Source organism: Nocardia sp. NPDC057272, from assembly GCF_042668615.1.
Taxonomy (GTDB): Bacteria; Actinomycetota; Actinomycetes; order Mycobacteriales; family Mycobacteriaceae; genus Nocardia.
Window position 1 is genome coordinate 1 of the sequence record NZ_JBHUYK010000027.1, and the last position, 57,671, is coordinate 57,671.

General features: G+C 67.6%; 53 protein-coding genes, 1 tRNA gene and 1 riboswitch (1 of these 55 running past the window's edge). Of the genes, 23 read left to right on the plus strand and 31 right to left on the minus strand.

The genetic code is table 11. From position 1 onward, the window contains the following. The first annotated feature begins 174 nt into the window (after nt 1-174). From ACFULV_RS27920 to ACFULV_RS27930, 3 genes are all read left to right on the plus strand, one after another. Nucleotides 175-651 (plus strand): YbaK/EbsC family protein, encoded by a 477-nt coding sequence (locus ACFULV_RS27920; RefSeq protein WP_378661745.1) that lies wholly within the window; start codon nt 175-177, stop codon nt 649-651. Between the two features lie 173 nt (nt 652-824). Then, a complete protein-coding gene (locus ACFULV_RS27925) occupies nt 825-1,292 on the plus strand; it encodes a flavin reductase family protein (protein WP_378638843.1) in 468 nt (155 codons plus the stop codon). A 379-nt stretch (nt 1,293-1,671) separates the two neighbouring features. Continuing rightward, nucleotides 1,672-1,980 carry a Uma2 family endonuclease gene (locus ACFULV_RS27930; RefSeq protein WP_378661748.1) on the plus strand — a complete coding sequence of 103 codons (309 nt, stop codon included), beginning with the start codon at nt 1,672-1,674 and terminating at the stop codon, nt 1,978-1,980. A 14-nt stretch (nt 1,981-1,994) separates the two neighbouring features. Here the strand turns inward: ACFULV_RS27930 and ACFULV_RS27935 are convergent, their stop codons facing one another. Continuing rightward, nucleotides 1,995-2,534, minus strand: coding sequence for an excalibur calcium-binding domain-containing protein (locus tag ACFULV_RS27935; RefSeq protein ID WP_378661751.1), 540 nt, complete (start codon nt 2,532-2,534; stop codon nt 1,995-1,997). A gap of 211 nt (nt 2,535-2,745) precedes the next feature. After that, on the minus strand, nt 2,746-4,062 hold the full coding sequence (locus ACFULV_RS27940; protein WP_378661754.1) for an aminotransferase class V-fold PLP-dependent enzyme: 1,317 nt from the start codon (nt 4,060-4,062) through the stop codon (nt 2,746-2,748). A gap of 41 nt (nt 4,063-4,103) precedes the next feature. Then, nucleotides 4,104-4,218: riboswitch (SAM riboswitch) on the minus strand. Nucleotides 4,219-4,390: 172 nt separating this feature from the next. On the opposite strand from ACFULV_RS27940, the gene ACFULV_RS27945 reads away from it, so the two are divergent. From ACFULV_RS27945 to ACFULV_RS27975, 7 genes are all read left to right on the plus strand, one after another. Then, entirely contained in the window at nt 4,391-5,095 is a 705-nt protein-coding gene (locus ACFULV_RS27945; protein WP_378661757.1) for a class I SAM-dependent DNA methyltransferase, read from the plus strand. A gap of 237 nt (nt 5,096-5,332) precedes the next feature. Continuing rightward, entirely contained in the window at nt 5,333-6,463 is a 1,131-nt protein-coding gene (locus ACFULV_RS27950; protein WP_378661760.1) for an AAA family ATPase, read from the plus strand. 24 nt (nt 6,464-6,487) lie between these two features. After that, nucleotides 6,488-8,683 (plus strand): S8 family peptidase, encoded by a 2,196-nt coding sequence (locus ACFULV_RS27955; RefSeq protein ID WP_378661763.1) that lies wholly within the window; start codon nt 6,488-6,490, stop codon nt 8,681-8,683. Then, nucleotides 8,676-9,932: a hypothetical protein gene (locus ACFULV_RS27960; protein ID WP_378661765.1), complete on the plus strand. Its 1,257-nt coding sequence runs from the start codon at nt 8,676-8,678 to the stop codon at nt 9,930-9,932. Before ACFULV_RS27955 ends, ACFULV_RS27960 begins: the two co-directional genes overlap by 8 nt. A 109-nt stretch (nt 9,933-10,041) precedes the next feature. After that, nucleotides 10,042-10,476: a MarR family winged helix-turn-helix transcriptional regulator gene (locus tag ACFULV_RS27965; RefSeq protein WP_378661767.1), complete on the plus strand. Its 435-nt coding sequence runs from the start codon at nt 10,042-10,044 to the stop codon at nt 10,474-10,476. Between the two features lie 156 nt (nt 10,477-10,632). Continuing rightward, nucleotides 10,633-14,541 (plus strand): Pls/PosA family non-ribosomal peptide synthetase, encoded by a 3,909-nt coding sequence (locus ACFULV_RS27970; protein WP_378661770.1) that lies wholly within the window; start codon nt 10,633-10,635, stop codon nt 14,539-14,541. After that, nucleotides 14,541-15,896 carry a M1 family metallopeptidase gene (locus tag ACFULV_RS27975; RefSeq protein ID WP_378661773.1) on the plus strand — a complete coding sequence of 452 codons (1,356 nt, stop codon included), beginning with the start codon at nt 14,541-14,543 and terminating at the stop codon, nt 15,894-15,896. The genes ACFULV_RS27970 and ACFULV_RS27975 overlap by 1 nt, the downstream gene beginning before the upstream one ends. Here the strand turns inward: ACFULV_RS27975 and ACFULV_RS27980 are convergent. Further along, entirely contained in the window at nt 15,881-16,066 is a 186-nt protein-coding gene (locus tag ACFULV_RS27980) for a hypothetical protein (protein WP_378638815.1), read from the minus strand. The two genes, ACFULV_RS27975 and ACFULV_RS27980, sit on opposite strands and share 16 nt — an antisense overlap. Nucleotides 16,067-16,104: 38 nt before the next feature. Next, nucleotides 16,105-16,569 (minus strand): DUF2752 domain-containing protein, encoded by a 465-nt coding sequence (locus tag ACFULV_RS27985; protein ID WP_378638813.1) that lies wholly within the window; start codon nt 16,567-16,569, stop codon nt 16,105-16,107. A gap of 215 nt (nt 16,570-16,784) precedes the next feature. Between ACFULV_RS27985 and ACFULV_RS27990 the strand changes: the two genes are divergently transcribed. After that, nucleotides 16,785-17,873, plus strand: coding sequence for an alpha/beta fold hydrolase (locus ACFULV_RS27990; RefSeq protein ID WP_378661776.1), 1,089 nt, complete (start codon nt 16,785-16,787; stop codon nt 17,871-17,873). 94 nt (nt 17,874-17,967) lie between these two features. Here the strand turns inward: ACFULV_RS27990 and ACFULV_RS27995 are convergent, their stop codons facing one another. Beyond that, nucleotides 17,968-19,341, minus strand: coding sequence for an alpha/beta hydrolase family protein (locus ACFULV_RS27995; RefSeq protein WP_378661779.1), 1,374 nt, complete (start codon nt 19,339-19,341; stop codon nt 17,968-17,970). An 8-nt stretch (nt 19,342-19,349) separates the two neighbouring features. Beyond that, nucleotides 19,350-19,931, minus strand: a complete 582-nt coding sequence (locus ACFULV_RS28000; RefSeq protein ID WP_378638804.1) for an ArsR/SmtB family transcription factor — start codon at nt 19,929-19,931, stop codon at nt 19,350-19,352. Nucleotides 19,932-20,041: 110 nt separating this feature from the next. On the opposite strand from ACFULV_RS28000, the gene ACFULV_RS28005 reads away from it, so the two are divergent. Then, the gene (locus ACFULV_RS28005) at nt 20,042-20,923 is read left to right on the plus strand and encodes a hypothetical protein (RefSeq protein ID WP_378661782.1); all 882 of its coding nucleotides are present in this window, start codon (nt 20,042-20,044) and stop codon (nt 20,921-20,923) included. Between the two features lie 51 nt (nt 20,924-20,974). On the opposite strand, the gene ACFULV_RS28010 is transcribed toward ACFULV_RS28005, so the two are convergent. From ACFULV_RS28010 to ACFULV_RS28025, 4 genes are all read right to left on the minus strand, one after another. After that, nucleotides 20,975-21,047: transfer RNA gene (locus ACFULV_RS28010), tRNA-Thr, on the minus strand. A 58-nt stretch (nt 21,048-21,105) separates the two neighbouring features. Beyond that, a complete protein-coding gene (locus ACFULV_RS28015; protein WP_378661785.1) occupies nt 21,106-22,305 on the minus strand; it encodes a DNA polymerase III subunit delta' in 1,200 nt (399 codons plus the stop codon). 65 nt (nt 22,306-22,370) lie between these two features. Then, a complete protein-coding gene (gene topA / locus ACFULV_RS28020; RefSeq protein ID WP_378661787.1) occupies nt 22,371-25,307 on the minus strand; it encodes a type I DNA topoisomerase in 2,937 nt (978 codons plus the stop codon). A gap of 237 nt (nt 25,308-25,544) precedes the next feature. Continuing rightward, on the minus strand, nt 25,545-25,751 hold the full coding sequence (locus ACFULV_RS28025; RefSeq protein ID WP_019044597.1) for a cold-shock protein: 207 nt from the start codon (nt 25,749-25,751) through the stop codon (nt 25,545-25,547). A 435-nt stretch (nt 25,752-26,186) separates the two neighbouring features. Here ACFULV_RS28025 and ACFULV_RS28030 point away from each other — a divergent pair, with 435 nt between their 5' ends. Next, complete coding sequence (locus ACFULV_RS28030) at nt 26,187-28,577, plus strand: DEAD/DEAH box helicase (protein WP_378661789.1); 2,391 nt, start codon at nt 26,187-26,189, stop codon at nt 28,575-28,577. Between the two features lie 299 nt (nt 28,578-28,876). Here the strand turns inward: ACFULV_RS28030 and ACFULV_RS28035 are convergent, their stop codons facing one another. From ACFULV_RS28035 to ssd, 7 genes are all read right to left on the minus strand, one after another. Further along, nucleotides 28,877-29,311: an Rv3654c family TadE-like protein gene (locus ACFULV_RS28035; RefSeq protein ID WP_378661922.1), complete on the minus strand. Its 435-nt coding sequence runs from the start codon at nt 29,309-29,311 to the stop codon at nt 28,877-28,879. A 5-nt stretch (nt 29,312-29,316) separates the two neighbouring features. After that, the gene (locus ACFULV_RS28040; RefSeq protein ID WP_378638781.1) at nt 29,317-29,631 is read right to left on the minus strand and encodes a TadE family type IV pilus minor pilin; all 315 of its coding nucleotides are present in this window, start codon (nt 29,629-29,631) and stop codon (nt 29,317-29,319) included. 41 nt (nt 29,632-29,672) lie between these two features. After that, on the minus strand, nt 29,673-29,882 hold the full coding sequence (locus tag ACFULV_RS28045) for a DUF4244 domain-containing protein (protein WP_378661791.1): 210 nt from the start codon (nt 29,880-29,882) through the stop codon (nt 29,673-29,675). Nucleotides 29,883-29,954: 72 nt separating this feature from the next. Next, nucleotides 29,955-30,575, minus strand: a complete 621-nt coding sequence (locus tag ACFULV_RS28050) for a type II secretion system F family protein (RefSeq protein ID WP_378661794.1) — start codon at nt 30,573-30,575, stop codon at nt 29,955-29,957. Between the two features lie 273 nt (nt 30,576-30,848). Next, nucleotides 30,849-31,637, minus strand: a complete 789-nt coding sequence (locus ACFULV_RS28055) for a type II secretion system F family protein (RefSeq protein WP_378661797.1) — start codon at nt 31,635-31,637, stop codon at nt 30,849-30,851. Between the two features lie 214 nt (nt 31,638-31,851). Continuing rightward, nucleotides 31,852-33,033: a TadA family conjugal transfer-associated ATPase gene (locus ACFULV_RS28060; RefSeq protein ID WP_378661800.1), complete on the minus strand. Its 1,182-nt coding sequence runs from the start codon at nt 33,031-33,033 to the stop codon at nt 31,852-31,854. A 67-nt stretch (nt 33,034-33,100) separates the two neighbouring features. Then, complete coding sequence (ssd, locus tag ACFULV_RS28065; RefSeq protein WP_378661803.1) at nt 33,101-34,252, minus strand: septum site-determining protein Ssd; 1,152 nt, start codon at nt 34,250-34,252, stop codon at nt 33,101-33,103. Between the two features lie 348 nt (nt 34,253-34,600). Between ssd and ACFULV_RS28070 the strand changes: the two genes are divergently transcribed. Continuing rightward, nucleotides 34,601-35,461 (plus strand): HAD-IB family hydrolase, encoded by an 861-nt coding sequence (locus ACFULV_RS28070; protein WP_378661806.1) that lies wholly within the window; start codon nt 34,601-34,603, stop codon nt 35,459-35,461. Nucleotides 35,462-35,885: 424 nt separating this feature from the next. Here ACFULV_RS28070 and ACFULV_RS28075 read toward each other — a convergent pair whose 3' ends face one another. From ACFULV_RS28075 to ACFULV_RS28100, 6 genes are all read right to left on the minus strand, one after another. Beyond that, nucleotides 35,886-36,632 carry an oxidoreductase gene (locus tag ACFULV_RS28075; RefSeq protein ID WP_378638763.1) on the minus strand — a complete coding sequence of 249 codons (747 nt, stop codon included), beginning with the start codon at nt 36,630-36,632 and terminating at the stop codon, nt 35,886-35,888. Nucleotides 36,633-36,642: 10 nt separating this feature from the next. Then, nucleotides 36,643-36,807 (minus strand): hypothetical protein, encoded by a 165-nt coding sequence (locus tag ACFULV_RS28080; protein ID WP_378638760.1) that lies wholly within the window; start codon nt 36,805-36,807, stop codon nt 36,643-36,645. A gap of 103 nt (nt 36,808-36,910) precedes the next feature. Beyond that, nucleotides 36,911-38,605 carry an ABC transporter ATP-binding protein gene (locus ACFULV_RS28085; RefSeq protein WP_378661809.1) on the minus strand — a complete coding sequence of 565 codons (1,695 nt, stop codon included), beginning with the start codon at nt 38,603-38,605 and terminating at the stop codon, nt 36,911-36,913. Further along, complete coding sequence (locus ACFULV_RS28090; RefSeq protein WP_378638755.1) at nt 38,602-39,531, minus strand: ABC transporter permease; 930 nt, start codon at nt 39,529-39,531, stop codon at nt 38,602-38,604. Before ACFULV_RS28090 ends, ACFULV_RS28085 begins: the two co-directional genes overlap by 4 nt. Continuing rightward, entirely contained in the window at nt 39,524-40,450 is a 927-nt protein-coding gene (locus ACFULV_RS28095; protein ID WP_378638753.1) for an ABC transporter permease, read from the minus strand. Before ACFULV_RS28095 ends, ACFULV_RS28090 begins: the two co-directional genes overlap by 8 nt. 63 nt (nt 40,451-40,513) lie before the next feature. Further along, nucleotides 40,514-42,112, minus strand: a complete 1,599-nt coding sequence (locus ACFULV_RS28100; RefSeq protein ID WP_378661812.1) for an ABC transporter substrate-binding protein — start codon at nt 42,110-42,112, stop codon at nt 40,514-40,516. Between the two features lie 388 nt (nt 42,113-42,500). Between ACFULV_RS28100 and acs the strand changes: the two genes are divergently transcribed. From acs to ACFULV_RS28120, 4 genes are all read left to right on the plus strand, one after another. Then, nucleotides 42,501-44,459, plus strand: coding sequence for an acetate--CoA ligase (gene acs, locus ACFULV_RS28105; RefSeq protein WP_378661815.1), 1,959 nt, complete (start codon nt 42,501-42,503; stop codon nt 44,457-44,459). A gap of 147 nt (nt 44,460-44,606) precedes the next feature. Continuing rightward, a complete protein-coding gene (gene nhaA, locus ACFULV_RS28110) occupies nt 44,607-45,836 on the plus strand; it encodes a Na+/H+ antiporter NhaA (RefSeq protein WP_378661818.1) in 1,230 nt (409 codons plus the stop codon). Next, nucleotides 45,833-46,360 carry a phage holin family protein gene (locus ACFULV_RS28115; protein ID WP_378638743.1) on the plus strand — a complete coding sequence of 176 codons (528 nt, stop codon included), beginning with the start codon at nt 45,833-45,835 and terminating at the stop codon, nt 46,358-46,360. Before nhaA ends, ACFULV_RS28115 begins: the two co-directional genes overlap by 4 nt. Nucleotides 46,361-46,415: 55 nt before the next feature. Next, on the plus strand, nt 46,416-47,420 hold the full coding sequence (locus tag ACFULV_RS28120; RefSeq protein WP_378661821.1) for an alpha/beta fold hydrolase: 1,005 nt from the start codon (nt 46,416-46,418) through the stop codon (nt 47,418-47,420). A 193-nt stretch (nt 47,421-47,613) separates the two neighbouring features. On the opposite strand, the gene ACFULV_RS28125 is transcribed toward ACFULV_RS28120, so the two are convergent. The 4 genes from ACFULV_RS28125 to nth are packed head-to-tail and all read right to left on the minus strand — an operon-like array spanning nt 47,614 to nt 50,978. Next, on the minus strand, nt 47,614-48,807 hold the full coding sequence (locus tag ACFULV_RS28125; protein WP_378638738.1) for a MarP family serine protease: 1,194 nt from the start codon (nt 48,805-48,807) through the stop codon (nt 47,614-47,616). Beyond that, the gene (locus tag ACFULV_RS28130) at nt 48,804-49,532 is read right to left on the minus strand and encodes an NUDIX hydrolase (RefSeq protein WP_378638735.1); all 729 of its coding nucleotides are present in this window, start codon (nt 49,530-49,532) and stop codon (nt 48,804-48,806) included. The genes ACFULV_RS28125 and ACFULV_RS28130 overlap by 4 nt, the downstream gene beginning before the upstream one ends. Before the next feature lie 40 nt (nt 49,533-49,572). After that, entirely contained in the window at nt 49,573-50,223 is a 651-nt protein-coding gene (locus ACFULV_RS28135) for a TlpA family protein disulfide reductase (protein ID WP_378661824.1), read from the minus strand. Beyond that, nucleotides 50,220-50,978, minus strand: coding sequence for an endonuclease III (gene nth / locus ACFULV_RS28140; protein WP_378661925.1), 759 nt, complete (start codon nt 50,976-50,978; stop codon nt 50,220-50,222). Before nth ends, ACFULV_RS28135 begins: the two co-directional genes overlap by 4 nt. 182 nt (nt 50,979-51,160) lie before the next feature. Between nth and ACFULV_RS28145 the strand changes: the two genes are divergently transcribed. Both ACFULV_RS28145 and ACFULV_RS28150 read left to right on the plus strand, forming a co-directional pair. Next, on the plus strand, nt 51,161-51,388 hold the full coding sequence (locus ACFULV_RS28145) for a hypothetical protein (protein WP_082843785.1): 228 nt from the start codon (nt 51,161-51,163) through the stop codon (nt 51,386-51,388). A gap of 134 nt (nt 51,389-51,522) precedes the next feature. Next, entirely contained in the window at nt 51,523-52,197 is a 675-nt protein-coding gene (locus tag ACFULV_RS28150) for a Crp/Fnr family transcriptional regulator (RefSeq protein ID WP_040703546.1), read from the plus strand. A gap of 170 nt (nt 52,198-52,367) precedes the next feature. Here ACFULV_RS28150 and ACFULV_RS28155 read toward each other — a convergent pair whose 3' ends face one another. The 3 genes from ACFULV_RS28155 to ACFULV_RS28165 are packed head-to-tail and all read right to left on the minus strand — an operon-like array spanning nt 52,368 to nt 53,796. Continuing rightward, on the minus strand, nt 52,368-53,162 hold the full coding sequence (locus ACFULV_RS28155; RefSeq protein WP_378661828.1) for an MBL fold metallo-hydrolase: 795 nt from the start codon (nt 53,160-53,162) through the stop codon (nt 52,368-52,370). A 9-nt stretch (nt 53,163-53,171) separates the two neighbouring features. Then, complete coding sequence (locus ACFULV_RS28160) at nt 53,172-53,633, minus strand: RidA family protein (RefSeq protein ID WP_211300352.1); 462 nt, start codon at nt 53,631-53,633, stop codon at nt 53,172-53,174. Between the two features lies 1 nt (nt 53,634). After that, nucleotides 53,635-53,796, minus strand: a complete 162-nt coding sequence (locus ACFULV_RS28165; RefSeq protein ID WP_378638727.1) for a hypothetical protein — start codon at nt 53,794-53,796, stop codon at nt 53,635-53,637. 59 nt (nt 53,797-53,855) lie between these two features. On the opposite strand from ACFULV_RS28165, the gene ACFULV_RS28170 reads away from it, so the two are divergent. Both ACFULV_RS28170 and ACFULV_RS28175 read left to right on the plus strand, forming a co-directional pair. Continuing rightward, on the plus strand, nt 53,856-54,893 hold the full coding sequence (locus ACFULV_RS28170; RefSeq protein ID WP_378638725.1) for an ArsA family ATPase: 1,038 nt from the start codon (nt 53,856-53,858) through the stop codon (nt 54,891-54,893). Then, the gene (locus ACFULV_RS28175; protein WP_378661831.1) at nt 54,890-56,023 is read left to right on the plus strand and encodes an ArsA family ATPase; all 1,134 of its coding nucleotides are present in this window, start codon (nt 54,890-54,892) and stop codon (nt 56,021-56,023) included. The genes ACFULV_RS28170 and ACFULV_RS28175 overlap by 4 nt, the downstream gene beginning before the upstream one ends. Nucleotides 56,024-56,136: 113 nt before the next feature. Here the strand turns inward: ACFULV_RS28175 and ACFULV_RS28180 are convergent, their stop codons facing one another. Next, nucleotides 56,137-56,460, minus strand: coding sequence for a WhiB family transcriptional regulator (locus ACFULV_RS28180; protein ID WP_056821932.1), 324 nt, complete (start codon nt 56,458-56,460; stop codon nt 56,137-56,139). Nucleotides 56,461-56,832: 372 nt separating this feature from the next. Here ACFULV_RS28180 and ACFULV_RS28185 point away from each other — a divergent pair, with 372 nt between their 5' ends. Continuing rightward, nucleotides 56,833-57,671, plus strand: partial view of a penicillin-binding protein gene (locus tag ACFULV_RS28185; protein ID WP_378661834.1) — the 5' end (the start) only. 1,540 nt of this gene lie beyond the right edge of the window; only the first 839 of its 2,379 coding nucleotides appear in the window; the start codon lies at nt 56,833-56,835; its stop codon lies beyond the right edge, outside the window.

The following is a 57,671-nucleotide window of genomic DNA, read 5'->3' on the forward strand; positions in this document are numbered from 1 at the left end:
CCGGCGGCGGGGGGGGGGGGGCGGCGCCGGCCTGTTTTGTTGGGGTGTGTTGGTTCCCCACTCACCAAAAACCCCCCCACCCCCCCCCCCCGGGACCGGCGGGGCCGCGAACTCGAGCACGCCAGTGCTCCAGTTACACAGCACATTTCCCGCAATCGCCCTACTCTGGATGACATGCGCAGGTCGTCATTGCCGCCGGTCGCATGCCGGGTCGCGGAAACTCTCATCGCCCGCGGGCACCACGGCGTCATCGTCTGCCCCGAGACGCCGGCTCCCACCGCGGCCGACGCCGCCCGCGCCATGGGCGCCCAGCCCACCGCGATCCTCACCGCCCAGGTCTTCCTCCTCGACGACGACCCCGTTCTGCTCCTGGTCGCCGGCCATCACCGCGTGGACCTCGTCCGCACCGGCAAACGCCTCGAGGGCACCCTCACCCCGGCCCCCACCGCCCTGGCCGAACGCATCACCGGCCAGCCCATCGACGGCACGGCTCCCCTCGGTCACCCCACCAACCTCCCCACCTGGGTGGACACCGCCCTCGCCGCCCACCCCGAAGTCTGGGCAGCGGGCGGCCACCCGAACACCGTGTTCCGCACCAACTTCCGCGAAATCGTCCGCATCACCGCGGGTCTGCCGATTGATATCGACTGAATTCGGGTGCCCTTCCCGACCGTGTGAGTTGGATCAAACGGACACAGCGAACATGAGGACGCACGCCGGACGGGCGTAAGTTGGGGGCGGTGGGCGATGTGCAACCTTCTGAGACCGGACTGGTCGTTCCCGATGATCTGAGCGGAATAACAGCTGAGCAGTACCGGGCCTCTATGCGGCACTATCCGGCCGGCGTCACGGTGGTGACGCTCGGAGCCGAGAGTGGACCGGTGGGGTTCACGGCCACCTCGTTCGCCTCCCTGTCGCTGGAACCGCCCCTGGTGTCGTTCAATATCGCGCACACCTCATCGAGCATCGACGCGTTGCGAGCCGCGGACTCGGTGGTGATCCATTTCCTGGGCGAACACCAACAACACCTGGCCCACCGCTTCTCGCGCACCGCCGCCGACCGCTTCACCGATCGCGCCCTCTGGACCACTCTCGACACCGGCGAACCGGTCCTGCACGGCACCCCCATCTGGCTGCGCACCACCCTCCACAAACTCATCGACCTCGGCGACCACACCCTCGCCGTAGGCCTGGTCACCCGAGTCCATGACCAAACCGAAGAGTCCCCCTCCGCGGCCCCGTTGCTCTACTACAACGGCAAATACCACCGCCCCACCGCCCTCGACACCTGATCAGAGCGTCTACGTAAGCCGGTGGACCACGTGCTACAGCTAGTGCTGGTCCGGTGAGCGAGGCATACGACTGGTCGTGGTTGCGCGCCGGTGTTCCGCGTATCGACCTTGACACGTATTCGGCGATGCCGGAAGACCTCTCCCGGGTGATCGAGGTCAAAGACGGCCTGCTGGTGCCTTGCGACTCACCATCGCCGAATCACATCGCCATCGCCGACGTGATCAAACAGTCCCTGCGGGAAGCGATCCGGAAACGTGCCGACGGGCAACCCTGTCTGAAGGCCGGCGGCGAACTGGACATGCTGGTCTCCGAGGTTCCGTTCAATTTCCGCCGCCCCGACGCCATCGTGTATCGGTGTATCGAAGACCCCCGCGACAAGTGGAAAACCAAGCCGACAGCAGGCGACACCTTGCTGTGGTCGAAGTGGTTTCACCAGCGACGGTTACCGCCGATTGTGTGGACAAACGTGCGGAATACGCACGCCTGGGCATCGAGCAGTACTGGATTGTCCGCATGGAGAACAACGACGGCCGCGTGAAATCCATCGAGATCCTCCGTCTCAATAGCGCAGGCGTCTACGTCTCCGCCGAAACCCGTTTCCGCTCCCACAATCCCCTCGCGATCGCCATCTCCGATCCGCTCGACGTCACCATCACCTGGGACGCCCTCGACGCGGACCTCGACTGATACCTGATCGGCCCCTATTCGCAGGCCACGCCATCCTTGTTCCGGTCGAGCTCTGGTCGGTAGCCGGGTTCACCGATGTGGATCGGGGCGGCACCGGCAGCCTTGGCTGCGTCACAGTTCTTGTAATAAGCGCTGGCGGGCGCGGGTGCTTCGGGCTCCGGCACGACTGCCACTCGTGGGGCGGGGAGGTCGACCGTCGTGGTCGGCACGGGGACGATGACCGGCGGCGCGATCGTGGTGGTCGGCGCGATGGGCGCCGGCGGGAGATCGATCGTGGTCGTCGGGGCGAGTGACAGGGCGGTGGATGCCGTGGTTGTCGGGGTCGCGGTGGTCGTCGACGGCTTTGTGGTGGTCGATGATTCGACGATGCGGGTGGTCGAGGTGGGTGATGTCCGCGCGGCCGGAGCAGGGTTGTCGTCACTGAGACCGGCGACGACCGAGAGACCGAGCACGCCGGCGACTCCGATCCCGGCCAGCAACGGCCAACGCCGTTTCTTTTCGGGCTGCCGGGGCGGACGAGCCCACGGGTCGGGCGGCTGAATCGGTCGAGTCACAGTGTCCCCTTTGATTATCGGACAATCTCGGGGGCTTCATCGCGACAGGTTCGACAGGCGTTACCCAGACAGAACGCATTCCAAACCTGGGATTTCCGAGAAGCGGTCCGGTCGGATTCTCTGGCGGATGCCGCTCAGCGGGGGAACGAATATCGGCCGCCGAGAGCAGGTCTCGACGGCCGACGTCCGGTGAATCTCGCCTGTGACGAGTTCAGCCGATCAGGCAGGGGGCGGCGCCTTCGGGGGAAGAGGCGCTGAGGGGACGGGTTTCGGGGGTCGGGTTCCAGTGGCCGTCGGTGGCGGCGTAGTTCCAGGTGGGACCGTGGCTGACCAGGGTTGCTACCGCGCTGATCAGGCGGTCTACGTCGGCGGCGGTGGTGCCGAGGCCGATGCTGGCTCGGAGGGCGGCGTCGAGGCCGAGGCTCGCGAGGAGGGGGTGCGCGCAGAAGCGGCCGTCGCGCACGCCGATGGCGTGCTCGGCGGAGAGGTACGCGGCGACTTTGCCGGGGGCGATATCGGCGATCGTGAAGGCGACGATGCCCACACAGTCGGGGCTGTCGGACCAGATACCGACCAGGTCGACGCCGGGGATCGCGGACAGGCCGTCACGCAGCCGGTCGGCCAGAAAGCGCTCGTGCGCGACGAGTTCGGTGGGGTCGATGGCGGCGAGCGCATCGCAGGCGGCGGCAATAGCGGCCGCGCCCAGGACGTTCGGCGAGCCGGCTTCGTGCCGCTGCGGCGCGCACGCCCATTCGACCTCTGTCACACCGACATTGCGCACCGCACCACCACCGGCCAGGTAGGGCCCACCCTCGTCCAGCCAGTCCCGCCGGCCGACGAGCACACCCGAACCGAACGGCGCGTACAGCTTGTGCCCGGAGAAGGCGAGGTAGTCGATCCCGGTCTCGCGCAGGGAGATCCGGCGATGCGGAGCCAGCTGAGCGGCGTCGACGAGGATGCGCGCACCACACAGATGGGCGATGGTCGCGAGCCGTTCCAGCGGCAGCACCTCACCGGTGACGTTGGACGCACCGGTCACCGCCAGCAGCGCGGCAGGCTTGCTGCACAGCTCGGCGACGACACGCTGAATCGTCTCCTCGACCGTGTCGGCGGCCCGCACGACGCGACGACCGTGCTTCGCCCACGGCAGGAAGTTGGCGTGGTGCTCGATATCGAGTACCACGGTCTCCCCCGGCACGCACCCGGCCAGCAGGTTCAGCGAATCGGTGGTGTTGCGCGTGAACACCACGACCTGGTCGTCGTCGGCGTCGAGGAACCGGGCAACGGACCCACGCGAAGCCTCGTAGCACTCGGTGGAGATCCGCGAGGCGTATCCCGCGCCCCGGTGCACGCTGGCGTAGAACGGCAGCAACTGCGAAATCCGGTCGGTGACCTGCTTCAACGCCGGCGCACTCGCCGCGTAGTCGAAGTTGGCGTAGGAGCTGGTACCGCCCTGAACGAGCGGAACCTGCAGGTCGGCACCGGAAACGGCGGCGATGGCACAGGTGGGGTCGATTACAGCAGTCATGACGAAATCCCGTCGGCTCAGGGACCCGCTCCTGAAGAGGTGGCCCGCGCTTGCCGCGCCCAATTCGGACGTCAGCCTGGTCGTCACCCGGAGCACCCCACCGCGGAGGAGGGTTGCCGACCAGCAAGCCGGGGCTGAACGCTGGTACTCGTGACCTGCAACGAGAGTGACAGACGACCACCGGACCTGTCAACCACCGATCGTCGGCGCGCTCCGAGTCGACCCCGACCACCCACGAGATCTCCCGGTTCGGCGCGGCGGCCGGGCCGTCGCGGCCGCAGCGGGAAATCGGTTGTCCACGTGCGCTTTCCCTTGTGATACTCCGGGGATGCCTGCCTTCGCCGATTTCGACCGGCGCAACTACCCCACCGTCGATGTCGCCACCGGTTACGACGGCTGGGCCGACACCTACGAGCGCACCGTGATGGACGAGATGGACGCGGCGCTGCTGGATCGGCTTCGTCGCCCGGATTGGGCGGGAGTGCGACAGGCGGTCGACCTGGGTTGCGGGACGGGGCGAACCGGCGCGTGGTTGCGCAGCCGCAGTAGCGCCGAGATCGACGGCGTCGATCTGAGCGCGGGCATGCTGGCCCGTGCCCGCGCCCGCGGTGTACACCGCACACTCACCAAGGCCGACGTGTGTGCCACCGAATTACCAAGCAGCACTTACGATCTCGTGATCTCCTCACTGATCGACGAACACCTGCCGGACCTGCGCCCGTTCTACACCGAGGCCGCGCGGCTGGCTGTCCCAGGAGCCACGTTCGCCCAGATCAGCTACCACCCACAGTTCATGATGGTCACCGGAATGCCGACGCACTACACCCCCGCTGGGGGCGATCCGATCGCGATCAGCACCCACCTGCACCTGCTGAGCGAGCACATCACCGCGGGCACCGACGCGGGCTGGGTCCTCGCCGAAGCGGCCGAGGCCCTGGTCGACGACGCCTGGCTCGCGGCGAAACCCAAGTGGGCCGACCTGCGCGGCCACCCGTTCACCATGGCGCTGGTCTGGACGCTCGGCACCGCGTAGGCGCCGCGCCGCACGCTTCGAGGCACGCCCGAAGCGAAGGGAATCGCCCATGAGGGGACGTGGCGGAACTAGCATCCGACGAAGGGAATCGCTGCGCTGAGGGCTCGGCAGATCAATGTGGCGCTGCGGGTGGGGTCCGATGTCAAACCGGTACACAAGGGGTGAACTTTGCCCGTGATGGACGCCGTACGATCGAGTGAAGCGAAAATAGTCCACGTAGTTGATCGGAAGAAGACCATGTCACACGCCTTGAGCTCCACTTCGGCGGACGTGAGCGCCGATCTACCCGACGAATTCGTCCACCTGGCCAGGTTGGCGCTCGCCGGGCGCGAGCAGGATGTCGCAATGTTCGTGCGCCGGGCCGCGCGCCGCCACCGGCATGCCAGTCCCGAACTGGCCGATGCGCTGATCGCGCTGCTGCGCCAGAACCCCACGCGCGCCAATCCCCTACGCGCGGAGGTGGATACGCCGATTCCGGTCGACGGCGACAGCCGGCTGCCGCTGCTGCGGGTGATCCCGCCCGGCTCCACCGCCGAAGTGCCGATCCTGGCCGCCGAAACCTACGACGTGCTCACCCAGATCGTCGACGAACGCAAGCAGGCCGACCGGCTGGCCGCCGCCGATCTGAGCCCGGCCCGCAGCTTGCTGTTCGTCGGTCCGCCCGGCGTCGGCAAGACGATGGCCGCGGCCTGGCTGGCCCACCAACTGTCGCTGCCGCTGGTGGTTCTGGACTTGGCGACCATCATGAGCAGCCTGCTCGGCAAGACCGGCACCAACCTGCGCCATGCCATCGACTACGCCAAGCAGCGGCCGTGCGTTCTGCTGCTCGACGAGCTCGACGCCATCGCCAAGCGTCGCGACGACGATCGCGACGTGGGCGAGTTGAAGCGACTGGTGACGGTGCTGCTCCAGCAGATCGACGACTGGCCGACCGGCGGGGGCCTGGTCATCGGCGCGACCAACCACGCCGATCTGCTGGATCCGGCCGCGTGGCGGCGCTTCGATGTGAGCGTGGAGTTCGCGCTGCCCGAGGCCGAGCAACGCTGCGAGGCGATTCGCCGGTTCGCCGGGCAGCCACTGCCCGACGGCGCGGTGGACGCGGTCGCGCTGGCGTCGAAGGGCTTGTCGTTCAACGATATCGAGCGCGCGATGCTGCGATTGCGCAGGCGTTGCGTGCTCGAGGACCAGCTACTGCCCGGGCTGATGGCCGAGCATTCCGCGCGACTGGCAGCTGAACTTCCCAAAACGGATCGGTTACGGCTGGCACAGACGCTGACAGGCGTGTCAGGCTTGTCTCAGCGCCAGATCAGCGCGCTGACGGGGGTGTCGCGCGACACCATTCGTGGTTTCACGCATCGACGGGAATAACGTGGCAGCTGGGGGGATTCACCGGTGGCGGGACCGCGATTTCTGATCGGCTTCGGTGAGCGACTCACCGCGCCCATCTCCCCCAGCAGATCGGGCGGCTCGCCGCAGCCCCCGTACACGGTGGCGCAGGCGCGAGCCCGACTCGCGCCGATGCTGAGCGCGGCCACGTCGAGTGCGGACGCGTTGCCGAAGACGGCCTGCCCGGAGGACGAGACGGTCACGGCGGTCACCCTGCATCCGCAGTACCTGTCCAAAAGTGGTTATCCCACAAGACTTCTCACATCGATGCAGTTGGATCCGCTGGGCAGCAGGCCGGTGGCGATCGCGCCGGAGCACGGCAAACCGCGGGCGAGCACCCTGCTGTTCCTGGCGACGACCCGCGTCAATCTGCAGTTGCTCACCGAGCGGATCACTGCCGACGCACCGCTGGGCGGCGCCGAGATCGGTATCGTCAGCCTGGCGGAATTCCGGCTCAACAACGCCGCCGACAGGCTCAGGCTCGCAGCGGAACCGCGTAATTCGGAGACCGTCGCCGAATTGGTGCTGCACTCCGGTCGCGACATCGCCCTGCAGGGTCTGCTCGACTTCTCCCGCGATCTCGATCTCGACGTGGCCATCGACCGCCGACTCGACAACGGTGGTCTGGCCTTCGTCCCCGTCACCGGAACCCACGCCGCCATCGCCGCACTCGCCGGCTACTCGTTCACCAGGGTGATCCGCCGCATGCCGCGCATGCGCACCCAGCTCGGGCGCGACACCACCACCAGGACAGCGCTTTCGACGTTCCGCCCGGCCTTGCCGACGACCGAGCCGACCGACCGGGAACTCACCATCGCGGTCTTCGACGGTGGCATCCCCGCACGCACCCCGCTGACCCGCTGGGTCGACGCCCACGCCTTCGCCGACAGCGCCGCGCCGCAGCGCACCTATCTCGACCACGGCCACCGCGTCACCTCGGCGCTGCTGTTCGGCAGCGTCGACCCCGTCCAGCCGGTCCCGGTCCCCTACGGCTACATCGACCACTATCAGGTGCTCGACGAGGACACCGACGACGACCAGTGCGAGCTGTACTCGGCCATCGAGCGCATCGATACCGTGCTGCGCCAACGCAAATACGAGTTCGTCAATGTCAGCATCGGCCCCGAACTCCCCATCGAGGACGACGAAGTGCACGCCTGGACCGCGTTCTGGGACGACTACCTCAGCGACGGCACCACGCTGGCCACCATCGCGGTCGGCAACAACGGCGAGGCCGACAGACCGAGTGGCAATGCGCGCGTCCAGGTTCCGGCCGACAGCGTCAACGCGCTCGCGGTCGGTTCATCGGATCGGGTGGGAGCGCAATGGAACCGTGCGCCGTACTCCGCGATCGGGCCGGGCCGCTCCCCCGGCACCGTGAAGCCCGACCTGCTCGCCTTCGGCGGCAGCGATCACGAACCGTTCCACGTCGTCGGACCGGACGGCACCGCAGTTCCCGACTCCGGCACCAGCTTCGCCGCCCCGATGGCCCTGCGCGCCGCACTGGGCGCCCGCACCCTGTTCGGCCCGAAACTCGGTGCGCTCGACCTGAAGGCCCTGCTCGTGCACACTGCCGAAAGACGCACCAGTTCACCGGATTCCGACTCAGGACACGGCCGTATCGCCGCCACCCTGGCCGACATGGTTCTGTGCGGCGACGGCGAAGCCAGAGTGCTCTACCAGGGTGAACTCACCCCCGCGAAATACCTGCGCGCCCGGATTCCGCTGCCCGCGGCGCTGCCCGCCGGCATGGTCCGCATTCGAGCGACTCTGGTCTTCGCTACCCCGGTCGACCCCGCCGACCCCGGCAGCTACACCCGCAGCGGCCTCGACGTCACGTTCCGTCCGCATGACGAGCGGTTCGCCGAACCGACCAGAATCCACCCGGATTCGGCCCCGTTCTTCCGCGCGACCGAACTCGACCCCGAGGCCGTGCTGCGCCGTGACTCGCACAAGTGGGACACCGTCCTGCATGCCGAGCGGAGCAAGCGCGTCAACAGCCTGCGCAACCCGGTCTTCGACATCCACCACACCGCCAGGGAATCCGGCCATCCCACCGTCAACGCACAGCCGATCCGCTACTCGATGGTGATCACAGTGCGCCACGCCAAGGTCGACGACCTGTACGAGCGGGTGCTCAGCGCCTATGTCACCCAGCTCGAAGCGCTTCGCCCGACGATCGAGATCCCACTCGATGTCTGAGTTCCCAGCGGAGATCTTCGTCGACCCGATCGCGGCGCGGCGGCTGAGTTGTCAGAGCGTTTACCGGCTGCAGCACCTGGGCGCGCGGCTGTTTCCGTGGCAGGAGGAGACGTTCACCGAGATCCTGCTCGGCCATCTCACCGGGGTGGACTACCGCATCGACGCGCCGTGCCCCGATTGCGTGCCGCCGCGGGGGTGCACGTCGTGGGGGTCGGCGACGCAGGCGGCGGGATCGGGCGGGCTCCGGCTGCTGACCCGACCGGAGGAGGGCGGTAACCGGGCCCGTGGCAGGCGCGGAGTCGGTGCGGATTTCATCTACAGCGTGCAGGACCCTTCGGGTGCAGGCGAAGTGCGGTTACTCATCCAGGCCAAGCGGGCCAGACAGGGTGAACCGATCAAATCGGCTGCTCTGCCCTCCGCGCAGCGAGCCGATCTACAGGACGCCGCAGAGCATTTCGGCGCCACCGCGTACTACCTGTTCTACGCCGAGTCCGAGTCGGCGCACGTCGGTCACCTCACCCGCTGCGCCGAGCACACCAGCCCGTCGGATACCTCGATCGTGATCGTCCCCGCACAAGTCCTCACCCGCGCGTTCGACGAGGAGAAGCGGGGTTCGATCGCGGCGGATCTCGTCTTCGCACTCGGCCGCACCCTGCTGTGCCTGGACGGTTGCGCCCCCGCACCGGGCCTGTCGGCCTTCGATCGCGTTCTCGGCTTCGTCCGCGAGGACAATCCCGGCTACCAGCCCGTGGACCCGGCAACGCGACTGCCCGGCACGCCGGCCGTCACCGTCATCGGCACACGCGCCAAACCGCCCCGGCGGCCGCCGTCACGGCGCGTGACCCGCGCGGGCCACCAGGTCGGCGACGGCGAGATCCTGTGGGTCGACCTGAGCGCCGCCGACCGTTGGGCACAGGCGGGCAGCTCCTCGCCCATGACGGAGCGCAGCTGGTACGACGGCGTCGATGCCGATCGATTGCGCGAGCGAACCAGCAAGTACTGGCGACTCGCGCTGCACCGGGCTGTCGCGGTGCGGTACGTCGCGGCCTGGGCCGAAGGTGAAGTTCGCGCGGTCTACCGCGTCCTCGACGATTCCCTGGTCATCCACCACGACCACGGCGGCAAGATCTCGTTCGAGCTCGCCGATCTCGATCCCACCTCGAGCATCCACGCTCAGGTCAGGCGCCGCGCCGAGACCTATCAGTCCGCGCGCTCGCCACGCGCACGCAACGTGGTCGGCTACCCCTGACCGATTGCCCCGAGTTGCCTGATCACACCCAGTTTCCAACCATCCATGCGCCCCATGATGGATACCCAAGATGATTGGGCAACTCCACTATTTGCTAGAGTTCCCTCTCATGTCCACGAACACGAACTCCGTCCGCGGCCTGCCGCGCTACCCGGTGTACGCGCTCGGACGGCTCACCAAGGCGCTGCACGCCGAGATCGGCTTCCCGTTGCGCGATCACTGGGTGCTCACCTTCATCGAGGAAAACGCCGACCTGACGCAGAAGAAGGTGGGCGATGCGCTCGGTATCGACCGCAGTGAAGTCGTCCGCCTCATCGACGCGCTGGAACGCGCCGACCTGGTAGAGCGCACCCGCGACGGCAAGGATCGCCGCAAATACCGGCTGCGGATCACCGAGGCCGGGCGCAAACAGTGCAAACGCACCGACAAGCTGATCGCCGAGGCCACCGCCCGCGTGCTGAGCAACCTGGACGAAGACGAACAGCGGACGCTGCACCGGCTGACGGTCACCGCCCTCGGCGAACTGCCGGAATCACCTTCGTGAACAGCGCCGACGGCACGCCTTTCGCTGCCGTCCGGCAACACCCGCACCGAGTACCGTTGGCATCTGGTGACCATCCTGTTTGCCCTCCGGTAACCCGCTCATGAAACAACAGACACCACCGATGGGGGTCAACCGATGAGAGGTGGACTGAGCACGATGCTCGAGCCACACACTGAGGTACCGGCGGTCCTGCGCGACCCGCTGTTGCGCGCGGATCTCGCCGCGCCGCCGCGCACCCTGGTCGACATCCTGACCAGCACCGCCGTGGCACACCCGGACGCACCGGCCATCGACGACGGCACCGTTGTGCTCAGCTACATGGAACTGATCGCCACGATCGAGGCCAGGATGGCCGAGCTCACCGAGGCGGGCGTGCGACCGGGCGACCGCGTCGGCGTGCGGATGCCCTCGGGCTCCGCCGCGCTGTACGTGACGATTCTGGCCGTGCTCTACTGCGGCGCCGCCTACGTACCCGTCGACGCCGACGACCCGGAGGAGCGAGCCAAGCTCGTCTTCGGCGAGGCGAGGGTGAGCGCGATCGCCACCGGCGACGGCATCGAGTCGGCCACCACCGCCACCGGCGACCACGACTGGAACACCCTGCCCACCCCCGCCGACGACGCGTGGATCATCTTCACCTCCGGCTCCACCGGCACCCCGAAAGGTGTTGCGGTAACCCATCGCAACGCCGCCGCCTTCGTCGACGCCGAGGCCCGGCTCTTCCTGCGCAAGGCCCCGATCGGCCCCGGCGACCGGGTCCTGGCAGGCCTGTCGGTGGCCTTCGACGCCTCCTGCGAGGAAATGTGGCTGGCCTGGCGCAACGGCGCCTGCCTGGTCCCCGCGCCGCGCGATCTGGTGCGCACCGGCGCCGACCTCGGCCCGTGGCTGATGCGCCGCGAGATCAGCATCGTCTCCACGGTGCCGACGCTGGCCGCGACCTGGCCTGCCCAAGCGCTGGAATCGGTGCGACTGCTGATCTTCGGCGGCGAAGCGGTACCTCCGGAGCTGGCCGAACGGCTGACCGGCGCCGACCGCGAAGTGTGGAACACCTACGGGCCCACCGAGGCGACCGTGGTCGCCTGTGCCGCGCTGCTCACCGGCGAGATGCCCGTCCGGATCGGCCTGCCGCTCGACGGCTGGGACCTCACCGTCGTCGACCCGCAGGGCAACCCGGTGGGCGAAGGCGAAACCGGTGAACTGGTGATCGGTGGCGTCGGACTGGCCCGCTACCTCGATCCGGCCAAGGACGCCGAGAAGTACGCGCCGCTGCCCTCCCTCGGGTGGGAACGCGCCTATCGCAGTGGGGATTTGGTACGCAACGACCGCGAGGGCCTGATCTTCCTCGGCCGCGCCGACGACCAGATCAAGATCGGTGGCCGCCGCATCGAACTCGGCGAGCTCGACAACGCGCTCCAGCATCTGCCGGGTGTCAGCGGCGCGGCTGCCGCGATCCGAACCACCAAGGCCGGCAACAAGATTCTCGTCGGCTATCTCACCGGCGCCGGTCCTGATTTCGATGTGAAGAAGGCCAGGGAGATTCTGGCCGAACAACTTCCGGCTCCGCTCGTGCCGCGACTGGCGGTCGTCGCCGACCTGCCGACCCGCACCTCCGGCAAGGTCGACCGCGACGCACTGCCATGGCCGCTGCCTTCGGCCGACGAACCCGAGACGGGACTGTCCGGCACCGCGGCGTGGGTGGCGAACCTGTGGGACGCGATCCTCGGCGCCCAGCCCACCGATCTCGACGCGGAATTCTTCGATCTCGGCGGCGGCTCGTTGTCGGCGGCGCAGCTCGTCGGCGCGTTGCGTGAGCGGTACCCGCATGTCACGGTCGCCGATCTCTACGACCACCCGCGGCTCGGTTCGCTGGTCGAACTGCTCGACGGCAGCGCGCCGGTCGCGGCCGTCGACGTGCGCGTCGTGAAGCCGACGCCGGTGCGCGCCCAGATCACCCAGGTGCTGGCCACGATTCCGCTGACCACCCTCACCGGGTTGCAGTGGGTCACGTGGCTGACCGTGGTCTCGGGCATCGCGGGCTGGTCGGGTTCGCTGCCGTGGCTGCCACGGCTGTCCTGGTGGTGGATTCTGCTGGCGTTCGTGCTGTTCATCTCGCCGATCGGCCGGATGACGATCTGCGTGGCGGGCGCCCGAATTCTGCTCGCCGGACTTCGGCCCGGGTCCTACCCCCGCGGCTCGGCCGTGCACTTACGTTTGTGGGCCGCCGTACGCCTGTCCGAGGCCAGTGGCGCCGAAAGCCTGTCCGGCGCACCGCTGATGGTTCCGTTCGCTCGCGCGCTCGGCGCCAAGATCGGCAAGGGCGTCGACCTGCACAGCCTGCCGCCGGTCACCGGCATGCTCGAACTCGGCGACGGCGCCAGCGTCGAACCCGAGGTCGACCTGTCCGGCTACTGGGTCGACGGCGACATCGTGCACATCGGCGGTATCACCATCGGTGACGGTGCGGTGATCGGCGCCCGCTCGATCCTGCTGCCCGGCACCAAGATCGGCAAGAAAGCCGAGATCGCGCCCGGCTCCGCCGTCTCGGGCAAGGTCAAGGGCGAACAGGAATGGGCGGGTTCGCCCGCCACCAAGACCGGGAAGGCACCACGCCGCTGGCCCGACCACTCCCCGGAACGTGCCAGGCACTGGCTGATCGTGTTCGGCCTGTCGTCGATGGTGCTGGCCGCGATGCCCGTGTTCGGCCTCGCGGTGGGCGGCACCTTCATCGCCTGGTGGGTCCGCGAGGAGACCACCATCGGCGCCGCCGCCCTGCGCGGCTTCGCCATCCTGCCGCTGGCCACCCTGCTCAGCCTCGGCGTGTACGCCGTGGCGACCGTGCTCGCGGTGCGTCTGCTCAGCATCGGTCTGCGCGAGGGCTACCACCCCGTGCGCAGCCGGACCGGCTGGCAGGTGTGGGCCACCGAACGCCTGCTCGATTCCGCCCGCACGTTCCTGTTCCCGCTCTACGCCAGCCTGCTCACGCCGATCTGGCTGCGCCTACTCGGCGCGAAGATCGGCAAGAACGTCGAGGCGTCGACCGTGCTGATGCTGCCCAAGTTCACCGTGATCTCCGACGGCGCTTTCCTGGCCGACGACACCATGATCGGTAGCTACGAACTCGGCGGCGGCTGGCTGCGCATCGGCGAATCCAAGGTCGGCAAGCGCGCCTTTCTCGGCAATTCGGGGATGACCGCGCCCGGTCGGCGCGTGCCCAAGAACGGTCTGGTCGCGGTGCTCTCGGCCGCACCGAACAAGGCCAAGGCAGGCTCGTCCTGGCTGGGCAGCCCGCCGGTGCGGCTTCGTCGCGCGACCGAATCCAGCGACACCTCGCGCACGTTCGATCCGCCACTGCGGCTCAAGCTGGCCCGTGCCTTCGTGGAGACCTGCCGGTTGATCCCGGTGATGGTGACCTTCGCCATCGGCCTCAGCGTGCTGCTCGTGCTCGCGTTGATCGCTCAGCACACCGATTATCTTGTCGCAGCGCTTGTCTCAGGTCTGGTACTGATGGCCGCGGGCGCGGTCGCCGGTGCCATCGCGGTGGCCGCCAAGTGGTTGATTGTCGGGCGGATCCGCGCGGTGGAGTACCCGCTGTGGAGCTCGTTCGTGTGGCGCAACGAGGTCTCCGACGCCTTCGTCGAGACCGTCGCGGCGCCGTGGTTCGCGCGGGCCGCCACGGGTACTCCCGTCATGAATCTGTGGCTTCGCGGACTCGGTGCCAAGATCGGCCGCGGGGTATGGTGCGAGTCCTACTGGCTACCGGAGGCGGACCTGGTGACACTCGGTGACGGCGCGACCGTGGAGCGCGGCTGCGTGGTGCAAACACACCTGTTCCACGACCGCATCATGTCCATGGACACGGTGACACTCGACGCGGGCGCCACCCTCGGCCCGCACTGCGTCGCCCTGCCCGCCGCCCACATCGGGGCGGGCGCCACCATCGGCCCGGCGTCGCTCGTCATGCGCGGCGACGTGGTTCCGCCGTCGACTCGCTGGTGGGGCAATCCCATCACGCACTGGACCGATCCCGCCTCGACGCGGGAGTCGAGGCAGCGCGGAGCCGCCTGATGCGGAGCAAGTTCTACGAGGACCCCATCGACGCGTACCTGCCGCAGAATGGCAATCGCGGCTACCGTGTGTCGCGCTACGAGCTGGAACTGAGCTACCGACCCGCCAGCAACCGGCTCGCCGGGCGTGCGGTGATCATCGCGGTCACCACCACGGTGCGGCCGTGGTTCACCCTCGACCTGTCGCAGGCATTGATGGTGTCGAAGGTTCTCGTCAACGGATCGAAGGCGGTGAAATTCGTCCATCAGCAGGGCAAGCTCGCGCTCACGCCGCAGCAGAAGATCCCCGCCGGTGGCGTTCTCGAGATCACCGTCCACTACTCGGGCACCCCCAAGCCGGTGCGCGGCCCATGGGGCGAGGTCGGCTGGGAAGAACTCACCGAGGGCGCGCTGGTCGCGAGCCAGCCCAACGGCGCCGCGTCCTGGTTCCCGTGCGACGACCACCCGAGTTCCAAAGCTTCCTACCGGATTTCGATCACCACCGACAGCCCGTTCTACGCGCTGGCCAACGGCACCCTGGTCGGCAAGCAGGCCAAGGCCAGCCAGACCACCTGGGTGTACGAGATGGCCGAGCCGATGGCGAGCTATCTGGCGACGATCCAGATCGGCACCTACCGCAAGTACCGGGTCGGCGCCGTCGGTGAACCGGTACCGATGCACGCGGTCATCCCGCCGCGGTTGCGGGCGAGCTTCGAACACGACTTCGCGCGTCAGCCCGAGATGATGGCCTTGTTCACCGAGCGGTTCGGGCCGTACCCGTTCGACGACTACTCCGTGGTCGTCACCGACGACGAGCTCGACATCCCGATCGAGGCGCAGGGCATCTCGATCTTCGGCGCCAACCATTGCGATGGCAAGCGCGGCGCGGAACGTCTTGTCGCACACGAACTCGCGCATCAATGGTTCGGCAACAGCCTCACACTGAAGCGGTGGCAGGACATCTGGCTGCACGAAGGTTTCGCCTGTTACGCGGAATGGATCTGGTCCGAAGCGTCCGGTGGGCCGACCGCCGATCAGCTGGCGCGGGCGGCGCGCGCGAACCTGGCGCGTCAGCCGCAGGACATCATCGTCGGCGATCCCGGACCCAAGGACATGTTCGACGACCGGGTCTACAAGCGCGGGGCGCTCACCCTGCACGCGCTGCGGCTGGAACTGCGCGATCACCTGTTCTTCGAACTGATCAGAGAGTGGACCGCGCGGTACCGGCACTCCTCTATCACTACGGAGGAATTCGTCGACCTGGCCGGTCACTACAGTGTGGCGCCGTTGCGCGGCCTGTTCGCGATCTGGCTCGGGACCAAGCCGCTGCCGCAATTACCGCCGCTGGGCGGGCAGGCGCATCAGAACACCAGATAACGCTGGGCCAATTCCTCGATGAGCGGATCGTCGGCCTGCACCATCTCGAGCGCCTCGAGATCGTCGGCCACCGAGATGGCCCTGGCGTCGTCCTGCTCGGGGTCGGGTCCGTCCTGGGCGAGCTGACGCTGCAACTTCTGCCGGACTCTGTCTTTCAGTGAATCGCCCATACCTCCAGGGTGCCCGGTAATCAGCCCGCGAACCAGCGTCAGACGGGCGTGAGCCACGTTCCCCATGGCGTGTTGCGGAGCACAGAATAGAGGGCGAGCAGGCCGAAGAAGGACCACACGGTCACCGCGCTGAGCCCGGGTACGCGCCACCGTTGGCCGCGACGAGCGCGCAGGATCCAGTCGATGACGAAGACCGCGAAGGCTACGGTCAGCGGCAGGGCCAGCAGATTGCTGTGCAGCGAGTCGACGATGTTGCCGTCGGTGAGGTTGTGCATCGCGCGCATGCCGCCGCACCCGGGGCAGTACACCCCGAACAGCGCGTACACCGGGCACAGGCCGTAGGAACCCTCGACGTGCGGGTCACGGAAATGCAGCAGGGCCAGCGTGCCGACGCCGAGACCGGCGGCGATCAGCGGTGGCGTCATCCGCTGCCAGGTCGAGCGCGCGGTACCCCGGTTGGGATCCGCGCCGGAAAACTCGGCCGTGACGTGCGTTTTGTCCACTCCAATACGGTAGCGGCGGCCGTACGCCGCCGCCAGCGCGACCGATGCCCGATCGTGCCCTTGCGGTGTAATTTTTCGCTGATTTCAGGCGATTTCACAATGTCAGCACGCTCGGTGACCCAGTTCACAACAAGTGGGACACTGTGACCCGCTAACACTAGCTAGCACCCTGGCTTGCACTGTACGGTGGCCTACGACACAAAGGAGTGCCGACAATGCTTGCGAAGTCGATGATGACGCTCGCGGCAGCGCGATCCATGGTCTCTCACCTCGAGACCGGCGCACTGACCGCACAGTTCCGTGCCGGGCTGCGTACCCGCAGTTTCGCCACCGCGAAATTCAACGCCCCCACCGTCGAGCACCGGGTCGTCCCGGTGACCACCACGGACGGCGCGCAGCTCCGGGTCCACGTCTACGGTCCCGATACCGCCCCCACCCTGGTCCTCATCCATGGCTGGGCCTGCAGTATCGAATACTGGAACCCGCAGATCACCGCCTTCGCCGGCGAGTACCGCGTGGTCAGCTACGACCAGCGCGGCCACGGCGCCTCCACCCTCGGCACCGCCGCCCCCAGCGAACACACCCTGGCCGACGACCTGTCCGCCGTCCTCGACGCGACGCTGCGTGAAGACGAGAAAGCGGTCCTGGCCGGGCACAGCATGGGCGGGCTCACCATTCAGGCCTGGGCCAAGCATCACCCCGAACAGGTCTCCCGACGCGCGTCCGCCGTGCTGCTCGCCAACACCGCCAACGCCGCGATCCGCTGGGAAACCGACATGCTGCCGCTGCTGAACAAGCAGCTCACCGTCGCCCAGTACCCGGTCACCCTGCTGGGCGCACCGGTGCGGATGCCGCAGCCGGTCAGCGAGTCGCTACTGTTCGCGCCGCTGCCGATCCCCGGCGGCTGGCTCACCCAGCAGATTCTGCGCACGCGCATTCTCACCCCCGAGGCCACCGCCGACGAGGTCGACTTCGCGATGGGCATCATCCGCTCCTGCCGCCCGATCGCGCGCGGGCGCCACGCTGCCGCGATGGCCGACATGGATCTGTCGGCAGGCACCGCCAACCTGACCGTCCCGACCACGGTGATCGCCAGCGCCAGGGACCGGCTGCTGCCGCAGCGCCTGTCGCGCCCCATCGTCGACATCCTGCGCCGCACCGGCAACCTGGCCGATTTCCACGTGCTGCCGCACGGCCACCTCAGCAATGTCGAAGACACCGACGCCTTCGATGCCGTTCTGCACCAGATCCTGCGCAACTCCATGAACTCTCGGGCCACCCGCCGCAATGTCGCTGCCCGCTGACCCGAGCCAGTTCTCCTGAGACCGATCAACGGCGATCGGCTCAGGAGTAACCGCGAAGAAGGCCCCCGACCTCGTCGGGGGCCTTTCTCGTAGGTCAAGGGAGCAGCAGACCCCAGTACAGTGCCCAGAGCACGAAACCTGTTCCACCGCAGACCAACAGGACCCATCGGGTCCGCGCTCCGGCGCTCGCACCGGCGAGGGTGTGACGGGCGCGGGCGAGCACGAAACCGAGCGCGACCACCGCCACGAAGGCGATCACCTGCAATGCCAGCCAGGGCAGGGTCCGGCCGAACAGCAAGGGGCCGAACGAGGTTGCGCGGGTGGTGAGGATGTAGCCGAGCTGGACGATCGTGCCGAGCATGCCGATCACCGTCGTGCACAACAGCACTCGCGCAGGCAGCCGATCGGGCAGTCGCCAGGACCTGACCATTCCGGTGAACGCGTAGCCGGCCAGTGCCAGGATCATGCCGAACAGCAAGGTCAGTTGCACCGTGGTCGATTCCCACCAGGATGCGGGAGCCAGCGCCCGCACCGGATGCCCCTGTGCCGCAGGCTGATCCGCCGTCGGCGGGGTCGCGGATCCAGGAAGCCCGTTGACCCAATCACCCAGGAGCTCGCCGTATCCCGGCGCCAAGCCGGGAAGTTTGTCGAAGCCATCGGTAGTCGGTTGTCCGGCGTGCTGAGCGTTCGCGAGTGTGCGCAGCGTGTAGTTCGTCTTTCCGGCATGCTCGAAGGCGGTCTGGAATCCGCGCAGACTGTCACCGGGTGGGGTCAGACGGTCCAGATCACCCCAGATCGCGAGGACCGGCTGGGTGATCCGCTCCAGCACCGGGATCGGGTCGTAATCGGCTTGCGCGAACTGACCGGCGGCGACCAGCTGACGAATACCGTTGCGGGCCAGCACATCGACCATCGAACCGCGCACGCCCGCCGCGCCGAACCGAGTCTCGTTCGCCCAGTTCTGCTGCGCGGCGGGTGCGGCCGAATTCGCGCCGATCGTGATCAAGAACGCCGCGTCGGCGGATCGCGACGCGGCGAGGGGCGCGACCCATCCGCCCTCCGACAGACCCCACAGACCTACTCGCGCCGGGTCGACCTCGGGCCGATTCCGCAGTGCGGCAACCCCTGCCAGCGCGTCGTCGGCCAGGAGGGAGTAGTCACGGTGCGACGGCGTGTAATCCTCGGTGCGCTTGTCGTAGCGCAGCGCGACGATGCCCGCGCGGGCGAACGCCTCGGCGACATGGTCGTAGTGCTCGCCGCTGCCGTCGCCCGATCCGTGGACGAGCACGACGCCCGGCCTGCCGGACGCGCCCGTCGGGGCATGCACGGTGCCTGCGGTGGTCGTGCCGTCCGAGCGGGTGACGGTGATGTCGACGGTGGTGGTGTTCTGCGCGTGCGCCGCCGGGAATCCGGCGACGACGGTGATCATGAAGGTGAGCAGGATGATTCGCCGGAAGATCGAGAGCACGCCAAGTCCTAGTCTGCGGTGTTCGTGCGAGGTGCGGGAAAGGCGAGGAAGCGCGTCAGCACACGACGGGCGCCCGGGCGATCCTGCGGGTGAGACTGCTGAAAACGCTTGAGCAGGGTCATGTAGTCCTCGAAGAATTCTTCGAGTTCGGCCGGCGTCGCGTAGATCGCGCCACGCGAGAAGGGCATCATGTCGGCCCACTCACCCAGCTCGGCACGCTCGGCCTGGAAGCGCTGGAACATCTCGATGTCTTCGGCGATGTGCTGCGCGACAAGACCTTCCATCAGCTCGCGGAGCTCCGGTGACTGCTCGCGGTCCATCCGGTAGCGCAGGTCCTTCGGCGGCGAACGCCACCACCGCTCCTTGCCCTTGGCCAGTTCGGGCGCCTCTTCGATGAAGCCGTGTTCGGCGAGCTGGCGCAGGTGGTAACTGGTCGCGCCGGTGTTCTCGCCCAGCCGCGCGCCCAACGCTGTCGCGGTGGCCGGTCCGTTCTCGGCGAGCGCGCGCAGGATGCGCTGACGCAGGGGATGCGCGAGCGCTCGCAGCGCTGCGGGGTCGGTGATCTCTCTGGGCGGTACCTCGTCGGCCATAGTTACAAAGTACTCTTTGCACAAATATGTGTGCAAAGAACTTTATGCAACATGGGGTCGCGGCCCGTGGCACTATCGACAGCACGCTCATCTCTGGAAACGGAGGGTCCGTGTACGTCTACACCAATCTGTCCGCGGCACTGCGCGACAAGACCTCACCGCTGCGCGAATACCTGCACGAACGGTTTCCCCACACTAGGGGCGTGCAGGCCGAGTACCGGCGAGAAGCCGGACCGCTACTTGTCGACACCGGCGGCGCGAACCCGGCCACGCTCGGCGCCGCGTTCGACTTCGGGATCAGATTCCTGCTGGTACCCGAACACGCGCCGGTCCTGCCACTACTCGGATTCTTCGGCCATCCGCGAGAGTCGGCCGTCATCGAGTCGGTGATCGAGACAGCTCAGGCCGCGGTCGCCCCGACCGCCACCGACGTCGACCGACTCAGCCGAGCCTGCTGGGCCCTTGCCCTGTGCACCGACGTCTACCGGCGGGGCCTGCTCCGCGAGTCAGCCCTGGACAACCTGCTCAGAACCGGCCGCTTCACCCCCGAGCACCTCCTCGCCCTCGCACCCCCCGACGCCATCCGCCAACTCTGGGAACTCCGCGGCCTCGCCGAAGAACACCTCCTCCCCCACCTGCACCCCCCGACCTTCCCCGGCCCCACCTTCGACGCCTCGGTCCTGTGCAACGCCGACGCCGACCTCATCAGCGCAGGCCTGCTCCTCGACCTCAAAACCCACCTCGGCCCGAAGAACCAGCGCACCGGCATCCGCGCCGACTCCCTGACCTCCAACGACCTCTACCAGGTCATCGCCTACGCCCTCTTCGACCACACCAACACCTACGCCCTCACCCACCTCGGCCTCTACTCGGCCCGCTACGCCCACCTGTCCACCTGGCCCCTCCCCGACCTCCTCACCACCCTCGCAGGCACCCCCATCGACATCACCCACGAGCGCGCAACAGTCTGGAACCTCCTCGGCGGCCACTAGATACAGCAAAAGACCCTCCCCGGTATCCCGGAAAGGGTCTGATGGCCTCGGAGCCGCCTGGGGGAATCGAACCCCCGACCTTTTCATTACGAGTGAAGCGCTCTACCGACTGAGCTAAGGCGGCGTGCCATTTCGGCGACGCGAGTCTATCGCGGGAAGGGGTAGAACGCGAAAACGGGTGGTCAGGTGGTGCGGGCGGTGATGAGGGTGGCGGTCATGGCGGCGATGGCGAAACGAGGTTTCACGTTGAGGTCGAGGGCTTCGCGGCAGGCCAGGACGGCGTCGATGCTGCGGAGCAGGCCTTCGGGGCGGACGTTGGTGGCGAGGTCGGTGATCTCGTCGGCCATGTCGGGGTGAGTGAGGGTGATGGGGGTGCCGCGGCCGGCGAATCGCATGGCCAGGGCGTCGCGGTACATGCCGGCGATGTCGATGAGGGCGCGATCGAGTGCGTCGCGGCCGGTGCGGGTGGCACGGGACTTCTGGCGGCGTTCGAGGTCTTTGAGGACGCCCGCCGAACCGCGGGTGGCGGAGGCGGAACCCTTGCCGGTGCCGCCCGCGCCGAGAGCGGTGGCGAGTTCGTCGCGTTCGCGGTCGTCGCGATCGGCGCTCATCAGTTTGGCTTCGTCGTCGGCTGACTTCACCAGTTCGTCGGCGGCGGCGTAGGCGGCGCCGGGGCGCTCGGTCGCGGTGACCAGAGCGAGGGCGCGCTTGCGTCGTTGGCGGGAGTCCTCGTCGGTGGCGAGGCGGCGGGCTCGACCGACGTGGCCGCCGCTGACCGAAGCCGCCCAGTCGGCGGTCTTCGCGTCGAGTTGGTCGCGCTCGCGCAGAACCTGGGCGATCGCGGGAACGGTCGGCGTCACGAGGTGGACGTGCCTGCAACGCGAGCGCAGGGTGACGGAGATGTCCTCGGGGTCGACGGTGGGAGCGCACAGCAGGAAGACAGTGCGGTCCGGCGGTTCCTCGACCACCTTGAGCAGGGCGTTGGCGGCTCCCTCGGTGAGGCGGTCGGCATCTTCGACAACCACGACCTGCCATCGACCGGTGCTCGGGCGACGTGCCGCGATCTGCACGATGGCCCGCATCTCCTTGGTGCTGATGCTCAGCCCCTCGGGGATGATGCGCCGCACGTCGCCGTGGGTACCGGCCATCGTGGTGGTGCAGGCATGGCATCGCCCGCACCCGACGGTATCGGGATCGGTGCACTGCAGCGCCGCCGCGAAACACAGCGCCGCGACGGATCTCCCCGAACCGGGCGGCCCGGTGAACAACCACGAATGCGTCATCGCCCCGGTGACCACACCGGCCCGCGCCGCCTTCGCGGCAGCGGCCAGCTCGGTCTCGACCACGTCCTGGCCGACCAGTCGATCGAAGACACCTGCCACGCGCTACACCCTAGCCGCGGGGTCCGACAGGATTCACCGAGGCCGGGCGGGACGCGGGCGAGCGATCAAGCCTCGTCTGTCCCCGCGGATTTCGCGGCAGCCTTCTTGGCCGGAGCCTTCTTCGCTGCCGTCTTCTTCGCGGTGGTCTTCTTCGCCGCGGTCTTGGTCGCCGTCTTCGTCGCCGTCGACTTCGCCGCCGCCTTCTTCGCGGGCGCCTTCTTGGCCGCCTTCTTCGCGGTGGTCTTCTTCGCCGCCTTCTTCACCGGCCCACGCGCCCGGCGATCGGCCAGCAGTTCGGACGCGCGTTCGTCGGTGATCGACTCGACCTCGTCGCCCTTGCGCAGGCTCGCGTTGGTCTCGCCGTCGGTGACGTACGGGCCGAAGCGACCGTCCTTGATCACCATCGGCTTGTCGGTGGCCGAGTCCTTGCCCAGCTCACGCAGCGGCGCCGCGGCCGCGGCCTGACGCCCGCGACGCTTGGGCTCGGCGTAGAGCTTCAGCGCCTCCTCGAGGGTGACCGAGAACAACTGATCCTCGGTCGCCAGCGAACGGGAATCCGTGCCCTTCTTCAGGTACGGGCCGTAGCGGCCGTTCTGCGCGGTGATCTCCTCGCCCGAGGTGGGATCGTTGCCGACCACGCGGGGCAGTGAGAGCAACATCAGCGCGTCGTCGAGGGTGATCTCGGCCAGGTCCATCGACTTGAACAGCGAACCGGTGCGCGGCTTGACCTCCGGGGCCTTCTTGGTCTTCTTCGCGGGCGCCGCGTCCGGTTCGGGTGCGGGCGGTTCCGGCAGCACCTCGGTGACGTACGGGCCGAAACGTCCTTCCTTGGCGACGATTTCGTTCCCCGACACCGGGTCGACGCCGAGCGAGCGACCCTCCTGCGGCGTCGAGAACAGCTTCTCGGCGACCTCGGGCGTCAGCTCGTCGGGCGGCAGATCGTCGGGCAGGTTCGCCCGCTGCGAGATCCGATCCCCTTCGGGGTCATCGGGATTGATGATCATCCGCTCCAGGTACGGACCGAAGCGGCCGACGCGGACCACGACATCGCGGCCCTCTTCGTCGACGAACATCTTGATCGAGTTCACTTCGCGCGCATCGATGTCGTCGAGCTGCACGGAAACCATCTTCTTGAGGCCACCGGACCGCGCGACCGAACCCTCGGCGCCGGATTCGCCACCGAAGTAGAAGCTGGACAACCAGTTTCCGCGTTGCTCGCGTCCACCGGCGATGGCGTCGAGGTCGTCCTCCATCGCGGCGGTGAAGTCGAAGTCGACAAGTCGACCGAAGTAGGCCTCGAGCAGGCCGACCACCGCGAACGCCACCCACGCCGGGGCCAACGCGCTACCGCGCTTGTAGACGTACCCGCGATCGAGGATCGTCTTGATGATCGAGGAGTAGGTAGACGGGCGGCCGATGCCGAGGTCTTCCAACGTCTTGATCAGCGAGGCTTCGGTGTAGCGCGCGGGCGGGTTGGTGCTGTGGCCGTCGGGAGTGAGCTCGACGGCCGTGACGCTCTGGCCCTCTTCCAGTGCGGGCAAACGGGATTCGGCGTCGTCGGACTGACCACCCGCCTCCTCGTCCACGCTCTCGACGTAGGCCTTGAGGAACCCGGCGAAGGTGATGGTGCGACCCGAGGACGAGAACACACACTCCTCGCCGGTCCGCGCCGTGCCGGTGATGCGCAGGGTCAGCGTGGTGCCGCGCGCGTCGACCATCTGCGAGGCGACCGTGCGCTGCCAGATCATCTCGTAGAGCTTGAACTCGTCGTTGTCGACCTTCGAGGCCAGCTGACCGGGCGTCATGAAGGTGTCACCCGAGGGACGGATCGCCTCGTGTGCCTCCTGCGCGTTCTTGACCTTGCGGGTGTACTGGCGTGGCGACGGCGAGACGTACTCCGCGCCGTAGAGCTGGGTCGCCTGCGAGCGAGCCGCCGCGATCGCCGACTCCGACAGCGTCGTGGAGTCGGTACGCATATAGGTGATGTAGCCGTTTTCGTACAACCGCTGCGCGACCCGCATCGTGCGCTCGGAGGTGAACCGCAGCTTGCGGCCCGCTTCCTGCTGCAACGTGGAAGTCATGAACGGCGGGTACGGCTTGCGCGTGTACGGCTTGGCCTCGGCAGAGCTGACCTCGAGCGCGGCGCCGTCGAGCGCCTCGGCCAGCCTGCGGGCATAGGCCTCGTCGAGCACGACGACACCGGTGGCCGACTTGAGCTGACCGTCGGAACCGAAATCGCGACCGGAGGCGACACGGTCGCCGGAGACCTGCACCAGGCGAGCGCCGAACGTGCGCGGGTTGGTCGAATCGGACTTCTCGTCGGGACCCGCGTCGAGCTTGGCGGCGATGTCCCAGTACCCGGCGGAGCGGAACGCGATGCGCTCGCGCTCACGCTGCACGATCACCCGGGTGGCGACGGACTGCACGCGACCGGCGGACAGCCGCGGCATGACCTTCTTCCACAGCACCGGGGAGACCTCGTAGCCGTAGAGGCGGTCCAGAATGCGACGGGTTTCCTGCGCGTCGACCAAATCGTTGTCGAGCTCGCGCGTGTCGGCGGCGGCGGCGAGGATGGCGGGCTCGGTGATCTCGTGGAAGACCATCCGGCGAACCGGGACCTTCGGCTTAAGCGTTTCGAGCAGGTGCCAGGCGATGGCCTCGCCCTCGCGGTCGGGGTCGGTGGCGAGGTAGAGCTCGTCGGCGTCGGCCAGCAAGCTCTTGAGCTCGGCGACCTTGGCCTTCTTATCCGGGTTCACCACATAGATCGGCTCGAAGTCGTGATCGACGTCGACACCGAGGCGTGCCCACGGCTGTCCCTTGTATTTGGCGGGCACGTCGGCGGCACCGCGCGGCAAGTCGCGGATATGGCCCACCGAGGCCTCGACCGTGTAGTTGCGACCCAGGTAGGGCGCGATCTTGCGGGCCTTGGTCGGCGACTCGACGATCACGAGACGACGCAGGGGTCGGCCCTGGTCGGCTGAACTGCGGTCTCGTGTTGCCACCGGCGAACACCTTCCTTCTAGATCCGCGCGTCGGGAGGTCCGCTCGGTGCGCGGCTGGGGCAGACGGCGACGTTCGGACATCACCACCAGTGACGTTTATACCCTGCGCACTTGGGGTAGAGGCATTTGCGGCGTTTCACGACGCGGGCGCTGTCCTGGGCGATGGTACCCGGAAATGACTCGTCCCCCTCCTCCGCATGCGGAGGAGGGGGACGAGGCGTTGTTGTGTTTCGCAGCTCAGGAGAGCGCGCGAACGCCGGTGGCCTGCGGGCCCTTGGTGCCCTGGCCTACCTCGAACTCGACCTTCTGGTTTTCCTCGAGGGTACGGAAGCCCGTGCCCTGGATCTCCGAGTAGTGGACGAAGACGTCAGCGGAGCCGTCCTCGGGCGCGATGAAGCCGAACCCCTTCTCCGCGTTGAACCACTTCACAGTTCCCTGTGCCATTCTGTTTCCTTCTCTTTCTACCGGAAACGGCGGACAACTGGGTTCGTCCACCGGGCCCGTTCCGACCGCTGTACTGTTGGTCCCCCTGCAAGGAAATCCTGAGCACGGCGTTCGCAACAACGATCCTGCTGATGGTTTGGACCTTGGATCCGTCCCTCGAACACAGAAGCTTGCGACCGAGACCCAGTGAACCATGTCTCTGCGCAATTCGACAGTCGAGTTACCGACTATTTGCAAAATTCATGATCTTGCGAATGTGCAGGTAAGGGACAGATTGGGTGTATCCGTACTTTCGGTCTGTTTGCTTCTTGATAACCGAGTGAGCTTCCAGCAAACATGCTGTGACCCAGATCGCTACTGGGTTACGAAATCCCAGGTAGTGGTTGTCGCACACACACGTTTCACACTTCGCGTGTCGCGTGAGAGAAGGACTGGATGAATCCGACAGACCGGACCGAGGTCCGAGAGCACGATACGGGCGAGAGCTATGGGCGATCGTTGCTGAATCGTGTCCTGACCGAGGCGGCTGCCGGCGGCAACCCGCTGACCCACATCGCCGAGTTGCCCGCACGGCGCGCGCGCACCACCGCGTGGCCGCAATGGGTGCCATCGGACCTGGTCACAGCCCTGGACGCGCAGGAGATCGCGCTGCCGTGGGAACACCAGACCCGCACGGCCGATCTCGCGGCGACCGGGAACCACGTCGTCGTGAGCACGGGAACCGCGTCCGGGAAATCGCTCGGTTACCAGCTACCGGTGCTCACCGCGTTGCACGACGACCCACGCGCCACCGCGCTGTATCTGTCCCCCACCAAGGCGCTGGGCGCCGATCAACTCCGCGCCGTCGGCAGCCTGATCCATGACAATCCGCTGCGAGAGGCGCATCCGGCGAGCTATGACGGCGACACTCCCGCCGAGGTCAGACAGTGGGTGCGGGCCAACGCCCGCTGGATCTTCACCAATCCCGACATGCTGCACGTCGGGATTCTCCGTTCGCATCAACGCTGGGCACGGGTACTGCGCAACCTGCGATATGTGGTGGTCGACGAATGCCACGCATATAGAGGAGTGTTCGGTTCGCATGTGGCGCTGGTGTTGCGAAGGCTGCGTCGGCTCGCCCGGTTCTACGGCGCCGACCCGGTGTTCATCCTGTGCTCGGCGACCAGCGCCGATCCGGCCGCGTCGGCGAGCAGGCTGATCGGGGCGCCGGTGGCCGCTGTCACCGAGGACGGATCGCCGCGCGGCGCCCGGACCGTCGCCCTGTGGGAACCGCCGCTGAGCGCGATGCGCGCCGGTGAGAACGGAGCACCGGTGCGGCGGACCGCGACCAGCGAGGCGGCCAAGATCATGGCCGCGCTGGTGGCCGAGGGCGCCAGGACCCTGACCTTCGTTCGCTCGCGGCGCGGTGCCGAACTGATCGCGCTCGATGCCCGTCGCATCCTCGCGGAAACCGCCCCCGAGCTGCAGGAACGGGTTGCCGCCTACCGGGCGGGCTATCTGGCCGAGGACCGGCGGGAGCTCGAGCAGTCGCTGTCGCAGGGGACATTGCTCGGTGCGGCGAGTACCAACGCACTCGAACTGGGCGTCGACATCGCGGGCCTCGACGCCGTGGTCATCGCCGGTTTTCCCGGAACGGTGGCCTCGTTCTGGCAGCAGGCCGGGCGGGCGGGCAGACGGACGCAGGGTTCGCTGGTGGTGCTCGTGGCTACCGACGACCCGCTCGACACCTACCTGGTGCACCACCCGCAAGCGCTGCTCGACCGGCCGATCGAGGCCACCATCACCGACCCGTACAACCCTTACATCCTCGGCCCCCAACTGCTGTGCGCCGCGATGGAACTGCCGCTCACCGACGAAGAGGCGAGCGAGTTCAGAGCCGACGAAGTGCTCGCCGACCTCGCTGAGCAGGGCCTGATCCGGCGCAGGCCGGGCACCCGCGGCGCGGGTGCCCGCTGGCACATCACCGCGCACACCCACCCGCACGACGACGTGGATGTGCGCGGTGGACTCGGCGCGCCGATCGCGATCGTCGACGCCGAGACCGGACGCCTGCTCGGCACCGCCGACGCAGGCCGGGCACCCGCCACGCTGCACACGGGGGCTGTCCATCTGCACCAGGGCGAGACCTATCTGGTCGATGAACTGGACCTCGAGGGTGGTGTCGCGTTCGTCAACGAGGTGGATCCCGGCTTCACCACCAGTTCCCGGCAGGTCACCTCGATCACCGTCGAGGGGGTGATCGAGGAGCGCGTGCTCGGTGCGGTCACGGCGGCATCCGCGCAGGTCGCGGTCACCAACCAGGTCATCGGCTACCTGCGGACCCTGGTGACCGGCGAGGTGCTCGACCAGGTGGAGCTCGATCTGCCAGCGCACACCCTGCACACCAAGGCCGTTCTGTATACCGTCACGCCCCGGCTGCTCGCCGGCGCGGACATCTCCGACGAGCAGCTTCCCGGCGCGTTGCACGCCGCCGAGCACGCCGCCATCGGCATGTTGCCGCTGGTCGCGGGCTGCGACCGGTGGGACATCGGCGGTGTCTCCATCGCCGAACATCCCGATACCGGTGCGCCGACGGTGTTCGTCTACGACGGCCAGCCCGGTGGCGCCGGCTTCGCCGAGCGCGGATTCGCCCAGCTCACAGCCTGGTTGTCCGCCACGCTGAGCGTGATCCACAGCTGCGCGTGCCAGGACGGCTGCCCCTCGTGCGTGCAGTCGCCCAAGTGCGGAAACGGCAACAACCCCCTGAACAAGGACGCCGCCGCGCGCTTGCTGGCCGCCGTCCTCGGCGAGCTGCGGGCTCATGGGGAGCTACCTGCGGATTCATGATGTACGCACGCTCGCGGCGTGACCGGCGAGACACCGCACTCGAAGAATGCTGGTCACTCGTCCGAATTACTGCTGACCAGCAGCGATATGTCGGCCGGCGCCCAGCGTCCGAATAAAAAGGACCACTCTTCTATTAACTGGCACATAGCCAACTGGAGCCACGGGCGCGATTACATCGTTTTTTTCATTTTTTTCTCGCCCAGATCAAAGAATGCGCATGAAATAGCGCAAACGCACTTCCGGTTAATTCGAATTGGTTCGGTGCGGAACAACCACCGGCCAGTGATAACACTTGCGCGTCACTCATTCTCTTCCACCGGACCCGCCCGTGCCGAAGCCCGCACAGTGCGCATACCGAACACTCCCGCTGACACATTCGCCTCGACATCTACAACAACATCCCACTGCGCGACCGAGCACCGCCGTACTCGAACCCCCATCCGCCGGGCGATCTCCCCGGCCTCCCCACATCCCGCCTCCGCGCTCTGTGCCAAGAGACCCGCTGCGGCCAGCGCGCCCAGATCAGCGGCCCCCTGCGCCCGATGCCGAGCCACCACCGCTACACCCACCTGGCCCACCAACAACGTCAGGCAGATCAACCCCGCCAACGCCACACACACGAACGCCGTTGCCCCACCTCCGTCCGCCTTCGACCTCGACCACGACGACCTACGATCCTTCGATTCGCACGGTTTCACCTCGAGAGCCGCTCCCCTCCGCCGGCACAGGCGCATCGCCGTCACGGATCCACTCCCGGCTCGGTGACGGCTACCGCTTCGGCTCGAAGGCGCAGACCGGGAAGGAGCGGGGTGTTCGCGGCGACGGTGGCGACCACCCGATCGCCTTCGGTGCGGAGTTCGACAGTCGCGCCAGATGGGGCGACACTTCGGCCCGCGGTGATCGCGCGCGAGGTGTCACCCCGGGCAGCGAGGCGGGCGGTCTCGCGGGCAGCGTCGGTACAGCGGACCTGGGTGGATCCGGCGAGCAGTGCGCCGACGCACAGGGCTACGGCGCACACCAGGGCCGCGAGGGCGATGGCGGCCTCGACCGTCACCGCACCCGCATCGGTCCTGAGAGTGCTGGTGTCGCGGCGGTTTACACGCTCGTGTTGAGTGCCTTGTCGATGATGCCGGTCAGCGCGTTGACGATGCTGTCCCCGGTGACGACCCCGTAGAGCACGGCCCCGAAGGCCGCCGCGGCGATGGTGCCGATCGCGTACTCCGCCGTGGACATGCCGTCGTCCTCGAGCAGCAGACGCGTGATTCGAGTGCGAGCCCCCAGGTATACCGCGTGCGCGAACGTCATCGTGATCCCCTCTCTGGTTGCACCGCGCGGCTGATCCGCACGGTGAAGTTTCGGTGGCCCCGTCGCAACCGGTCACAGCAGCCCACCGCCGCCGAGCACGCGGTCGGCGAGGCCGATAACGACCGGGACGATGCCGAGGCAGACGAAAGCGGGCAGGAAGCACAGGCCGAGCGGGCCACCGATCAGCACACCCGCGCGTTCGGCGCGCGCGACGGCAGCGTCCTCCACGGCTTCGCGGCGTTGCGTGGCGAGTTCGCCGACTGCCGCGGCCAGCGAGGCGCCGGAGCGCGCCGAACGACGTGCCATCCTGGCCAGCGACTCCACGTCATCGGCGCCCGCCGACCCCACCGCATCCGCGGCCGCCCGCTCCCATGCCGTCGCCGCGTCGGCGCCCAGCGCGAGAAGGTCTGCGGCCCTGAGCAATGCCGCCCGAAGAACCGGCGGCGCTGTGGGCGCACTGGCTCGCGCAGCCGCGGCCATCGGCAGTCCTGCTCGGAGGCACGCGGCCAGGAGATCGAACGCGGATGCCGACCCGAGCGGGTCGACCTTCGCGGTGTCACCTGTCGCCCCGGAGACGCCGACCGTCGTCGCACCGAAAGCACGCACCCGTCGACTGACGGCCACTCGCCCTGGTAGCACCACAATCGCCACCGCCGCGAGCAGCAACGCCCCCGGCGAAACAGCACCAGCCATCCCCTGCACTGCAAATCCCCTCCTCGAGTTCGGTCCACACCCATCCACACCCCGATTCGAACTGCGCCACGCGGGGCACCGCGGTTCGTACGTGGTCTTGTTCGGTGATCACATCTGTCCACAGGCATTCGGATCGGCGACTACTCCCGCCCTGCGGTCCGGCCGTGCCGCACACCGAGTGACGCTGTGCTCTTGCAGCAGCACACATCTGTCCACAGGGCATCCACACGAGTTGTCCACTACCGCCGTCCGTTCGACACCGTCCGGTGCGGATCAGGCTGCGCTCTTGCGGGTGATGACATCTGTCCACAGCAGTCCACAGCAGGCGAGGGCGGCGCCCAGTGGGAGAAGTAGTTCCCCAGCTGGGGCAGCGAACAGGATGGTGAGCGGGGCAGCTCCCATCAGTTGTCCTAGGCCGATACCTACCAGAGGAAGGCCGGCCAGGACGGTGGCCGATGCTCGGGCGCCGGCCAGTGCGGCTTCGGTGCGGTCCCGGAAGCGGGTGCGGCCGAGTAGGTCGGACCTGGCGGCGGCGAGTAGTTCCGCGAGCGCCAAGCCGTGCTCTTCGGCCACCCGCCAGGCGGCGGCGACTCGCGACAGTTCCTCGGCGACAATCGAATCCGGCTGGACCCAACCGTCGGCCCCGGACCCACCGAGGCGGCTGCGGCCGGCACTGATCGCCAGTACGCGCGCCGCTTCGCCGCGCGACTCGCCTGCGGCGGACTCGGCCGCCGCGCTCGGGTGGGCGCCCACGCGGAGCTCCCCGACCACAGCTTCGAGGCCGGCCAGGAGGTAGCCACATTCGCGTCGCCGTTCGCGGTCACCTCGACCACGCCGTTGCCGGACCGCCACCGTGGTTCCCAGCATGAGAGCGGCCAACCCGACGCCGGGTCCGAACAGGAATGCCGCGCACCCCAGCGCGATTCCTGCACACCACTCCACAGGCACGCGTTTTCGCGCACTGCTCCCGTTCGGCGCGAACAGCCGGGTGAATCGCCGTTGACCGCCTGCCACGGGCAGCACCAGCACCGCGATCGCGCAACAGAGCAACGCACTACCCATGAGCCCGCCTCCTCCACACCGAAACCCGCATCTCGTTCGACACTCTCGGCGGCGGCTCCGAGCTCCACCCGCAGCGATCGCCGCTCCGCATCGTCGACCACCGGCCGTCGCCCGGAATGGCGTCTAGACCTGTGAAGCCACTTGCCCGCCCATGGAATTCGCGCGTGACGACACGAATCCCGCACAGCCACCACCGCATACGCGACCGGGTTACTCATCCGAGACGCACCTCGAGTAGTCGGTGCAGTTCACCGGCCGCAGGAGTCGGATGCTTGTCCGACCGCCAGGCCGGGGTGATGTGGACTCCCTCGACATCACGGTGCAGGACACCGATTTCGTGGAGGGCACGGGTTCCGTCGGAGCGGCGTCGAACGTGCAGGACCACCTGGACGGCGGCAGCGAGCTGGCTGTGCAGGGCCGCCCGGTCCATCCCACCGAGCGCGGCCAGTGCCTCCAGGCGCGCGGGAACTTCCTGGGGCGAGTTGGCGTGGACGGTCCCCGCACCGCCGTCGTGGCCGGTGTTGAGGGCCGTCAAGAGATCGACGACTTCGGCACCACGGACCTCCCCGACGACAATGCGATCCGGGCGCATCCGCAAGGCCTGACGGACCAAGTCGCGCACCGTAACAGCTCCTACCCCCTCAACATTGGCCGTCCTGGCAACGAGGCGAACGACATGCGGATGGACCGGGGCGAGCTCGGCGGCGTCCTCCACACACACGATTCGTTCGGCAGGGTCGACGGCGGCGAGCAGGGCTGAGAGCAAAGTAGTCTTTCCCGCTCCGGTACCTCCGACAACCAGGAACGCGAGGCGGGCGCGGACGATGTCACCGAGCAGACGGCGGGCGTCCGGGGGAATCGAACCGGCGGCCGCCAGCGCGTCGAGGCCCTGGGTCGCCGGGCGGAGGATGCGAAGGGACAGGCACGTGCCGTCGTGGGCGACGGGGGCCAGTACCGCGTGGAGTCGAACGCCGAACGCATCGCCGAGCGTGGCTTCGGTTCCGGCGAGTTTGCCGTCGACCCAGGGTTGAGCGTCGTCGAGGCGGCGGCCCGCGGCCAAGGCCAAGCGCTGGGCGAGGCGGCGAACAGCGGCTTCGTCGGCGAAGCGAACATCGGTCAGCTCCAGGCCGCGGCCACGGTCGACCCACACCGCATCCGGCCCGGTGACGAGTACATCGGCGACCCGGGGATCGTGCAGCAACGGCTCCAGCAGCCCCGCACCGGTCATCTCGGTCTGCAACAGGCGCAGGGCCCGGAGCAGATCGGTATCGGCGAGCACGCCGCCCGCTTCCGTACGGATCGCGGCCGCCAGCTGCGCGGCATCTGGGACGCCCGGATGCTCGGCGAGGCGCTCACGGACGCGTTCGAGGAGGTCGACGGTCACAAAGGAGGTCATGTCGCGTCGGCTCCGTCCATCCGAGGGGCCGCACGAGGGATGCAGCGTCCGGCGCCGGCGGGGGTAGTCATCCCTCGGCTCCGACCATGGCGAGGACGGCGTCGGCGGCGTCGCGCAGGGGGCCGCGCCGGCGGACGCTCAGGCCACCGCGTTCGAGGCGGGAGGCGAGGCCGGCTTGCCCGCGCACTGCGGCGAGAAGGGGCAATCCGAGAAGTTCGGCGACTTCCGCGCCGCGCAATCCGCCGGGCGCGGGACCACGGACCACCAAGCCGCGGTTGGGGTTTCGTTCTCCGAGATAGGCAGAGACGACTTCGGCCGCGGCGATGGAGCGCAGGCGGGCCGGTACGACAAGGACGACCAGATCGGCGGCGTCGAGCATCGCGTCGGCTGCCGGGCCACGCTCACACGACACATCGCAGACCACGAGATCTCCCGCGTCCCTCCCTGATTCGATGACCGCACGGACCGCCGCCGGTGCCAGTCCGACGAACGCGTGCCCCACGGAAGCCGAGTCGGACCGTGATCGCCAGGCACCCACCCCGGTGGCGGGTCGCGCTCGGCCACAGGACAACACCGCCAAGCCGGGAGACCCGACGGGCAACGCGTTGTGCAGCGCCGCAGCCGACACCCGGCCGTCCTCGATGATCAGGTCCGGCCAGCGCAGCCCCGGCACGTTCTCCATGCCCAGCACCAGATCTATCCCACCGTCGAGCGGGGCACCGTCGATCAACACCGTGTCGCGGCGCACCCGCCGGGCGGCCCCGCGCAGCGCGATCGCCGCGGCGAGCGTGGATGCGCCGGCACCTCCTCCCGCGCCGACCACCGCGACGACTATCCCTTCGCCCGTGCGGGATTCGGCGTGTTCGGCGAACTGTTCGACCAGTGCGACAGCCGCCGAGGGCAACGCGACAACTCGTTCGGCACCCACCGCCGTCGCCGCTTGCCAGTCGGGCACGGCAGGCTCTCCCTCGGTGACAAGGACGACGCCCGCCCGCCGCGGGAATCCGCCGGCGGCGGCGGCAACAGCGGCGGCGGTATCGAGGATGACTATGCCTGCCCCGGCCCACGCATGCCTGCCGACCGGCATCGCCCGTTCCTCGGTGACGCGCTCGGCGGCCGCCGCAACTCGACGCACCTCCGCGCGCAGCCGTTCGTCACGCACGAGCACGAGAGCGGGCGCGATCTGTGGCGGGCCACCGCGCATCGGGACTGGGTTCATACGACTCAGCGTTGCCGAGCGAGGAGTTCATCAACACCCCGAAAACACCGATTGTGGATAACTCGGGGGTGTGGAGAACTTTGACGATCGTCCCGGAAATAGAGGACGGCCCCAGCCGGGGGGGAGGAGGCTGGGGCCGTCGGGTTCAGCCCCGGGGGGTCGGGCTGAACGCGCCTGGACTAAGTCCAGGTGCCAGCAATACTACACCCACCCCCTGCTGCGGGCGCAAGTAGCATTCGCCGACATTCTTCGGCGATTCGCGCCGTCCGGCGTCCCCGGGGCAAACCCTTTTCCACGGTGCGGACAGTCGATCCTGCGGTGCGCGCAGGTCGTGCCTATTCTGTTGACGTGACGCCAGAACGCGACCAGACCCCGCCTACGGACACAAGTCTCGGCAAAACGGGCCGAGCCCCGGTGCCGGGCGGGCGCGTCGCCGCGTTCTTCGATCTCGATAAAACAGTGATCGCGAAGTCGAGCGCGTTCGTCTTCAGCAAACCGTTCTACGCACAGGGTCTGCTCAACCGCAGAGCCGTGTTGGAGAGCAGCTACGCACACTTTTTGTTCCTGCTTTCCGGTGCAGATCACGACCAGATGGAACGGATGCGGGCAAACCTCGCCAACATGTGCGCGGGCTGGGATGTGGAGCAGGTGAAAACCATTGTGGCCGAGACTCTTCACGATCTGGTCGACCCACTGATCTACGCCGAGGCCGCCGATCTGATCGCCGATCACACGATCCGCGGCCACGATGTGGTGATCGTCTCGGCCTCCGGCGAGGAGATCGTCGGACCGATAGCTGAGGTGCTCGGCGCCTCGCACACCGAGGCGACCCGGATGGTCGTCGAGGACGGCAAGTACACCGGCGATATCGAGTTCTACTGCTACGGCGAGGGCAAGGTCGCCGCCATCGAGAAGCTCGCCGCCGAGCAGGGCTACGACCTGTCGCGGTGCTACGCCTACTCCGACTCGGTGACCGACGTGCCGATGCTGAGCGCCGTGGGCCATCCGACCGCGGTGAACCCCGACCGCGCGCTGCGCAAGGAGGCGGCGAGCCGCGGCTGGCCGGTACTCACGTTCTCCAACCCGGTGTCGCTGTGGTCACGATTCCAGGCACCGTCGACCACCACCGTCGCCGCGACGGCCGCTGTCGGACTGAGCGCGATCATCGCCGGCGCGATCAGCTACCGACTGCTCCGCAAACGACGCTGACCGGCCGCTGTGCAGCACGAATCTCCGAGCGACACGCCGAATTCCTCGGGATTCGGTAATGCCTTAGAAACCCTTGATGTGAGTGCCATCACAGTGTAAGAATGGAGTCACGGAAGGACGGAAGGCCAAGACGGAGCCGGAAGAGAAGGTTTCGCCTCCCATCCCACCCTTCCCAGCACGGACACCAGGCACCCACGCGGAGCGCGCCGCGACAAGGCCGAAAGAGTTGTGGGCCTGCGAAATTCGAGCCAACGTCGGCGAACGCCTCGCACAGGTTGCGGGGATGAACCGGCGGGGTTGGGATGATCGCCGAGGCCACCGAACACAACCCACCCTGCACGCTTGGTAACCGGGTGTTCCGTGCTAGCGGGCGGTGAGGTCGAGCAATCGACAACGCCGCCCGTTTCGACGTGTACGGCCGGGTTCAGCCGGCCGCCGCATCGGCGATCGAGTTCGCCTCGCGGGCTCCGTCTTCCAACGCTCCCGCACAGAACAGCACCCAGCCACCCACGCCCTCCGCGGTGCCCATGCCGAATCCGGCGGCCGCGTCGAGGTAGGCCTGACGGCGGCGCAGCCAGAACACTTCGGGCACGCCGAGGCTGTGCGGGTCGAGTCCGCTGGATACCGCGACCAGCCGCGAGGCAGCACGCGCGACGACACCGTCACCGGTGCCGAACGGACGCAGCGACAGCAGCTCGCCGTGCACGATCGCCGCGATCACCGGGGCGGGCGCCTTGCTCGACTGGACGGTTTGCGTGAGCATGTCGAGCCGCTCGGCGACGCCGGGAGTCGAGCGCGGACGACCGAGTTCCCGCTCGTCGGTCACCAGGTCGGCGGCGGCCAGCAGGTGCAGCCGGGCCAGCGCCTGCAGGGGCGCGCGCCGCCAGGTGCCGACGAGATTGGTGAGCGCGTCGCCGTCGAGCGCCTGACCCACCCGCAACGCGCCGGCCAGCACCGGGTCACTGACCTGACCGTCGGCGGGCAGGTCGGTGCTCGCGCCTTCGATGGCCGCCGAGGAACGGGCGGCCCGCACGGCGGCTTCGGCGGCGGTCGTCGCCCAGCCACGCCGGTTCGACTTGTGCCGATGCACGGCCGCGAGCGCGTCGCGCGCCTTGTCGGCGGCCTCGCGCACGCCGGGCAGGTCGACCAGGGGCTGGAGCGGATCAGTCACGGCATGGAGGTTACCGCTCGTACAGTGCGACCCCCACGGTCACATACAACCCGCGCACCGTCGGCCAGCTGCGATCCGGCCACGGCACCTCGGCGAGCCGCTTGGCCGCCGGGGTCACCGCCCTGCGCCGCCGCGCTTCCCGCTCGGCCAGCCGTTCAGCATCGATTCGATCCACCGGCGTCTCCAACCCCGCGATCCACACCGCACCACCTCGGACGAATCCACGCTACGCCGATGAGCTGGGCTCTCGAAGGGTTTCGAGAGCCCAGCTGACACCCTTACCCCGTGAGCAGCTCGCGGCCAGGGATCGCCTCGAGCAATGCCCGCGTGTAGTCCTCGCGCGCAGACGCGAACACCTCGTCGGTCGTGGCCGCCTCCACCACCCTGCCCTCGCGCATGACCAGCACGTTGTCCGCGATCTGCCGAACAACCGCCAGGTCGTGGGTGATGAACAGATACGTCAGCCCCAGCTCGGCCTGGAGGTCGTTGAGCAAGGTGAGGATCTGCGCCTGGACCAGTACGTCCAGCGCCGAGACCGCCTCGTCGCAGACCACCATCTCGGGCGAGAGGGCCAGCGCGCGGGCGATCGCCACCCGCTGACGTTGCCCGCCCGACAACTCGTTGGGATAACGCCGCAGCACCGACGCGGGCAGCGACACCTTGTCGAGCAGGTCACGCACCACCGCTTCGCGCTCGGCGGGAGTACCGATCTTGTGCACCCGCAGCGGTTCCTCGATCGTGCGGAAGATCGAGTACATCGGATCGAGCGAGCCGTAGGGATTCTGGAAGATCGGCTGCACCCGACGCCGAAAGGCGAACGCGCCCTTGCTGTCGAGCTTCGCGACGTCCTTGCCGTCGAACTCCACGGTGCCCGACGTCGGTTCGAGCAGGCCGAGCACCATCTGTGCGATGGTCGACTTGCCGGATCCCGACTCACCGACGATCGCGGTGGTGGTGCCGCGACAGACCGTGAAACTCACATCGTCGACGGCCACAAAGTCCGTGGACAGCCACGGCCGCTTGCCGCGAATCTTGAACGCCTTGGACAGGTTTCGCACATCGAGCACGGCGTCGAGCAGTGCGTCGGCGGCCTTCTCGGCGACAGCTACTTCGACAGCCTGCGCGCGCACTTCGGCCCGCTGCCGCGACGACGACATCCGCGATGCCGCCAGCGACGGCGCCGAGTTCACCAGCTTCTTGGTGTACGCGTGCTGTGGATCGCGCAGAATCTGCAGTGCGGGACCGGATTCCACCACCTTGCCGCGATACATCACCACCAGGTGCTCGGCCCGTTCCGCGGCGAGGCCGAGGTCGTGGGTGATCAGCAGCACCGCGGTCCCCAGCTCGGTGGTGAGCTGTTCGAGATGGCCGAGGATCTGGCGCTGCACCGTGACGTCGAGCGCCGAGGTCGGCTCGTCGGCGATCAGCAGCTTCGGCCTGCACGACAGGCCGATCGCGATGAGCGCGCGCTGCCGCATCCCGCCGGAGAACTCGTGCGGGTACTGGTTCACGCGGCGTTCGGCATCGGACATACCTGCCTCGGCCAGCAGTTCCACCGCGCGTTCGCGGGCCGCGGCGCCGGTGGCGATACCGTTGGCCACCAGGGTTTCCCGAATCTGGAAGCCGATCTTCCACACCGGGTTCAGGTTCGACATCGGGTCCTGTGGAACCAGGCCGATGCCGTTGCCACGGATGGCGACGATCTCCTTCTCCGACGCTTTCGTCAGGTCCTTGCCGTCGAACAGGATCGAACCGCCGGTGACCTTGCCGGTGCCGGGCAGCAGGTTGATGATGGCGTGCGCGGTCGTCGACTTACCCGAGCCGGATTCGCCGACGATGGCGACGGTTTGCCCGGGGTAGACGGTGAGGCTCACGCCGCGAACGGCGGGGATCTCCTTGCCGTCGGAGGTGAAACCGACGTCCAGGTCCCGGATTTCGAGCAGTGGCTCCGGTGCGGATTTGTCGAGGCTCATCGGGTGCGCTCCTTCGGATCGAGCGCGTCGCGCACCGCGTCGCCGAGCATGATGAAGCTCAGCACTGTGATGGCCAGCGCGGTCGCCGGATAGAACAGGATCGGCGAGGTACGGATCTCGGTCTTGGCGCGGTCGATATCGGCGCCCCAGGACACGATGCTCGGCGGCAGACCGACGCCGAGATAGGACAGCGTCGCCTCGGTGACGATGAAGACGCCGAGCCAGATGGTGGCGACCACGATCAGCGGACTCGCCGAGTTGGGCAGCACGTGTTTCATCAGCGTGCCGAGACGCGACACCCCCAGCGCCTTCGCGGCGGTGACATATTCGCTGTTCTTGGCCTCGATCACCGCGCCACGCGTGATGCGCGCGGCCTGCGGCCAGGTGAAGGCCACCAGGATCGCGACGACCGTCATGATCCCGGCGGGCCGCAGCAGCTGCAGCAGCACGATCGCGGCCAGCACCATCGGAATGGCGTAGAAGATCTCGGCGATGCGCGAGACGATCGTGTCGAGCAGCCCACCGTAGAACCCGGAGAGCGCGCCGAGGATGCCGCCTACCAGCAGGAACAGCATCGCCGATGCGATGCCGACGCTCACCGACGCACGCGCCCCGTAGATGGTGCGCGCATAGATGTCACAGCCCTGCTTGTCGAATCCGAACGGATGACCCTCGCGCGGGCCGTCCATGCCGAACTCCCCCAGGCACAACCGCGGGTCCTGGCTGGTGAACAACGACGGCCACAGCACCACGAGCATGACGAACACGATCAACACCACCGAGACCAGGAACACGGGGTTTCGGCGCAGTCGCCGCCACGCGTCGCCCCAGATGCTGGTCGGGGTGCCCTGGTCCAGGACGCGGTCGGTGGCGAGCACCTCCACCTCGTCGGCGGGGGCCACGAAATGCTGTTGCTTGTCATGCATAGCGGATCCTCGGGTCCAGTGCGGCGTAGAGCAGGTCGATCACGAGGTTGACGATCAGGAACACCACCACCAGCACCGTTACGAACGACACCACCGTGGGCGGCTCGCCGCGGATGATCGCCTGGTACATGGTGCCGCCGACGCCGGGAATGTTGAAGATGCCCTCGGTGACGATCGCGCCCGCCATCAGCGCGCCGAAATCGGCGCCGAGAAAGGTGACGACCGGGATCATCGAATTCCTGAGAATGTGCACGCTCACCACGCGTCGGCGCCCGAGCCCTTTGGCCGTCGCCGTGCGAACGAAGTCGGCGGATTTGTTCTCCGCCACCGAGTTTCGGGTCAGCCGCAGCACATAGGCGAACGACAGCGAGCCGAGCACGAACGCGGGAACGATCAACTCGCCCAGGCTCGCTTTACCCGTGACAGTAACCGGGGCGATCCCCCATTTCACACCGAGAAAGAATTGCGCGAGATAACCGACGACGAACACCGGCAGCGCGATGATCACCAGGCTCGCGATGAGCATGGTCGAATCGAAGAGTTTGCCCTTCCGCAGCCCGGCGATCATGCCGAACAAGATGCCGAACAAACCTTCGATGAACACGGCGAGAAACGCCAGCCTGATGGTGATCGGAAAGGCGCGCTCAAGTTCTTCACGGACTGGCCTGCCCGAGAACGAGGTGCCGAAATCTAAAGTGAGAATCCCCTTCAAGTAATGCAGGTACTGCACGATGAAAGGCTGATCGAGGTGATATCGGGCGCGCAGTACCGCCTCGGCGGCCGGCGTCAGCTGTTTCTCGCCGGCCAACGCCTTGATCGGGTCACCCGGAATCAGAAAGACCATTGCATAGATGAGCAGCGTCGCGCCCAGGAATACCGGGATCATCTGGAGCAGACGCCGAACTACGTACCAAGCCATCGTTACCTCCGAAAACGACCGGGGCCGAGCCACTTCGCAGTGGCCCGGCCCAGCTGTCGAGTTCTATTTCTCGATGTTCTCGAAGTCGAACAGGCCGTTCCAGGTGAGCTCAGCCTTGGTGACCTTGTCCGAGCGGCCCGCGTTGGCGACGTAGTCGAACACTGGGATGTCTGCCATCTCCTTGATCATGATCGCCTGCGCTTGCGCGATCAGCTTGTAGGAATCCGCCTGCGTCGGGGCGGCGAGGGCGGCGTTGAACAGCCGGTCCACCTCGGGATTGTTGTAGTTGACGTTGTTGGTCTCGGAGAAGCTGTAGTACTGCGAACCGAGGAACTGCATCATCGTGGGGTAGTCGCCCTGCCAGCCGTAGCGGAACGCGGTACCGATCGTCTTGGCGTTCACCGCGTCGCGAATGTTCTTGAACGTCGGCATCGGGTTGGCGACCGCGTCGATGCCGAGGGTGTTCTTCACGCTGTTGGCGACAGCTTCGATCCAGGCCTGGTGGCCGCCGTCGCTGTTGTAGGTGATCTGGTACTGACCCGACCACGGCGAGATCGCATCAGCCTGCGCCCACAGTTTCTTGGCCTGGTCGGGGTTGTAATCGAACACTTCCGCACCCGGCAGGTTCGCGTCGTAGCCGGGCAGGGTCGCGGCGGTGAAGTCGCGCGACGGCGTGCGCGTGCCGTTGAAGATCTTGTCGATGATCTGCGGGCGGTTGATCGCCATCGAGATGGCCTTGCGACGCAGAATGCCTTCCTCGCCACCGAAATGCGGCACGGTGGTCTGGATGCCGATGTGCTGGTTCTGCGCGGTCGGCTTGGTGATCGCACGGTCGCCGAGGTCGCTCTCGTACGTGGTGATCGCGCTGTCGGGAATGGTGTCGAGGGTGTCGAGATTTCCGGCCTGCAGATCCGCGTACGCGGTGTCGTAGGACTGGTACATCACGAATCGGAGGCCCTTGTTCTTGGCCGGACGGCCACCGGGATAGTCCGGGTTGGGCGTGAGATCGATCTTGACGTTGTGTTCCCAGGAACCGAACGCGTAGGGACCGTTGCCGATCGGCTTCTCACCGAACGCCTTCATATCCTTGAAAGCGGCATCGGGCAGCGGATAGAACGGCGCGTAGCCGAGCGCGCTCTCGAAGTCGATCGAGGGCGACTTCAACTCGACGGTGAAGGTACGGTCGTCGACGACCTTCAAGCCCGACATCGTCTTGACGGTGGGATTCTCGGCGCTCACCTCGTCGAACCCGGCGATCGGGCTGTACACGTAGCTCTGCAGCTGCGCGTTGTCGGCGAGTGCGCCGTAGTTCCACGCGTCGACGAACGATTTCGCGGTGACCGTGGTGCCGTCGGTGAACTTCCAATTCGGCTTGATGGTGATCTTGTACGACTTCCGATCAGCCGTCTCGATCTTCTCGGCCACCTCGTCGTGGGCCTCACCGTTGGCGTCGTAGTACTTCAGCCCGGCGAACAAACGGTCGACGACGCGGCCGCCCATGTTCTCGTTGGTATTGCTGGGCACCAACGGATTCTGCGGCTCGCCCGCATTGGTGGTGACGATGCTCGAATCAGCACTGTCGTCGGACGAGCACGCGGTGAGACCGAGGCTTGTGGCCGCCAGTCCCGCCGCGACCAGCGCGGTCGCTCTGATGAATCTCAACGCTCTCTCCCGGTTCAATTCCGTGGCTAACGGTCGGAGGTTAGCGGCTCCGGCTGGATTTTTCAGCGATCCGAGCCATTTTCAGTTCACATGTATCAGTACGGTTACTCGCTGGAAACGCAGGAAAAATTGCCGAGCCCCTCGCCCTCGGCAGAAAAATATGAACAAATATCGGGAACGCTCAGCTGAACCGTTGAGTAAAAACGATAGCTCGCGACCGTCCGGTCTGTCCGGCGAAGTCATCGGATGAACTAGCCCTATTGACCGCCGCGAAACATCGTCACGACAACGGGACACGCCGTCGCGGGTCCGTTGGCTACTGTCTAGACAGCTGGGCCGCACCCCGGCGACCGACCCGACCGCACCAGGCATGTGAGGCTGAACCGACGTGACCGAAACTGCTGCAGGACACCAGGACTCGTTTCCGCCCAGTACGGAATTCGCCGCCGCCGCCAACGCGGACGCCACGCTCTACGACCGTGGCGAGACCGACCGCGACGGCTTCTGGGCCGAACAGGCCAACCGGCTGCACTGGCACAAACCCTTCACCGAGGTACTCGACTGGACCGACGCGCCGGTCGCGCGCTGGTTCGGCGACGGCGAGCTCAATGTCGCCTACAACTGCGTCGACCGCCACGTCATCGACGGGCACGGCGACCAGGTCGCCATCCACTGGGAAGGCGAACCCGGCGACTCGCGCGACATCACCTACCGCGAACTGCTGGAAGAGGTCTCGCGAGCGGCGAACTACCTGACCGAGCTCGGCCTGGAGGCAGGCGATCGCGTCGCGATCTACATGCCGATGGTGCCCGAGGCGATCGTGTCGATGCTGGCGTGCGCGCGACTGGGACTCACGCACTCGGTGGTGTTCGCGGGATTCTCGCCGAGCGCGCTGCGCCAGCGGGTCGACGACGCCGAGGCCCGATTGATCATCACCACCGACGGTCAGTGGCGGCGCGGCAAGCCCGCACCGCTCAAGGAGGCCGTCGACGAGGCGCTGGCAGCCAAGGGCGACGTGCCGTCGTCGGTGGAGCACGTGCTCGTGGTGCGCCGGGTCGGCACGGAGGTGCCGTGGACCGACGGTCGCGATCTGTGGTGGCACGAAACCGTCGCCGCCGCTTCGCCTTCGCACGACGCGCAGCCCTTCCCCGCCGAGCACCCGCTGTTCATCCTCTACACCTCCGGCACCACCGGAAAGCCCAAGGGCATCCTGCACACCACCGGCGGCTACCTCACCCAAACCGCCTACACCCACCACAACGTCTTCGACCACAAAGCCGGAGACGACGTCTACTGGTGCACCGCCGACATCGGCTGGGTCACCGGACACAGCTACATCGTCTACGGCCCCCTCGCCAACCGCGCCACCCAGGTCGTCTACGAAGGCACCCCCAACTCCCCCGACGAACACCGCCACTTCCAGATCATCGAGAAGTACGGCGTCACCATCTATTACACCGCACCCACCCTGATCCGCACCTTCATGAAATGGGGTCGTGAGATCCCCGACGCCCACGACCTGAGCACCCTGCGACTGCTCGGCTCCGTCGGCGAACCCATCAACCCCGAAGCCTGGCGCTGGTACCGGGAAGTCTTCGGCGCGAACAAGACTCCGATCGTCGACACCTGGTGGCAGACCGAGACCGGCGCCATCATGATCGCGCCGCTGCCCGGCGTCACCGCGGCCAAACCGGGCGCCGCGATGGGCCCGCTGCCCGGCATCTCCGCGACGGTCGTCGACGAAGAGGGCAAACCGGTGCAGCTCGGCGAAACCGAGGCCAACGGGTACCTCGTGCTGGACAAGCCGTGGCCGTCGATGCTGCGCGGCATCTGGGGCGATATGGATCGCTACCGCGCCACCTACTGGGAGCGCTACGCCGAGCAGGGATGGTACTTCGCGGGCGACGGCGCCAAGCTCGACGCCGACGGCGACCTGTGGGTGCTCGGCCGGGTCGACGATGTCATGAACGTCTCCGGACACCGCATCTCCACCGCCGAGGTCGAGTCCGCGCTGGTCGGGCATCCAGCCGTCGCCGAGGCGGCGGTGGTCGGCGCCACCGACGCGACCACCGGGCAGGGGATCGTCGCGTTCACGATCCTCACCGGCGAAGCCGCGGCGTCGGCGGGCCCCGAGCTCGTCGCCGAACTGAAGGCGCAGGTGTCCAAGGAGATCAGCCCGATCGCGCGGCCACGCGAGATCCACATCGTGCCGGAACTGCCCAAGACCCGCAGCGGCAAGATCATGCGCAGGCTGCTGCGCGATGTCGCCGAGGGACGCGAGCTCGGCGACACCTCCACGCTGGTCGATCCGGGCGTTTTCGAGGCCATTCGCACCGGGAGCAACTGACGCGCACCGGCCGGTGACATCGGATGTCACCGGCCGGGTCCGTTAGGATCGCGTAGAGGTGTGCCGGGAAGTCTGGTCGGCATGCGGTCGTGAATCCGAGTCGATGAGCGCCCGCAGTTCCGTCGACCCCTGCCGGAAGGCTTGCCCTTGATCACGCGCGTCCGCTCCGAGCTCACCCGCTATCTCCGCACCGAAACGGTCGGCGGTGCGCTGCTGCTCGTGGCCGCCGCGGTGGCCCTGATCTGGGTGAACTCGCCGTGGGGCGCGAGCTACCAGACGATGGTCGACACCCACCTCGACATTCCCGCACTGCACCTCGACCTCACGTTGGCCGATTGGTCCAAGGACGGACTGCTCGCGATCTTCTTCTTCGTCGCCGGGCTCGAGCTCAAACGCGAGTTCGCCGTCGGCGAGCTACGCGACCCGAAACGGGCAGCGCTGCCGGTCATCGCCGCGGTGGGCGGTGTGATCACCCCGGCCGTGATCGCGCTGGTGGTGGGCCACGGCGTGCCCGGCATGGACAAGGGCTGGGCCATTCCCGTCGCCACCGATATCGCCTTCGCGCTCGCGATCCTCGCGATGACCGGTTCGCGGATCCCCACCAGCGCGCGGGTGTTCCTGCTGAGCCTGGCCGTGGTCGACGATCTGCTCGCCATCGTTCTCATCGCGGTGCTGTTCACCGCCTCGCTGTCGCTGCTGTGGCTGGCCGCCGCCTTCGCCTGCTGCGGGGTGTGGGCACTGGCCCAGAAGCTGCGCCTGCACACGCCGCTGTTCTACATTCCGGTCGCGCTGGTGTGCTGGTACGCGCTGCACGAGGCGGGCATCCATCCGACGCTGGCCGGCGTCGCACTCGGGTTGCTCACCAGGGTCCGCAAAGATCCCGGCGAGGAGATCGCGCCCGCGACGCACCTCGAGCATGTGGTGCAACCGATCTCGGCCGGGTTCTGCGTACCGGTGTTCGCGCTGTTCGCCTCCGGTGTGCCGCTCAACGGCGCAGTGTTCGGATCACTGTTCACCGACCGGCTCGCGCTGGCGATCATCCTCGGGCTCCTGCTCGGCAAAACCATCGGAATCTTCGGTGTGAGCTGGGTCGTTATCAAGCTCGGCTGGGCGAAACGCCCAGCCGGACTGGAGTATCGCGACATGTTCGCCCTGTCGGTACTCGGCGCGATCGGGTTCACCGTTAGCCTTCTCGTGGCGGAACTCGCGCTCGCCGACGTCGGCGACGATGCCATCGATCTTGCCAAGGCCGCCGTTCTGGTGACCTCGATGGCAGCATCGCTGATCGGATCGGCGCTACTGTTGCGCCGAGGACGTGTGCACCAGGCGCGCCGCGATGCAGACCAGTTACCACAGGGAGAAGGGTCGACGAAGTGAGTTACACCCAAGGCGGAAATGACGGTCGGACGGTCACTTCGATCCCGTTGACCGACGCCAATCCGCCCGGATCGGCGAGCATCGGCAGCCTCGTGCGCGATGCCACCGAGCAGATGTCGACACTGGTGCGCGCCGAGGTGGCGCTGGCCAAGGCCGAGGTCACCGGTGAGATCAAGAAGGGCCTCACCGGCAGCGTCTTCTTCATCCTCGCGCTGACAGTGCTGCTGTTCAGCTCGTTCTTTTTCTTCTTCTTCCTCGCCGAGCTGCTCGACATGTGGCTGTGGCGCTGGGCCGCGTTCCTGATCGTGTTCTTGCTGATGGTGCTCACCACTGTCCTGCTGGCCTTGCTCGGCTGGCTCAAGGTACGGAAGGTGCGCGCGCCGGAGAAGACGATCGGTTCGCTCAAGCAGGCCGCCGAGGTGCTGCCCGCCGCGTTCACCCACCGCGACGCGGCCGACGCGCACGCGGCCATCGGATCCAGTGGTGCGGGCGCCACTTCGCTGGAGAAGTCGAGCAACCGATGACGCGCCGGGCGGGCCCGGTCGCAACAGCCGGACCCGCCCACTAGGCTCGATCGGCGTGTCGTCCAATTCATTCCCGGATCCCTCCAGCGTCCGTTTCGACGGACCGTGGACCCACCGGGACGTGCACGCCAACGGAATCCGCTTCCACGTCGTCGAAGCAGTCGCCGCCGAAACCGACGGCACGGACCGCCCCGAGGCGCCCCTGGTGCTGCTGCTGCACGGTTTCGCCGATTTCTGGTGGTCGTGGCGGCATCAGCTGACCGCGCTCGCCGGCCACGGGTATCGCACCGTCGCCGTCGACCTGCGCGGCTACGGCGACACCGACAAACCACCGCGTGGCTACGACGGCTGGACCCTCGCAGGCGACATCGCCGGCCTGATCCGGGCGCTCGGGCACACCGAGGCCACGCTCGTCGGCCACGCCGAAGGCGGCCTGGTCTGCTGGGCCACCGCGGTGCTGCATCCGCGACTGGTCCGCTCGATCGCGCTGGTGAGCTCGCCGCATCCCGCCGCGCTCAAGAGCGCCGTGCTGCGCGATCCGGCCCAGCGGGCGACCTGGCTGCCCGATTTCCTGCGGTATCAGCTACCGCGCTATCCCGAAAACCTGCTCACCCGACGTGGTGGCGCCGAGGTGGAGCGCCTGCTGCACGATCGGGTCGGTGAATCCTGGTCGCGCAGTGCGGAATTCGTCGAGACCGCGTCGCGGATGCGCCATGCCATCCGGATTCCGGGGGCCGCGCACAGTGCGCTGGAGTATCAGCGCTGGGCATTTCGCAGCCAGTGGCGACCGGACGGCAAGCGGTTCATGGCCACGATGCGCACCCCGATCGACATCCCGGTGTTGATGCTGCGTGGCGAACAGGATTCGTATCTGCTGGATGCGACGTACCAGCGGGGAGAGTCGCTGTCGCCCCGTCGGACGCTGGTCTCGATACCGCGAGCGGGGCATTACGCGCATCAGGAGAACCCCAGCAAGGTCAACGAGGCGCTGACCGCGCACTGGCGCGAGCAGAACGGTGTCAACGGGTCACCGCCCCACGACGACTTGGTTTCGCCGTGATATCGGAGCGCTGGCGCGCTCGAGCGGGGCCCCTGAGGCCCCGATCTTCCCTCCCTACGGGTACTCCTTCGTCGCACCCTTCGGTCAGTCCAGATCGGGGCGGGCCCCTTTGGTAGAGACACATCAGGATCACCCGGCCCAGGCTGTGTGGGGGGGCGACGACATCGGGATTACCTGCTCCGGGGCTGGGTGATCAGCTCAGTACGCAGGCGCCCGTGTTGACCGGTGTGCTGCTCGGAGCGGCCGCGGCCAGTTCGGACGCGACCTCGTGCAGGGTGAGGACGTAACCGGTGTCGTCGTCGGTGACTGCCGCGCCGAAGACCACGCCGAGGAGCTGACCCTCGGCGTCGACCAGCGGGCCGCCGGAGTTGCCCGCGCGGACCTGACCGCGCACCGTGTAGACCTCACGTTCGACGGTGCCGTCGCGGTGGATGGTCGGGCCGGTGAGGTCGAGAGTCTCGCGGACACGGGCCGCGCTGGCGGTGTACGGGCCGCCACCGGGGTAACCGAGCACGATCGCGCTCTCGCCCGAACTCGCGGGCTCAGGGGCCTGGGGCAGCACGGGGGCGGTCAGACCGGGGACGGCGAGGACCGCGATGTCCTTGGACGGGTCGAACAGGACCACGGTGGCGTCGAGCGCGCCGCGCGCGGTGTCGACCGACACGGTGTTGGTGCCCGCCACGACGTGCGCGTTGGTCATCACGCGTTCCGGCGCGACGATGAAGCCGGAACCTTCGAGCGCCCGCTGGCAACTGGGTGCGGTGCCGCGGATGCGCAGCACGCTCTGCTGCAGCGACGCCGCAACAGGGCTGGCCAGCACCGAGGGATCCGGCGGTTCGACGGCGGCGATCGGAGCTCGGCCGAACGGGCCGATCACATCGGGCAGGCCCGACGTGTCGAGCAGCTTGGAGAATTCGTTGGGAACCTTGCGCAACCAGTCCGGCGCGACCGAATTGACGTCGGCGAGCACCTTCGACCCATTGATCGCGGCGGCGACAGCGGGCTGGGACGCGGTGGCCAGCGGCAACGCGAGCAGCCACGCCGCGACCAGCACGGTCACCGCCTGCAAGACCGCGCCGACAACGCTGTCCACGCTGCGCGCGACCGGCTGACGGATGCTGGTGCGCGCGGCCCGGCCGAGCACCATGCCCGCCACCTCACCGACGATCACCAGTAGCACGATCAGCAGGATGCCGCCGAGTACCCGGCTGCGACCCTCACTGAGGTGCTTGAGGATGTGCGGTGCGATCAGAATGCCCGCGACCGCGCCCAGCGCGACACCGAAGAACGCCAGCGCCGACGCCACCGCGCCCTGCCGCCAGCCGGTGGACGCCGCGACCAGCGCGATCAGTACCACCGCGATGTCGAGCCATACCGAGGCGGTCACAGGGTCATTCCGACCGCAGCCAGCGAGCTCTCCAGGTCACGCACGTCGCCCCGATCCCAGTTTCGTTCCCACCCAGCGGATTTGATGATGCCGGCGAGGATACCGCCGGTGAGTCCCCACACCAGCATGCCGTCGACCTGGAACGCGGGGCTCTGGTAGCCGAGACTGCCACGCACCATGAATCTGTGTGCCGGATCGAGCAATTCGGTGAGCGGCACACGCACGACACGCTCGGTTTCGCCCTGATCGACGACGCGGACCGCGCTGGGTGCCCGCCAGTAGCCGAGCACCGGGGTCACGTCGAATTTCGACGGCGGAACGAACAGTTTCGGCAGCAGGGCGAACGGCTGGACACCGGCGGGATCGAGTCCGGTCTCCTCCGCGGCTTCGCGCAGGGCAGTGCCGACCGGGCCATCGTCGCCGGGATCCTCGGCACCGCCGGGGAACGCGATCTGGCCGCGGTGCTGGCGCATGGTCGAAGCACGCTGAGTGAGCAGGACGTCGGCGTCGGCGGGCAGGCCCCCGGGCACCGACTCGTCGGCGTCGGGCGAGCCGCCGAACAGCACGAGGACAGCGGCCTGGCGTGGCCTGCCGGTGATCGACATGGCCCGGCGCAGGGCGCGGGAAGTAGCGAGCGTGTCGTCGGCGTCGGGACCGCCGGATCTGATCGCGGTGCGCAACCACGAGGGAACGCCGGAATCGTCGAGCCTCGCTACATCGTTCACGCCATCGCCTTCGATCCACACGCCACTGTTACGTCCTCTGTCATACCGTGACCCCGAGCTTCGCGGATACCGTATCCGCGATGTCGGCCACGTCGGCAAACGTACGCACCTCCACGCTCGCGATGGTGCCGTCGGCCCGCACGAGCACCGAGACGGGCAGCACCGCGGGCGCACCGACCGCACTGCGCACGGCGGCCTGCGGATCCTCGACGCCGGGCAGGGTGATGCCGAGTCCGGTCAGCCGAGACAGTGCCTTCGCCTCGTCGGGATCGCTGTGCACGGTCATGACCGTGAGTGCCGTGCCCGCCCGCTGCGCGAACTCCTGCAGATGCGGCAACTCGGTGGCGCAGGGCCCACACCAGTAGGCCCACAGGTTGAGCAGCGCGGGCTTTCCGGCGAGCGCCGCGGCGAGATCGACAGGCTTGCCATCCGCCAGACAGCTCACCTGGAGACCGGTCAGCGGCCCCGATCCGGTCGCCGATGCGGACGCGGGCGACGGGCAGGGTTGCGACCCCGCCGCCGCTCGTTCCTCGGCCGACACGCCCGACGTCTGCTGCGATGTCCGCGCAACGACGCCGGTGGTCTCGGAACCCTCACGCGGCCACAGCGCCACTGTGGCCGCGACGACCAAGATCACCGCGGCGAGCACCCAGCGCACAGCGGGCCGCCGCAGCAGCGAGGCTTCGCTCACAGGCCGACCATGTTCAGCAGGTGATCGCGCTCCGGGCCCTTCACCAGCTCCGCGGCCACCGCCGGGTCGGTGGGGCCGAGCCCGAACGACGGGCAATCGTCGGCGAGCACGCACGCGCCGCAGGCCGGCTTGCGCGCATGGCACACCCGACGGCCCTCGAAGATCACCCGGTGCGAGAGCATCGTCCAGTCCTTGCGCTCGAACAGCGCACCGACCGCGTGCTCGACCTTGACCGGATCCTCCTCGTCGGTCCACTTCCAGCGGCGCACCAACCGGCCGAAATGGGTGTCGACGGTGATACCGGGCACATCGAACGCGTTGCCGAGGATGACGTTGGCCGTCTTGCGCCCGATCCCGGGCAATTTCACCAATTCGTCCAGAGTGTGAGGCAATTCACCGTCGTATTTTTCGACCAGCGCCTGGCCGAGGCCGATCAGCGAACTGGTCTTGTTCCGGTAGAAGCCGGTGGGCCTGATGTATTCCTCCAGCTCCACACGGTTGGCCTGCGCGTAGTCGTAGGCACTGCGGTACTTCGCGAACAGGGCGGGAGTGGTGAGGTTCACCCGGACGTCGGTGCACTGGGCGGACAGGATCGTCGCAACGGCCAGTTCCAGCGGAGTGGTGAAGTCGAGCTCGCAGTGCGCGTCGGGGAACGCCGCGGCGAGCGTGCGGTTGATCCGGCGGGCGCGCCGGACCAGTCCGATCCGCGTTTCCGCAGCTATCGCACGGTTCTTGCGCTTGCGGGCGGCCGAGATGCCGGTGGGTGCGGCGGCCGAATCCGCTGCCGGATCGGCATCGCCTGCGGCGGCGGGGGCGGGGGAAACGGGCACCGCTTCACCATACGGAACCACTACGACAACATTGCCCGGCCAGTTTGCCCGCTGTGTTCCATCTGAGACCTGGACCGTGTTTACTGCCAGTCATGCAAGGACTCGCTGTGGTGCTCTTCCCAGTGCTGTTGATGCTGTTCGCGCTGGGGATGGAGCGGGTCGAGAATCGGCTCCGAAAGCTTCTCGAACCCGACGAAGAGGTTCAGCAGTACCTGGACAACGCCAGCAACGCCGAAGTGAAAGAGCTGACGAAGCTCGGCCTGCCCGCCGCCGTGGCGCGCGTGCGCAAGCGCCGTTCCCGTACCTCCGAATTGGATGTCGCACGGGCGAGCTAAACGATCGATTCTCAACGCGCAATCCACTCTTTACGTGGTGTCTGTCACTGCGGTGCCGGAATGCCGCGTAGACTGCGCGGTTGGTCGATTCGCTCGACCAGGTTCGCAAGCCATATCCCATAAGGAGCACATTCGTGGACGAGGCCCTCGCCAGAGCAGGCATCTTCCAAGGCGTCGAGCCCACCGCGGTGGCCGCGCTCGCCAAGCAGCTGCAGCCCGTAGATTTTCCGCGCGGCCACGTCATCTTCAACGAGGGCGAACCCGGCGATCGGCTGTACATCATCACGACGGGCAAGGTGAAGATCGGCCGGCGGTCCCCGGACGGCAGGGAGAACCTGCTGACCATCATGGGTCCGTCCGACATGTTCGGTGAACTGTCGATCTTCGACCCGGGCCCGCGTACCTCGACCGCAACCACGGTCACCGAGGTCCGCGCCGTGACGATGGACCGCGACGCACTCAAGTCGTGGATCGATCAGCGCCCTGAGATCGCTGAGCAGCTGCTGCGCGTGCTGGCACGACGCCTTCGCCGCACCAACAACAACCTCGCCGACCTGATCTTCACCGACGTGCCAGGTCGCGTCGCCAAAGCGCTGCTGCAGCTCGCACAGCGTTTCGGCACCCAGGAAGCGGGCGCGCTGCGCGTGACCCACGACCTGACCCAGGAAGAGATCGCCCAGCTGGTCGGCGCTTCCCGGGAAACCGTCAACAAGGCGCTCGCCGACTTCGCTCATCGCGGATGGCTGCGCCTCGAGGGCAAGAGCGTGCTGATCTCGGATTCCGAGCGTCTGGCACGTCGCGCTCGCTGACGTTCGAACACCTGCCGTCCCGGTATGACGGGACCGTTGATGCGTGTGGGCTCACGAGGAGAGGGCCTCGTCCACACCACCGCGGTTTCGTTGTGCCGGGACATCGGCCGTTGTATGCCGGACAGCACTCGATCGCCGACACGGCGAGCGCGTCGGCGATCGAGCGGTGTTCAGTTCTGTTCGGCCCGCAGGTATTCCAGCTGCGCCTGCACGGAACTGCGCGCTGCGGGCCACAGCCGTTTGTCCACGTCGGCGTACACCTTGCGGACCACCGCGAGAGCGCCCGCGCCGGGACCCAGTTCGACCAGCGCGGCCCGCACCTGGTCGAGCCGCTCACGCCGGTGGTCGAGGTAGTACTGCGCCACCGGCGCCGCATCGGGGTGGTCGGGCCCGTGCGCGGGCAGCAATGCCTTACCCGCGCCCAGCTCACGCAGCTTTTCCAGCGACGCGAGGAAGTTCGCCAGCGCGCCCGGCGCGGATTCGAGCACCGTGGTGCCGCGGCCGAGGACCGTGTCACCGGTGAGCACCGCGTCGTCGAGCAGCAGGCTCACCGAATCGGTGGTGTGACCCGGCGTCCCGAGCACCGTGATCCGCAGGCCCGCGGCCTCGATCACCTCGCCGTCCACCAGCGGCACGACCGCGCCACGCAGATACGCCGGATCCACCGATCGCACCGGCGTCCCGGTGGCTTTCACCAGGTGATCGATGCCGCCGGTGTGATCGTGATGGTGGTGGGTGATCAGCGTCAACGCGATCCGGCCGCCGGTGGCCTCGACGATGTCGGCGGTGTGTTTCTTGTCCTTCGGTCCCGGATCGACGACCACATAGGAATCGCTGTCCGGGCCACGCAGCAGCCAGGTGTTGGTGCCGTCGAGCGTCATTTGATTGGGGTTGTCGGCCAGCAGGACCGATGCCGTCGGGGTGACCGGCCTGACCTGGCTGTACGCGGGATGTTCCAGTGCCATGACGGCTGCCTATCCGACCTCGACGATCAATTCCACCTCGACGGGCGTGTTCTTGGGCAGTTCCGAGACGCCGACGGCCGAGCGCGCGTGCACGCCCGCCTCGCCGAACACCTCACCGAGGAACTCCGACGCACCGTTGATCACGATCGGCTGATCGCTGAATCCGGGTGCCGAGGCGACGAATCCGACGACCTTCACGATCCGCACCACCTGGTCGAGCCCGACCAGATCGTGCACGGCCGCGAGCGCGTTCAGCGCGCACAGCCGGGCGGCCTCCTTGGCCTGCTCCACATCCACCTCGGCCCCGACCTTGCCGACCGCCGACAATTCACCGTCGACGAAGGGCAGCTGGCCGGAGGTGTACACCAGCGAACCGGTGCGCACGGCGGGGATGTAGGCCGCGACGGGAGCGGCGACCGGCGGCAGCGTGACACCGAGCCGGTCGAGCGCGTCCTTCCACGCGGTGGCCACGCTATTTCTTCCGCTTCAGGTAGGCGACGTGCTGTTCGCCGGTCGGTCCGGGCAGCACCGAGACCAGCTCCCAGCCGTCGGACCCCCACTGGTCGAGGATCTGCTTGGTCGCGTGCGTCAACAGCGGCACGGTCGCGTACTCCCACAGGGTGACTTCACTCATGGTGTGAGTTTAGGGCTCACCCCGAACGCCTGGGCGAAACGGGTTATAGGCTCGGCGGCGTGGGAGCACCAACAGCAGAGCCGGTTTCGTCGGTTCCCGAACCGTCGACCGGATGGCCACAGCGCGCGGCCAAGGCCCGCTTGCACTACGTGACCGGCAAGGGAGGCACCGGCAAGTCGACCGTTTCGGCCGCACTCGCACTCGCGCTCGCCGCAGGGGGACGCAAAGTGCTGCTGGTCGAGGTCGAGAGTCGCCAGTCCATCGCGCAATTGTTCGATCGGCCACCGTTGCCGCCCACCGAGACCCATATCGCCAGCGCCGACGGCGGTGGCGAGGTGACGGCGCTGGCACTGGACATCGAGTACGCGTTCCTCGAATACCTCGACATGTTCTACAACCTCGGCTTCGCGGGACGGGCGATGCGCCGGATGGGCGCCATAGAGTTCGTCACCACGATCGCACCGGGTCTGCGCGACGTGATCCTCACCGGCAAGATCAAAGAGTGTGTGGTCCGGGTCGGCAAGGACGGCAGGCCCGCCTATGACGACATCGTCGTCGACGCGCCGCCGACCGGCCGGATCGCCGGCTTCCTCGACGTCACCACGGCCATGGCCGAGATCGCCAAGGGCGGTCCGATCGCCTCGCAGGCCGAGGGCGTGTCCAACCTGCTGCATTCCGACCAGACGATGATCCACCTGGTGACGCTGCTCGAGGCGCTGCCGGTGCAGGAGACCGCCGACGCGATCGCCGAGCTCACCGCCGACGATCTGCGGATCGGCACGGTGATCGTCAACCGGGCGGCCACCGCCGAACTCACCCCGGCTCAGCGCGACACGGCCGTGGCGGGCGAGCTCGACACTGCCGCGGTCGCCGCCGACCTGGCGAAGGCCGGCATCACCCTGTCCGAGTCGGACTTCGACGGCCTGATCGCCGAAACGGTCGACCATGCGATCGTGCTGACCGCGCAGAACGCGAGTGCCGCCGAACTGGCGCAGATCGACGTCCCCCAGCTGTCCTTGCCCGCCCTCGGCGACGGCATCGACCTGGGTGGCCTCTACGAACTGGCCGAACAGCTATCCGCGCAGGGAGTCCGATGAGCGAGCACGTTTCCACCCCGCCCGCGCTGGATGTCTCGCAGATCATCGCCGACCCGGCTGCCCGCGTGATCGTGTGCTGCGGGTCCGGCGGCGTCGGCAAGACCACCACCGCGGCCTCTATCGCGCTGCGAGCGGCCGAATCGGGTCGCAAGGTGGTGGTGCTGACCATCGATCCGGCGCGCAGGCTGGCGCAGTCGCTGGGCGTGGCCGAACTGGACAACACCCCGCAGCGTGTGGAGCTGGGTCCCGAGGTCCCCGGTGAGCTGCACGCGATGATGCTGAACATGCGCCGCACCTTCGACGACATGGTGCTCGAGCACACCAGCGCGGACAAGGCGGAGCAGATCTTCGCCAATCCGATCTATCAGACGGTGGCGTCGTCGTTCGGTGGCACGCAGGAGTACATGGCGATGGAGAAGCTCGGCCAGCTGGCCGCGCGCAAGGAGTGGGACCTGATCGTGGTCGACACTCCCCCCTCTCGCAACGCGCTCGATTTCCTCGACGCGCCCAAGCGGCTGGGCACCTTCCTCAACGGCAAGATGATCCGGTTGATCATGGCGCCGGGACGCGGTGTCGGCCGGATCGTCACGGGGGCGATGAGCCTGGCCATGCGCGGGGTGTCGACGATTGTCGGCGGGCAGATGCTCAAGGACGCCTCGACGTTCCTGCAATCGCTGGAATCGCTGTTCGGTGGGTTCCAGGACCGGGCCGAGCGCACCTTCGCGATGCTGTCCAAGCCCGGTACGCACTTCCTGGTGGTCGCCGCGCCCGAGCCGGACGCGTTGCGCGAGGCGTCGTTCTTCGTCGACCGGCTCTCGACCGAGAAGATGCCGCTGGCCGGTCTGGTGCTGAACCGGACCCATCCGGCGTTGTCGGAGCTGTCGGGCGACCACGCGCTGACTGCCGCCGACCAGCTGGCCGATTCGAACCCGCTGACCGCGTCGGTGCTGCGCATCCACGCCGATCGGGTGTCGACGGCGGCGCGGGAGCGGCGGCTGCTGCACCGCTTCACCGGTGCGCATCCGCGGGTGAAGATCGTCTCGGTGACCGCGCTGCCCTTCGAGGTCTCGGATCTCGAAGCACTGCGCGCCGTCGGCGATCAGCTGACCGGCACCCCGGCTTCGGCCTGATCGATTCAGACAAATCCGCTATAGCTCACAATCCGGTAACACTCACCAACGGCGCCGATTCCGCAAACCACGCGGTCTCGGCGCCGTTTGTGATAACGGTCCGGTCTCGTCTGCTAGATAGCCACCTGGTGCTGCCGCTGGGCGTTGAAGAATTCAGCCCACGACGTCACGTCGGGATGCTGTTTGAGCAGCGCACGCCGCTGCCGCTCGGTCATCCCGCCCCACACACCGAACTCGACACGATTGTCGAGGGCGTCGGCACCACACTGCATCAGCACTGGGCAGTGACGGCAGATCGTTGCCGCCTTGCGCTGCGCCGCACCGCGAACGAACAGCTGATCAGGGTCCACTTCCTTGCATCGCGCCTGGGCAACCCAAGCGATCCTTGCCTCGGCCTGCTCTACATCCAGTCGAGCGATGGGGGTTGTGATGTGCATTTGATGTGCCCCTTTGCAGTCCGAACACCGTTGTGCGGCGCTCCAGAATCGCGAGCGCGGATCACAGCAACCCAACTACCGCTGCGTCCCGCACCACATTCCACTTTGAGTGTTAGCTCTATCACACTGGGTTCTCAATCTAGGTAAAGGTATGGCGGTTACGCAAGACCGCCCCCCGATTTTTTGGTACGGGCGTCCATTCAAATCGGGCCAGAACCGCGCAGTAGTGCTGATCACCGGCGTGGCCGGTCGCGACACGCCGATGTGATCATTTTGTTGACACGCCCGAGCAACCCCCCTGGCACCGCGCGGACATTCCCCGTCGAGCAGCACAGCCGTGAACCTCACCACCCCACCCTCTAGTCTGGGATCGTGCCGATCACTCAAACGCTCGCGAGGCTGGCCGGCAGCTGCGCGCTGGCCGCCGTGCTTGTCGCTGGGCTGTTGTTCCCCTTGGCCGGTGGATTCGGATTCATCTCCAACCGCGCCGCCGACGCCGTCGACAATGTCTCCGCCGAACTGGTGGAGGGCACGGTCCCCGCCGTGTCGACGATGGTCGACGCGAACGGGTCGCCGCTGGCGTGGCTCTACGAGCAACGCCGCTTCGAAGTACCGAGCGACAAGATCTCCAACAACATGAAGCTGGCGATCGTGTCCATCGAGGACAAGCGCTTCTCCGACCACAAGGGCGTGGACTGGCAGGGCACGCTGCGCGCGTTCCTCACCAACACCTCCTCGGGTGCCGTGCAGCAGGGCGCGTCGACCCTGGACCAGCAGTACGTGAAGAACTTCAACCTGCTCGTGGTCGCCAAGACCGACGCCGAACGCCGCGCCGCGATCGAGACGACACCGGCGCGCAAGCTGCGCGAGATCCGGATGGCGCTCACGCTGGACCGCGAACTGTCCAAGGACGAGATCCTCACCCGCTACCTGAACCTGGTGCCCTTCGGCAACGGTTCCTACGGCATCCAGGACGCCGCGCAGACCTACTTCGGCATCGACGCGTCCCAGCTCAGCATCACCCAGTCGGCGATGCTGGCGGGCATGGTGCAGTCCAGCTCCAAGCTGAACCCCTACACCAATGTGCAGGGCGTCACCGACCGCCGCAACACCGTGCTCGACACGCTGATCCAGAACATCCCGCACCGCGCCGAGGAATTCCGCAAGGCCAAGGCCGAACCGCTCGGCGTGCTGCCCGAACCCAAGGGCCT

Coding starts and splice junctions, on each gene's coding strand:
- ACFULV_RS27950 (WP_378661760.1), top strand. CDS start 5,333: ATGTCACACGCCTTGAGCTCCACTTCGGCGGACGTGAGCGCCGATCTA.
- ACFULV_RS27940 (WP_378661754.1), bottom strand. CDS start 4,062: ATGACTGCTGTAATCGACCCCACCTGTGCCATCGCCGCCGTTTCCGGT.
- ACFULV_RS28085 (WP_378661809.1), bottom strand. CDS start 38,605: ATGAGCCTCGACAAATCCGCACCGGAGCCACTGCTCGAAATCCGGGAC.
- ACFULV_RS28055 (WP_378661797.1), bottom strand. CDS start 31,637: ATGGGTAGTGCGTTGCTCTGTTGCGCGATCGCGGTGCTGGTGCTGCCC.
- ACFULV_RS27970 (WP_378661770.1), top strand. CDS start 10,633: ATGCTCGAGCCACACACTGAGGTACCGGCGGTCCTGCGCGACCCGCTG.
- ACFULV_RS28090 (WP_378638755.1), bottom strand. CDS start 39,531: ATGCATGACAAGCAACAGCATTTCGTGGCCCCCGCCGACGAGGTGGAG.
- ACFULV_RS27965 (WP_378661767.1), top strand. CDS start 10,042: ATGTCCACGAACACGAACTCCGTCCGCGGCCTGCCGCGCTACCCGGTG.
- ACFULV_RS27990 (WP_378661776.1), top strand. CDS start 16,785: ATGCTTGCGAAGTCGATGATGACGCTCGCGGCAGCGCGATCCATGGTC.
- ACFULV_RS28000 (WP_378638804.1), bottom strand. CDS start 19,931: ATGGCCGACGAGGTACCGCCCAGAGAGATCACCGACCCCGCAGCGCTG.
- ACFULV_RS27925 (WP_378638843.1), top strand. CDS start 825: ATGCGGCACTATCCGGCCGGCGTCACGGTGGTGACGCTCGGAGCCGAG.
- ACFULV_RS27975 (WP_378661773.1), top strand. CDS start 14,541: ATGCGGAGCAAGTTCTACGAGGACCCCATCGACGCGTACCTGCCGCAG.
- ACFULV_RS28045 (WP_378661791.1), bottom strand. CDS start 29,882: ATGACGTTCGCGCACGCGGTATACCTGGGGGCTCGCACTCGAATCACG.
- ACFULV_RS28030 (WP_378661789.1), top strand. CDS start 26,187: ATGAATCCGACAGACCGGACCGAGGTCCGAGAGCACGATACGGGCGAG.
- ACFULV_RS28165 (WP_378638727.1), bottom strand. CDS start 53,796: ATGAGTGAAGTCACCCTGTGGGAGTACGCGACCGTGCCGCTGTTGACG.
- ACFULV_RS28180 (WP_056821932.1), bottom strand. CDS start 56,460: ATGCACATCACAACCCCCATCGCTCGACTGGATGTAGAGCAGGCCGAG.
- ACFULV_RS28095 (WP_378638753.1), bottom strand. CDS start 40,450: ATGGCTTGGTACGTAGTTCGGCGTCTGCTCCAGATGATCCCGGTATTC.
- ACFULV_RS28035 (WP_378661922.1), bottom strand. CDS start 29,311: ATGCGCCTGTGCCGGCGGAGGGGAGCGGCTCTCGAGGTGAAACCGTGC.
- ssd (WP_378661803.1), bottom strand. CDS start 34,252: ATGAACCCAGTCCCGATGCGCGGTGGCCCGCCACAGATCGCGCCCGCT.
- ACFULV_RS28155 (WP_378661828.1), bottom strand. CDS start 53,162: ATGGCACTGGAACATCCCGCGTACAGCCAGGTCAGGCCGGTCACCCCG.
- ACFULV_RS27945 (WP_378661757.1), top strand. CDS start 4,391: ATGCCTGCCTTCGCCGATTTCGACCGGCGCAACTACCCCACCGTCGAT.
- ACFULV_RS27960 (WP_378661765.1), top strand. CDS start 8,676: ATGTCTGAGTTCCCAGCGGAGATCTTCGTCGACCCGATCGCGGCGCGG.
- ACFULV_RS28050 (WP_378661794.1), bottom strand. CDS start 30,575: ATGGCTGGTGCTGTTTCGCCGGGGGCGTTGCTGCTCGCGGCGGTGGCG.
- ACFULV_RS27980 (WP_378638815.1), bottom strand. CDS start 16,066: ATGGGCGATTCACTGAAAGACAGAGTCCGGCAGAAGTTGCAGCGTCAG.
- ACFULV_RS28175 (WP_378661831.1), top strand. CDS start 54,890: ATGAGCGAGCACGTTTCCACCCCGCCCGCGCTGGATGTCTCGCAGATC.
- ACFULV_RS28060 (WP_378661800.1), bottom strand. CDS start 33,033: ATGACCTCCTTTGTGACCGTCGACCTCCTCGAACGCGTCCGTGAGCGC.
- ACFULV_RS27920 (WP_378661745.1), top strand. CDS start 175: ATGCGCAGGTCGTCATTGCCGCCGGTCGCATGCCGGGTCGCGGAAACT.
- ACFULV_RS28025 (WP_019044597.1), bottom strand. CDS start 25,751: ATGGCACAGGGAACTGTGAAGTGGTTCAACGCGGAGAAGGGGTTCGGC.